The organism is Amycolatopsis sp. NPDC104819 (assembly GCF_055583145.1).
In genome coordinates, this window is record NZ_JBVJON010000014.1 from 1 (window position 1) to 56,745 (window position 56,745).

The window sequence follows — 56,745 nt, forward strand, 5'->3', positions numbered from 1 at the left end:
TTTTTGGTGGGACACCCACTCAATCGCTTCGAGCGAGAGCTTGGTTCGTGTCCCGGCGGCCGCCCGGTTTCCCTGGCGACTTGGAGAACTTTACATGCCCCCGAAAGGGCCCGAAACAGGGGGGTCCCTTAACAAGATCAGCGCAGGTCAGACCCCACGACGAAGCTCGTCTGCGGCCCAGTCTGCACCCACCGGCCCCGGAGCGCCAGCGAAAGAGCCAGAAAAGAACATTGCTCCGAGTACATTGCACCGTATTGCCCCGCGCCAAAGCTCCGCCTAGCGTCGGCCGCATGACCCTCGCCCACGACGACCTCGGCCCGAAGAACGGCCGGCCCGTCCTCCTCGTCCACGGCCACCCCTTCGACCGCTCGATGTGGCGCCCCCAGGCCGAGCACCTGGCCGCCCGCGGCTACCGCGTCGTCATCCCCGACCTCCGCGGCTTCGGCGCCTCCCCGAGCACGGACACCAAGACCGGTCTCGACGTCTTCGCCCGCGACCTCGTCGAGCTGGCCGACCACCTCGGCCTCGCGACGTTCGTCCTCGGCGGCCTCTCCATGGGCGGCCAGATCGTCATGCACCTGCTGAAGGACCACCCCGGCCGGGCGGAGGCCGTCCTCCTCGCCGACACCTTCGCGGGACTCGACACCCCGGCCGCGAAACAGGCGCGCATCACCACCGCAGCGAGGATCACCGAGGAGGGCATGCACCAGTACGCGGAAGAGCTGCTCCCCAAGATGATCTCGAGGAGCACCCGCGCGAGCAGGCCGGACGTCGAGGCGCACGTCCGGCGCATGATGCGCGACGCGCCTCGACAAGGAGCCGCGGCCGCGCTGAGGGGACGCGCCGAGCGTCCCGACTACACCGGCACCCTCCAGCACATCGACGTCCCCACTCTTGTGGTCGTCGGCAGCGAGGACGAGTTCACGCCCGTCGCCGACGCCGAGCTGATCCACCGGAAGATCGCCGGTTCCACCCTGGTGGTCGTCGACGGCGCGGGCCACCTGCCTAACCTGGAGCGCGAGACCGAGTTCGACGAGGCACTCAGCACCTTCCTGAAGAGCAGCGGAGCCGATGAACCTTATTCAGCCGTCGGCCGGCGCGAAGGTCGCCGCAGGCAGGAAACCCGCGGTCGGTAGCGCCGGCCTAGCCAGAATAAGGTTCACCCATGACCCAGAAGACCGTGTTCGTGACCGGCGCCAGCGCCGGCTTCGGTGACGCCATCGCGCGCCGGTTCGTCGCCGAGGGCAACCGGGTGATCGCCGTCGCCCGGCGCCACGACAAGCTCGAGAAGCTCGCCGGGGACCTCGGCGACGCCGTCCTCCCGGTGCAGCTCGACGTCAGCGACCCCGAAGCGGTCAAGACGACGGTCGACGGCCTTCCCGGGGAGTGGAAGGAGGTCGACGTCCTGGTCAACAACGCCGGCCTGGCGAAGGGCCTGGAGCCCGCGCACCGCGCCGAGCTCCAGGACTGGGACGAGATGATCGCGACCAACGTCCGCGGCCTCGCGCACGTCACGCGCGCGCTGCTGCCCGGCATGGTCGAGCGCGGCCGCGGCCACGTCGTCAACATCGGCTCGATCGCCGGCACCTACCCCTACCCCGGCGGCAACGTCTACGGCGCGACCAAGGCGTTCGTCCACCAGTTCAGCCTCAACCTGCGCAGCGACCTGCACGGCACCGGCGTCCGCGTGACGAACGTCGAGCCCGGCATGGTCGGCGGCACGGACTTCTCGAAGGTCCGCTTCGACGGCGACCAGGACAAGGCCGACAAGGTTTACGAGGGCACCACGCCGCTGACCGCGGACGACGTCGCCGAGTCCGTCTTCTGGGCCGCGAACCAGCCGCAGCACGTCAACATCAACGTCATCGAGCTGATGCCGGTGGTGCAGAGCTTCTCGGCGCTGCAGATCTACCGCGAGAGCTGAAACAGCTGGTAGAGCGCCTGCTGCTCCGGGTCCGATCCGGTCAGCAGGCGCTTGGTCCGCGGCCGCCCGCCCGTCGACGGGTACGTCAGGACCAGCTCGCCGACGCCCGCGAGCTGGTCCAGCAGCTCCCGGACCGACAGGTTCATGCCCGCCCGGTCCGCCTCGCGGCGCATCAGGTGGGTCACCGTCGCCGCCAGCACCGACACCAGGCCGTGGGCCGCGATCCGCGCCCGCGTCCACTCCCAGCGCGGAGTCGGGCCGGTGAGCGCGGGCCCGGTCAGCCAGCGGAACGTCGACTCCAGGTGCGTGCGGGCGCGGTAGGCCGTGACGACGTCGCCGACCGGCCAGTCCCGGTCGGTGACCAGCACCTGCTTGCCGAAGAACTCCTCGTCCAGCCGGGCCACCGCGGCGGAATCGATCCGCCGTTCCACCCGGATCTCACCGGGCCTGGTGCCGGTGAGCACGGCGGTGAGGACACGTTCGATGCGCCGGCCGCGCGTGACCCGGCCGATTTCGGCGTGCACCTGCGCGCGGTCGCCGCGGTGGGTGCCGGCGGCCAAGGCCGCGGCCAGGCCGTCCAGCTCGCGGGTGGTCGTGGCCAGCTCGTCGGCGAACGCCCGGGACTGGGCCGCGTGCAGGGTCGCCGAGTGGGTCAGGATCACCCGGCGGCGGACCCCGTCGACGACCGCGTGCGTGTCGAGCGCGGTGAGGCCGGCGAACCGCTCGGGGTCGACGCGCTTGCGGGCGGACGCGGGCTGCGTCAGCAGCTCCGGGTGGTCGGTCAGCGGCAGCGAGCCGACGAACCCGCGGCGGGAACCGAGGTCGAGCTGCGCGGCCTGCCCGGCGTGGAAGACCAGCGTGGCCGGGCCCAGCGCGCCCGTCAGCGCGGCGAACGTCGGGGCGTTGTCGCGGCGGTACAGCCGCGAGGCCAGCGGGATGGCGCCGTCGCGGGTGACGCGCAGCCCCACGCCGGCGAGCACCTCCCGGCAGGCCGTGGGCAGCGTGCAGTCCGCGGGGGCGAACACGGCGAACTGCGGGACGTCGACGGCGAGGGCCTCGTGGTCGTCGAGCGTCTCGAGGACGGCAGTGGAAACGGTCTCCTCGATGCCCGCGATCCGCTCCGGCGTCAGGCGTTCCAGCGCCCGCCACAGACCATCCACTGTGGACAGCCGGACCAGGTCCGCGGCCGGGCTCGCCGCCCACCACGGCCCGATCGGCGTCTCCGGCGCGGTCGCCCGGTGCAGCACCGCGACCGCCAGGCTCAGGCCCAGCGAGGGCTTCGACCGCACGACGTCGTCGACGCGGCGGACGAAGTCCAGCCGGGACAGCGTCGCCCAGACCGCGGCGACGTCGCCGTACGTCCGGTGCGAAGCCGAAGCCGGTTCGCCGCCGGGGACGGCCCGGGCGATCTCGTCGGCCGTGCCCAGGTAACGCTGGGTGACCACACGGGGCTTGCCGTCGACCCGGGCGGACTCCGCGAGGTAGTAGTACGTCCGTCCGCCGATCTTCTTCCCGACCACCGATGCCACCCTTTAGGTAATACACCTCCGCGCGCTGATCGACAACCACGGCAGCGCGCTGACCTGCGTCGACGGGCACGTGAATCGTTCGGGTCAACGTGGTGCGGAACGCACACTGGCTGGTCGCCCGAGGACGGTCCTAGCGTGGGCGGAATGGGACCCGAACCCGACGCCACCACCCCGACCGCCTCCGCGATGCGCCGCTCGCTCGCCCGGGCGCGGGACGGGAAGACACTGGACGTAGCCGAGGCGGCCGTCCTGCTGCACGCCCGCGGGGAAGACCTGGCGAAGCTGTCCGAGTACGCCTCCCGCATCCGCGACGCCGGCCTGGCCGAGGCCGGGCGCGCCGGCATCATCACCTACAGCCGCAAGGTGTTCATCCCGCTGACCCGGCTGTGCCGCGACCGCTGCGGCTACTGCACGTTCGTCACGGTGCCGGGCCGGCTCGAATCGCCGTTCCTCTCCCCGGACGAGGTCCTCGACATCGCCCGCAAGGGTGCGGAGATGGGCTGCAAGGAGGCTCTCTTCACCCTCGGCGACCGGCCCGAGGACCGCTGGAAGGCCGCCCGCGACTGGCTGGACGCGCACGGTTACGACGACACGCTCTCCTACGTCCGCGCGATGGCGATCCGCGTCCTCGAGGAGACCGGCCTGCTGCCGCACCTCAACCCGGGCGTGCTGACCTGGCAGGACTTCCAGCGCCTCAAGCCGGTCGCGCCGTCGATGGGCATGATGCTGGAGACGACCGCGACCCGGCTGTGGAGCGAGAAGGGCGGGCCGCACTACGGGTCGCCGGACAAGGATCCCGCGGTCCGGCTGCGCGTGCTCGAAGACGCCGGCCGCAGCAGCGTCCCGTTCACCACCGGTGTCCTCATCGGCATCGGCGAGACGCACGAGGAGCGCGCGGACGCGCTGTTCGAGATCCGCAAGGTCGCCAAGACCTACGGCGGCATCCAGGAAGTCATCGTCCAGAACTTCCGGGCCAAGCCGGACACGAAGATGCGCGCGACCCCGGACGCCGACCTCGAAGAGCTCGCCGCGAACATCGCCGTCGCGCGGCTCGTGCTCGGCCCGAAGATGCGCATCCAGGCGCCGCCGAACCTGATCGGGCGCCAGTACGACCTGATGATCCGCGCCGGGATCGACGACTGGGGCGGCGTCTCGCCGCTGACCCCGGACCACGTCAACCCGGAACGCGCGTGGCCGCAGATCGACGAGCTCGCGCGGCGCACCGAGGAAGCCGGCTTCGAGCTCAAGGAACGGCTGACGATCTACCCGGAGTACGTCAACGCGGGCGAGCCGTGGCTGGACCCGCGGATCACGCGGCACGTCGCGGCGCTCGTCGACGCCAAGACCGGGATGGCGCGCGAAGGCGCGATGCCGGTCGGCATCCCGTGGCAGGAGCCGGACGGCGGCTGGCAGGAGTCCGGCCGCACCGACCTGCACACCGAGATCGACACCACCGGCCGCACCGAAGACCGCCGGAGCGACTTCGACTCGGTCTACGGGGACTGGAAGGAGATCGGCGACCGGATCAAGACCGGGCCGCAGAAGTTCGACTCCACCGTGCTGGAAGCCTTGCGCAGCGCGGAAAAGGACCCCGCCGGGCTGTCCGACGACGCCGCGCTGGCGCTGTTGTCCGCCGAAGGCAAGGAACTCGACGCCTTCACGAAGCTCGCCGACGACCTGCGGCGCGAGACGGTCGGCGACGACGTCACCTTCGTCGTCACGCGGAACATCAACTTCACCAACGTCTGCTACACGGGTTGCCGCTTCTGCGCCTTCGCCCAGCGACGCACCGACGCCGACGCGTACACGCTCTCGCTGGAGCAGGTCGGCGACCGCGTCGACGAGGCGTGGGCCGCCGGCGCGACCGAGATCTGCATGCAGGGCGGCATCCACCCGGACCTGCCGGGCACCGCGTACTTCGACCTCGCGGCCGAGGTGAAACGCCGTCAGCCGGACATCCACCTGCACAGCTACAGCCCGATGGAGGTCGTCAACGGCGCTTCGCGGACCAACCTCTCGCTGCGCGACTGGCTGATCGCGGCGAAGGAGTCCGGCGTGGACTCGCTGCCGGGCACGGCCGCGGAGATCCTCGACGACGACGTCCGCTGGGTGCTCACCAAGGGCAAGCTGCCGACGTCCGAGTGGATCAAGGTGGTCACCACCGCGCACGAGGTCGGCCTGCCGACGACGTCCACGATGATGTACGGCCACGTCGACACGCCCGCGCACTGGGTCGCGCACCTCAAGCTGCTCGCGAAACTGCAGCGTGACGGCCTGGAGAAGCACGGCAAGCGCGGGTTCAGCGAGTTCGTGCTGCTGCCGTTCATCCACCAGAGCTCGCCGATCTACCTCGCCGGCCTCGCCCGCCCGGGCGCGACGCAGAACGAGAACCGGGCGGTGCACGCGCTGGCCCGGCTGCTGCTGCACGGGATGATCGACAACATCCAGAGCTCCTGGGTGAAGCTCGGCACCGAGGGCAGCCGCGCGGTGCTGCAGGGCGGCGTCAACGACATCGGCGGCACGCTGATGGAGGAGACGATCAGCCGGATGGCCGGCGCGTCGAACGGGTCGTACAAGACGATCAGCGACATGCGCGAGATGGTCGAGCCGCTGGGCCGGCCGCTGGTGCAGCGGACGACGGGGTACGGGCGGCCCTCGGCCGAGCGGCTGGCCGCCGCGGAGGCGTCCGACGGGGTCGCGACGGCCGTCCGCAAGCCGCTGCTGCCGCTGCTCACGCCGTGACTTGGTGCCGTGAGTGACTCATTCATGGCGCCAGACGACATGAATGAGTCACTCACGGCGTCCGATACCCTTCCGGCCATGGGGGTTTTCCGGTTCACACCAGTTCTCTTCGTCGTGCTTCTCGCGGGTTGCGGCACTCCGACGCCACCACCCGCCCCGACACCCACGGTTGCGCCGAGCCCGACCTACGCGCCGCCGCCGTCGGCGGGACTGTCGCTTTCGGTCGGTCAGGTCGAGGCCGGGCTCGGGCACCGCGCGAGCGTGCTGACGCTGACCAACCGGGACAGCGCGCCGCGCCAGGTCACCGGCTACCCGGACCTGAAGATCCTCGCGGGTGACGGCTCGGCGCTCGCGGTGAAGGTCGAGCACGGGACGTCGTACTTCGCGCGGGACCTCGGACCGCAGAACGTGACGCTGAAGCCGGGCGAGAAGGTCGTCGCCGTGCTCGCGTGGTCGGCCACCGTCACCGACGGCGACCAGCGCAGCGGCGCCGCGATCTCCGTGGTGCCGGTCCCCGGCGAACCCGAGCAGAAGCAGCCGCTGGACACCGACCTCGGCACCACCGACACCGTCACGGTCAGCTCGTGGGCGACGGAAATCGGCAACTGATGACCTTGTGTCACCGCTCACAAACCCACGGTTGACGCACCCGGAGATGTGCTAACTCTTTCCCTCACGACCAGGTCAAGCACCGAAGCTGCACCTGCCGAAGGGACTTCGATGAGCACCTCCGTGGCCGCGCTGGAAATGGTCGACACCGACCGCTACCCGCTCACCGAACCGGGCAGCCCCGCTTGGCGGGAAACCGTCGCCGGCACCCGCGCGGACCTGGCCGACGTCGGCTGCAGTGTCCTCGCCGACTTCATCCGGCCCGAGCTGCACGAGGTCCTGCGCGCCGAGTGCGCCGCGCTCGAGCCGCACGCGTACACCAAGGTCGAGCAGGTCAACGCCTACAACATCGCGCTCGACACGCCGCTGCCCGAGGACCACCCTGGCCGGACGGTCATGGAACGCGGCAACGCCTTCGTCGCGCGTGACCGCGTCCCCGCGTCGTCGATCATCAGCCGGCTCCACACCAGCCCGCTGTTCCAGCGGTTCGTCGCCGACTGCTTCGGCCTGCCGGAGCTGCACGAGCTGGCCGACCCGCTGGCCGGGCTGACCCTCAACGTGATCGCGCCCGGCCGGGCACACCCGTGGCACTTCGACACGAACTCCTACACCGTCAGCATGCTGACCCAGGCCGCGGAAGACGGCGGGACGTTCGAATACTGCCCCGACATCCGTTCCGCCGAGGACGAGAACTTCGCCGGTGTGCGGGGTGTGCTTTCCGGGGAAAACACCCGTCCGGTCCAGCGCCTGGGCCTCCGTCCGGGCGATCTGCAGCTGTTCAAGGGCCGCTTCGCCTTGCATCGGGTCACTAGGGTGGAGGGGAAGATCGCCCGCCATTCGGCGATCTTCGCCTACAGCGAGCGCCCCGGCGTCATCGGCAGCCCGGAGCGGACCAGGCAGCTGTTCGGCCGGGTCCTGCCCCAGCATCTGGCCGATCGCGCCGTGCGGGGCGACGCCCTGCTCGACTAGATCTAGGAGCCTGGCCCGTGCCTTTCGACTCGACCGGCAAGATCTCGTTCGACCACATCTACACCGCGCCCGACCCCCGTCCGTTCTTCGGGACGTTGCAGCGCGTCGGCTACGAAATCCCTCAGCTCGCGAAGCCGTACTTCGCGAAGCTGATCGGCGAACACCCGGCCGGCTCCCCGACCGTGCTCGACGTCGGCTGCTCGTACGGTGTCAACGCCGCGCTCCGTCGCTGCGAAGCCACCATGGACGACCTCTACGCGCACTACACCGCTCCGGCCGTGCTGGCGCTGAGCCACGCGGAGCTGGTCGAGGCCGACCGCGCCCGCGTCACCGGCCCGGGCGGCACGAAGTTCTTCGGTCTCGACGCGGCCGCGCCGGCCCTCGAGTACGCGCTTTCCGCCGGGTTCCTCGACGAGGCGATCCACGCGGACTTCGAAAGCGACGACCCGGACAGCACCCAGCGGAAGCTGCTCGACGACGTCGACCTCGTGGTCTCGACCGGCTGCGTCGGCTACGTCACCGAGAAGACGATCACCCGGATCGCGCGCGGCTCGCGGCCGTGGATGGCGCACTTCGTGCTGCGGATGTTCTCCTACGAACCGGTCGCCGACAGCCTGGCCGGGCTGGGGTACGAGACCGCGCAGGTGCCCGGCGTGTTCCGGCAGCGGCGGTTCGCCTCCGCCGAAGAGCGGACGCAGATCCTCGACACCCTCGACGCCGCCGGAGTCGACCCGACCGGCGTGGAGTCCGACGGCTGGCTGTACGCGCAGCTGTACGTTTCCCGTCCAGAAGGCGCGGCCGCGTTGGCCACCGCGCTCGAGAACTCCGACGAAGAAGGATGATCGTGAGCAGTCCGGACTGGTCCACCCGCACCTTCGGCAACGAGGACCGGCTTCCCCGGGTCCCCGTCCCCACGCTGGAGGACAGCGGCCGCCGTTTTCTCGAGTGGTGCGCGCCGCTGCTGACGCCGGACGAGCTGGCGGAGACGGAGGCGGCGGTCGCGGAGTTCCTGGCGCCGGGCAGTCCCGCGCACGGGCTGCAGGCCGCGCTCGAGGAGTACGACCGCTCGCCGGGCGTGCACAGCTGGCTCGACACGTTCTGGCCGTACCGCTACCTCGGCCGCCGCGACCGGATCGCGCTCAACGCCAACTTCTTCTTCCTGTTCCGGGCGTCCGAGCTGGGCCAGGTGGAGCGCGCGGCCGAGCTGGCCGCGTCCGCCGTGGACTACCAGCTGCGGCTCGACGAAGAGGCGGTGCCGCCGGTGCTCCTGCGCGGCACGCCGCAGTCGATGGTGCAGCACAAGTACCTGTTCTCGGCGACGCGCATCCCGGGTGAGCTGCTGGACACCGCGCGCACGCGGTTCCCGTCGCCCGAGCGGCACATCGTGGTCTTCCACCGCGACACACCGTTCCGGATGGACGTCATCACCGAGGACGGCCGCCCGTACTCGCCGGAGCAGATCGCCGACGGCCTGCGCGCCATCCTCAAGGACGACCGCGCTCGGCCCGACGCGGCGCCGGGGCACTTCACGACGAAGGCTCGCGCGGAGTGGGCGGCTTCGCGGGCCGCTTTGCTCGAAGCCGGCAACGCCGAAGCGCTGGAGACGATCGAGACGGCGTTGTTCTGCCTGTGCCTGGACGACTTCACGCCGTCGAACGCGCAGGAGGCGAGCGACCGGCTGCTGTACGGCGACAACCGCTGGTACGACAAGGCAGTCTCGTTGGTCGTGTTCGAGGACGGCACCGCGGGGATCAACGTCGAGCACTGCGAGCTCGACGGCACCACGATCCTCGGCTTCACCGACGTCCTGCTGAGCGGCTCGCGCGCAACGCGGGAAGCCGCCGACGGTGTGCCGGGCTTCGAAGCGGTGGAGTTCACGCTGACCGACGAGCTTCGCGAAGACGCTCGAGCGGCCGGAGCGGCCTTCAGGGCGTACGCGGACGCCACGGCTACGCAGACCGTGTCGTTCGACTTCGGTGCGAACCGCGCGAAGGAACTGAAGATGTCCCCGGACGCCTTCGCGCAGATGGCGTACCAGCTCGCGCACCGCCGGGCGAAGGGCCTGACCGGGGCGACGTACGAGTCGATCGCCACCCGGCAGTTCCGGAACGGCCGCACCGAGGCGATGCGCGTCGTGACGCCGGAGGTCGTGCGTTTCGCCGACGTCCTGACGGACCCGGCCGCTTCCGACGACGAGAAGCGGGAGGCGTTGCGCGCGGCCGCGGCGAAGCACGTCGCGCGGGCCAAGGAGTGCCAGGCCGGGGACGCGCCGGAGCAGCACCTGTGGGAGCTGCAGCTGATCGGGAAACGCCGCGGCGAGACTGAGGTGCCGGCGCTGTACGGCTCACCGGGCTGGCTGAAGATGCGCGACGACTACCTGAGCACCAGCTCGGCGCCGTCGGTCAACATCCAGTACTTCGGGTTCGGCTCGACCAGCCCGCAGTGCATCGGGATCGCGTATGTGCTGCTGCCGGATCGCTGGAACATCTACCTCAGCACGCCGAAGCACGTGTCGGCGGAGATGTACCGCTTCGCGGACGAACTCACGAAGGCGGTCAGCGAGCTGCAGGAGCTGCTGGCCGAGTAGTCGCTCACCCGCCGCTGCTTGGGTCCGGCCGCGCTACTGGCCGAGTAGGCGGCGCAACCAGGCCAGCCGGGCGGCCCGCGCCGCCCGGCTGAGCCTGGCCTTCGGGGCCAGCGAATCGAACCCGTGGAACCCGCCCGGCCACACGTGCAGCTCCGCTTCGCCGCCCGCCTGCCAGATCCGGCTCGCGTACGCCACGACCTCGTCGCGGAACGTCTCCGCCGTGCCGACGTCCAGGAAGGCCGGTGGCAGTCCCGAAAGGTCGGTCGCGCGAGCCGGGGCCGCATACGCGGGCACGTCTTCCGTCCCGAACCGGTCACCGAGGTACGCCGTCCAGCCGACGGTGTTGGCCGTGCGGTCCCACAATCCGCGGCCGTCGAGGTCCACCGCCGACGGGGTGTTGTTGCGGTCGTCGAGCATCGGGCAGATCAGCAGCTGCCCGGCGAGCTCCGGCCCGCCGCGGTCGCGCGCGAGCAGCGTGGTCGCCGCCGCGAGGCCGCCGCCCGCGCTGACACCGCCGATCACCGTCGGCCCGGCGAACTGCTCGGCCGTCCACAGCAGACCGGCGTAACAGTCTTCCACCGGCGCCGGGTACGGGTGCTCGGGCGCGAGCCGGTAGCCCGGCGAGACGACCGTCAAGTTCAGCGAGCCCGCCCAGTCCAGCAGGTTCGGCACGTCCGAGCCGAGGTGGCTGCCGACGATCGTGCCGCCGCCGTGCACGTAGTACAGAACACCCGCGCCGGCCGCCGGCGTCATCACCAGCAGCGGAACGTCTCCCGCGTACTCCTCGGTGACCTTGTGCTCCGGGTACGCCGCGGCCAGCTCCTCGACGGTCCGGTGATCGGCCGCGTTCAGCGCCCGGCGGCCCGGGATGTCCTGCAGCGACACGAGTGGCGGGCGCAGCGCGCGCAGGGTCTCGACGATCGGCGCCAGCTCCGCGTCGAACGGCGGCGGGGTCACGCCGAAGGTTCCGAAACGACGAGGACCAGTGAGCCTTCGAACGTCGGCTGTTCGCGAAGCCGGCCGTAGCGGCGTTCCCACGTGCCGTCGTCGAGGTCGTGCTGCAGTTCCGCGGCGAAGCGGTGGTGCACGCGGTCGTCGACGAAGCTCCACGCCGAACACGACAGCCGCGCGCCCGGGTCGAGGAGGCGTTCCGGGCGGCCGTAGTAGGCCTCGTTGAACCCGTCGGTGCAGTCGATCGGGATGGGCACGGGGACGATCGACGTGGCGCCACCGAGCCCGTCGGCGATGTCGTCGACCGACGGGTAGCGCCGCGCCTCGGTCTCGATCACCTCCGGCGCGTAGTCGAGCAGCCAGAACCGCCGCAGCAGCGCGGGGTCGCACGTCAGGATCGCGATCGGGCCGCGGGTGACCCGGCGCATCTCCTTCAGCCCGGCCCACAGGTCGTTCCACTGGTGGACGCTGAACGTGCTCATCGCGCCTTCGAACGCCCGGTCCGGGAACGGCAGCTTCTCCGCGACCGCGTCGACGGCCGGCGGGAGGTCGGCCGGCCGCTGCGCGCGCATCGACGCCGACGGTTCGACCGCCGTCACCTCCCGGTCGGCCGGCTCGTAGGAACCCGCGCCCGCGCCGACGTTGAGCACACTCCGCGCGTCCCCCAGCGCGTCGAGGATGTACTGCCCGATGCGGGGATCCGGCCTGCGGTAGTCGGTGTAGACCCCGCCGATCGCGCCGTAGTCCGCGTCCCCGGCGCTGCCGTCCGCACGTCGCTGGCTCATGACTGAAAACTAGCAGCGGCGGCGCGCGTCCCGGACGTTGCTCCGGCGGGCGTAAGCGAGCGTCCGGCATCCGGCTCAGCGGTCAATTCCTGTCGCAAAGTTGCGTAAGTTCGTCCAACTATTGCGATTTCTTGTCCAGGATTCGTATGATCCCGGTCACAGAGGTCCCCACCTGCTGCGGAAAGGCCAGTGCTGCCCATGTCTCCCAGCTCTGTCTTCAGTGCGCCCAAGAAACAGTTGGGCGCCCTCGCGCTCGCCGTGATCGCGGCGGCCGGCGTCACCATCGCCGCGGTTCCGGCCGACGCGCTCGCCGCCGGCCGCGGCGCGACGGTCCCCTTCACCGAACAGGAAGCGGAAACCGCCGCCACGAACGGTTCGGTCATCGGCCCGAACCGGGCCGCCGGCACGCTCGCCGGCGAAGCGTCCGGCCGGAAGGCGGTGACGCTGTCCGGCCAGGGGAAGTACGTCGAGTTCACCCTCACCGCCCCGGCGAACTCGATCGACTTCCGCTACAGCCTCCCGGACTCCGGCAACGGCACCGGGACGAGCGGCACGATCTCCCTCTACGTGGGCGGCGCCCACAACCAGGACATCGCGCTGACGTCGAAGTACGCCTGGTACTACGGCTCGTACCCGTTCACGAACAACCCGGGTGACGGCCACGCGCACCACTTCTACGACGAAACCCGGGCGCTGCTCGGCACGTCGTACCCGGCCGGCACCAAGATCAAGCTGCAGGTCGACGCGGGCGACACCACGGCCTCGACCATCGACCTGGCCGACTTCGAGCAGGTCGGCGCGGCGGCCGCGCGTCCGGCGAACTCGGTGTCGGTCACCGACTTCGGTGCCACCGCGGGTGATACGAGCGACGACGCGGGCGCGTTCGACTCCGCCGTCGCCGCCGCGAAGAGCCAGGGCAAGGAGGTCTGGATCCCGTCCGGGACCTTCACCCTCGGCCACCACATCACCGTCGACCAGGTGACGATCCGCGGCGCCGGCCCGTGGTACTCCGTGCTGACCGGCCCGCGCGCCGGGATCTTCGGCAAGGGTGAGCCGGCCAGCTGCGGGACGTCGACGTATCCCGGCAACGGCGCGGTTCCCGGCACCAGCAGCGCCGTGAAGCTGTACGACTTCGCGATCATCGGCCAGGTCGACGCGCGCGTCGACTGCGACCAGTCCAACGCCATCGGCGGCGCGCTCGGCGGCGGCTCGGTCGTGCAGAACCTGTGGCTGCAGCACACGAAGGTCGGGCTGTGGCTCGACGGGCCGTTCGACGGGCTCACCGTGTCCGGCAACCGGATCCTCGACCAGACCGCCGACGGGCTGAACCTGCACCAGGGCATCAGCAACGTCACCGTGACGAACAACTTCCTGCGCAACACCGGGGACGACGGCCTCGCGATGTGGTCCGAGCACGACGCCGACCACAACAACACGTTCTCCTTCAACACCGTGCTGCTGCCGATCCTCGCCAACAACATCGCGATCTACGGCGGGCGCGACAACACCGTGTCCGACAACGTCGTGGCCGACAACCAGGACCAGGGCGGCGGCATCCACATCGCCAACCGGTTCAGCGCGGTGCCGCTGTCCGGCACGACGACCGTCGCGCGCAACACCGCGATCCGCACCGGCGTGCTCGACTCGAACTGGCAGTTCGGTGTTGGTGCCCTGTGGTTCGACGGCCGCGACTCGGCGATCACCGGCCGCGTCGACGTCACCGACCTCGACCTGCAGGACAACAACTACGAGGCCATCCAGTTCATCGACAGCGCCACCACCGACGTGCACTTCACGAACGTGCGGATCACCGGGGCGGGCACCTTCGCCTGGCAGATCCAGGCGAAGCCGACCGGTTCGGTGAAGAACGTCGTCGCGACCGGCGTCGGCCGGGCCGGGGTCTACAACTGCATGGGCCCGGACGCGATGGCCGGGCTGGCCGACCAGGGCGGCAACTCGGGCTGGTCGACGACGTTCTGCGGTTCGTGGCCGACGCCGGTCTACGGCTCGGACAACGGCGGCACCACGACGACCACTCCCACCACACCGCCGACCACGACCACCACGACCCAGCCGACCGGGAACCTGGCGCTGCACAAGGCGATCAGCGCGTCGGCGTCCCAGGGCGGGTTCCCGCCTTCGAACGCGGTCGACGGCGACGCGAACTCCTACTGGGAGAGCGCGAACAACGCGTTCCCGCAGTCGGTGACCGTCGACTTCGGGGCCACGGTGTCGGTGTCGCGGCTGGTGCTGAAGCTGCCGCCGTCGTCCGCGTGGGGCACACGCACGCAGACGATCTCGGTGGACGGCGTCAAGGCGGCCGCGGGGTACACGTTCAACCCCGCGTCCGGGAACACCGCGACCATCACGTTCCCGGCGACGTCCGCCCGCACGCTGCGGCTGACCTTCACCGGCAACACCGGCTGGCCCGCCGGGCAGCTGTCCGAGCTCGAAGCCTACGCATCCTGAGAGGTGATGACGATGTCCCGCATCCCGGCTCTGCTCGCCGCCGCCCTCGCGGCGTCCGGCCTGGTCGTGCTCTCCGGCAGCACGCCCGCCGCGGCGGCGACCTGCCCCACCACCGCGTCCGGCGGCGCGAGCGTGCCCTTCCGGACGGTCGAGGCCGAGTGCTCGGCCACCAACGGCTCGGCCGTCGGACCGGACTACACCCAAGGCAGCGTCGCTTCGGAGGCCTCCGGGCGGCAGGCCGTCCGGATCACCACCGGCCAGTACGTCGAGTTCACGCTGCCCGCGGCGGCGAACGCGATCAACGTCCACTACAACCTGCCCGACGGCTCGTCCGGCCGGCTTTCGGTGTCCGTCAACGGGTCCACGCTCGCGCTGCCCGTGACGTCCCGCTACACCTATGTGGACACCGGCTTCATCACGGGCTCGAAGACGCACCACTTCTTCGACGACGCCCGCCTGCTGCTCGGGCAGAACCTGGCGGCGGGCGCGAAGGTCCGGGTGCAGGCGAACTCGGGTGACGTCGGGCAGGCGACCATCGACCTGGCCGACTTCGAGCAGGTCGGCGGCGCGGGCTCGAAGCCGGCCAACGCGCTGTCGGTGACCGACTACGGCGCCACGGCGAACGACTCGTCGGACGACTCGCAGGCGTTCCGCAACGGTTTGGCGGCGGCGCGGTCACAGGGTAAGGAGCTGTTCGTGCCGTCCGGCCGGTTCGAGATCGGCTCGGCCCTGCAGATCGACCAGACCACCGTCCGCGGCGCGGGACAGTGGTACACGGTGTTGCACGGCAACAACATCTTCAACAACGGCGGCGCGTCGGGGAACATCAAGCTGTACGACTTCGCGGTGTTCGGCGACGTCACCGAACGCAACGACGGCAGCCCGGACAACGCGTTCCACGGCGTCCTCGGCACCGGCTCGGTCGTGAGCGGCCTGTGGATCCAGGACACGAAGTGCGGGCTGTGGCTGATGAACGGCGCGTCGTCGAACCTCACCATCGAGAACAACCGCATCCTCGACACCCAGGCCGACGGGGTGAACTTCGACGGCGCCGTCACGAACTCGACGTTGCGCAACAACTACCTGCGCAACAACGGCGACGACGGGCTCGCGCTGTGGTCGAACGGCCAGGCCGACTCGGGCAACACGGTCGCGAACAACACGGTCGTGCAGCCGAACCTGGCCAACGGGATCGCACTGTACGGCGGTTCGAACAACACGGTGAGCGGGAACCTGGTGCAGGACACCAACGCCCTCGGCGGCGGGTACCTGGTGGCGAACCGGTTCAACTCGGTGCCGCTGGGCGGCACGGTGACGCTGTCGAACAACACCGCGCTGCGGGCCGGGGCGCTCGACCCGAACTGGCAGTTCGGCGTCGGCGCGCTGTGGTTCGACGCGCGGGACCAGGCGATCACCGGCGTCACCATCCGGGTGACCGGGTTCACCGCGATCCAGAGCCCGTACGAGGCGATCCAGTTCATCGACGGCAACGGGCAGGGCAAGCAGATCCAGGGCATCACGCTCGACGGCGTCTCGGTGCAGGGCGCCGGCACGTTCGTGGCGCAGTCGCAGACGCAGGGGTCGGTGTCGATCAGCAACCTGTCGGCGTCCGGGGTCGGGGTGACCGGGACGTACAACTGCCCGTACCCGGCGTCGATCCCGAAGATGACCTTCGGCGGGTCGGGCAACAGCGGCTGGACCGGCACCTGGGGCGACTGCTCGACGTGGCCCGCGCCGAACTCGGGGCCGCCGCAGCCGCCGACGTCCGGGAGCAATCTCGCGCGCGGCAAGGCGATCAGCGCGTCGGCGTCCGTCGGCGGGTTCCCGCCCTCGAACGCGGTGGACGGGACCGCCGACACGTACTGGGAGAGCGCGAACAACGCGTTCCCGCAGACACTGACGGTGGATCTGGGCGCGGCGGCGTCGATCAACAAGGTGACGCTCAAGCTGCCGCCGTCGTCGGCGTGGGGCGCGCGGACGCAGACGGTGACGATCTCCGGCAGCACGGACGGCGGTTCGTACACGACGCTGGTGGGTTCGCGCGGCTACGCGTTCGACCCGGCTTCCGGCAACACGGCGTCGGCTTCGTTCACGGCGACGTCCCAGCGCTTCGTGCGGCTGACGTTCACCGGCAACACCGGCTGGCCCGCCGGCCAGGTGTCGGAGTTCGAAGTGGCCGCGGCCTGAGGGGGTGACGAGCCCGCCCCACCCGGGGCGGGCTTGTCTTACTTTTGCGCCCAGTTGCTGTAAAGTTTCACTCATGACGCGTCGTCTTGCCGAAGTCGCCCGCCAGGTCGGGGTCAGCGAAGCCACGGTCAGCCGGGTGCTCAACGGCCGGTCCGGGGTGTCCGCGAGCACCCGGGCCGCCGTCCTCACCGCGCTGGACGTGATGGGTTACGAGCGGCCCACCCAGCTGCGCGGCGAGCGGGCCCGCCTGGTCGGGCTGGTGCTGCCGGAGCTGCAGAACCCCATCTTCCCCGCGCTGGCCGAGATCATGGGCAACGCCCTCGCCCAGCAGGGTTTCACGCCGGTGCTCTGCACGCGCACCGCGGGCGGGGTGTCCGAGGCGGAGTACGTCGAGCTGCTCCTGCAGCAGCAGGTGTCGGGCGTGGTGTTCGCCGGCGGGCTCTACGCGCAGTCCGACGCGGTGCACTCGCACTACCACCACCTGGTCGAGCGCAGGCTCCCGACGGTGCTGATCAACGCGGCGGTCGACCACCTCGGCCTCCCCCAGGTCTCGTGCGACGACGCGGTGGCCGTCGAGCAGGTCGTCGGGCACCTCAGCTCGCTCGGGCACGAGAAGATCGGCCTGGTCCTCGGGCCGGCCGACCACGTGCCGTCGAAGCGCAAGCTCGAGGCGTTCCAGTCGTACGCGGCCAAGCTCGGCCTGCCGGTCCTGGACGAGCTGGTCGAGCACGGAATGTTCTCGATCGAGGGCGGCCACGCGGCAGCGGCGCGGCTGTACCCGCGTGGTGCGACGGCGGTGCTGTGCGCGAGCGACCTGCTGGCGCTTGGGGCGGTCCGCGCCGCGCGGCGGCAGGGGCTGTCGGTGCCGGAGGACGTTTCGGTGGTCGGTTACGACGACTCGGCGTTGATGAACTGCACCGACCCGCCGTTGACGACGACCCGCCAGCCGATCGAGGCCATGGGGCGCGCGGTCGTGGAGCTGCTGGTGAAGCGGATCAACGGGGGCGAGGTGGCGGCGGAGGAGCTGCTGTTCGCTCCGGAGCTGGTGGTCCGGGGGTCGACGGCGCGGCGTATCGCGTAGTCGCTTTCGAGAGCGCGGCGGCTCGCGAGCCGTCGCGCTCTTTGTTGTGCCCGCCGGGGGCCGGCCCGCCCGAAACAGCCCCCGCCCTCCCTGGCAGGGTTCCGGCAAAGTCGGGGCGAACGTGACCGGCGAGCCGCTGCAATGTCATGAATGACTCATTCACCTCGTCAGAGGTCATGAATGAGTCATTCATGACCTTCCCGGGCCGCTACCGCAACGTCCGGTGTGGTGCACCTGGCCGTCCGCGCTGCGAGCTGACCGGCGAATCCGACTTGGCCGGAACCCCCGCCCTCCCTGGGGGGCTCCCGTACCCAGCCGGACGACACGCGCACGCCAATGGACGACACGCGTACCCAGCCGGACGACACGATCCCGGGCCGTGTCGTCCCTCCAGGCACGCGTGTCGTCCACCCCAGCACGCGAGCCCCACCTCCCGGACACCAGCCGAACGCGGCCTGTTCGTAACTTGCAACTTCTCGTCGGGTTATTGCGTCGATCTGCTCTCACACTTTAAGGTGACCGCAATCACGTGACAGCCGTCGCGACCCCGAGAAGAGGCTTGAGATGAGCAGTCCCTGGTCCCGATCCTTCTCCCGCCGCACGTTGTGCCTGCTCGCCGCAGGTGGCCTTGCTCTCTCACTGGCCGCCTGTGGTGATGGGGACACCGCCGCCGCTCCCGGTGGCAAGGTGAAGATCACGGTCACCGGCCAGCCGCCGACCAGCCAGCCGTTCGAGCGCGGTGTCTTCGACGCCGACGTCAAGGAGTTCGAGGCTTCCCACCCGAACATCCAGATCGAGCCCCACGAGGGGTTCATGGACCCGAAGACGTTCTCCGCGAAGCTCGCCGGCGGGCAGCTCGAGGACGTCTACTACGTCTACTTCACCGACCCGGCGCAGATCATCGCGCGGCACCAAGCCGCCGACATCACGGAAGCCGCGAAGAGCGTTCCGCACATCAACGACATCAAGCCGGAACTGCTGGACAACTTCCGGGACGCCAACGGCAAACTTTACGGCCTCCCGACGATGAACTACACGTTGGGCCTGCTCTACAGCCGTCCGCTGTTCCAGAAGACCGGGCTCGACCCGGACAAGCCGCCGGCCACCTGGGACGAGGTCCGTGACGCCGCGAAGAAGATCGCCGCGCTCGGCAACGGCACCGTCGGGTACGCCGACTACAGCAAGAACAACCAGGGCGGCTGGCACATGACCGGCTGGATGTACTCGATGGGCGGCGACATCGCCCGCAAGGACGGCGACAAGTGGGTCGCCGACTTCGCCAACGAAAAGGGCAAGCAGGCCCTGCAGTACCTGCACGACATGCGCTGGACCGACAACTCGATGGGCGCCAAGCAGCTTCTCGAAGCCACGGACGTGCAGCGCATGATGGGCGCCGGTCAGCTCGGCATGTACATGGCCGCCCCGGACAACGTTCCCGTGCTGGTCAAGCAGTTCAACGGCAAGTACGAGGACTACGGCATCGCCGGCATGCCCGGCGGCCAGGGCACGCTCCTCGGCGGTGAGGGTTACATGATCAACCCGAAGGCCTCCCCGGACAAGGTCAAGGCCGGCCTCGAGTGGATCCAGTGGAAGTACCTCAACCCGGACCGCTTCGAGAAGCACATCCAGCAGTACGTCGACGGCAAGCAGCCGGTCGGCCTGCCCGCGGAGCCCACTCCCGACGTCTGGACCGGCTCGGTCCGCGAGCAGCAGCTGGCCCTGAAGGCCAAGTACGCCAACGTTCCCGCGAAGAACTACCAGTCCTATGTGGACACGACCAGCAAGATCAAGGGCAGCATCGAGCCGCCGAACGCGCAGCAGATCTACGCCGCGCTCGACAGCGTCATGCAGGCGGTGCTGACGGACCAGAACGCGAACCTCGACCAGCAGCTGTCGTCCGCGTCCTCGAAGGTCAACAGTGTCCTCGCCCAGGTCAAGTAGCCTCCTCGCCTGGCCCGCGACGTCTTCGTCGCGGGCCAGGCGCCCGGCCGCGTCCCAGGAAGAACACCGCCGGACCCGGCTCAAGCGCAAGATCAGGGAGAACCTCACCGCGTACGGCCTGCTCTGCGCCGCGCTCGTGGTGTTCGCGCTGTTCTCCTGGTACCCGATCGTGCGCGGCGTGCTGCTGAGCTTCCAGCAGGTCGACTTCGTCAACCCGCCGACGTGGGTCGGGTTCGACAACTTCACGCGCCTGTTCGAAGACCCGCTCTTCGGCGTCGCCTGGCGCAACACCCTGCTGTTCACCGGGCTCGCGCTCGTCTTCGGCTTCGCCGTCCCGTTCCTCACGGCGGTGCTGCTGAACGAGCTCCGCCACGCCAAGGCGTTCTTCCGGCTCGCCGTCTACCTGCCGGTGATGCTGCCGCCGGTCGTGACGGCGCTGATGTGGAAGTGGTTCTACGACCCGGGTCCCGGCCTGTTCAACTCCGCGCTCGGCGCGGTCGGCCTGCCCGGCGGCCAGTGGCTCGACTCCTCCAGCACCGCGATGCTCTCGCTGGTCTTCGTCTCGACGTGGGCCAACATGGGCAGCACCACGCTGATCTACCTGGCCGCGCTCGGCACGATCCCCGGCGAGCTCTACGAAGCCGCGGAGCTCGACGGCGCCGGCATGTGGAAGCGGCTGCGGCACGTCACCTTCCCGCAGACCCGGTTCGTGCTGCTGGTGCTCCTGCTGCTGCAGATCGTCGCGACGATGCAGGTGTTCACCGAGCCGTATGTGATGACCGGCGGCGGCCCGGACGACTCGACGGTCACCGTGCTCCTGCTGCTCTACCGCTACGCCTTCGTCTACAACGACTTCGGCTCGGCCAGCGCCATGAGCCTGCTGCTGTTCGTCGCGCTGGGCGTGTTCTCGGCGTGGTACGTCCGGCTGACGCGGAAGGCGGACCAGTCATGAGGACCCTCGTCTCGCCCGGTTCGCTGCGCAGCCCGCGCGGCAAGCTCGTCTACGGCGTGGTGTTCGGCTGCACGCTCGTGGTGTTCGTCCTGGCGTTCATGTTCCCGCTGTACTGGGTGATCACCGGGGCGATGAAGTCGCCGCAGGAACTGGCGCAGACCCCGGCGACGCTCGTCCCGCACGACTGGCACCCGGAGACCTTCGGCGACGCCTGGAGCCAGCTGAACCTCGGCAAGTACTTCCTCAACACGCTCGTCGTCGCCGGCGGCGCGTGGCTGGCGCAGCTGGCCATCGACGTCCCGGCCGCGTTCGCGCTGTCGAAGCTGCGCCCGAAGTTCGGCAACGTCGTGCTGGGCCTGATGCTGGCGACGCTGATGCTGCCGGCCACGGCCCTGCTCGTCCCGACGTACGTGACGGTGACGGACCTGCCGCTGGTGCACCTCAACCTGATCAACTCGCCGACCGCGGTCTGGCTCCCGGCGGCGGCGAACGCGTTCAACATCTACCTGCTGAAGCGGTTCTTCGACCAGATCCCGGACGAGCTGATCGAGGCGGCGCGCATCGACGGCGCCGGGCCGGTGCGCACGCTCTGGCGGATCATCCTGCCGATCTCGCGGCCGATCCTGGCCGTGGTGTCGATCCTCGCGGTGGTCACCGCGTGGAAGGACTTCATCTGGCCGCTGCTGGTGTTCCCGGACACCGAAAAGCAGACGCTCTCGGTGATGCTGCAACGGGTGGCGATCGACATGCCGCTCAACGTGCTCGTCGCCGGGATGGTGCTGGCCAGCCTGCCGATGGTGGCGCTGTTCCTGGCGTTCCAGCGGCAGATCCTCGCCGGGCTGACCGCCGGCGCCGTCAAGGGCTGAGCCGCGGCCCAGGGGTTTCCACGACTACTAGGAGGGCACTTCCGTGACCGACAAGACCGGCTGGTGGCGTAGCGCGGCGATCTACCAGGTCTACATCCGCAGCTTCGCGGACGGCAACGGCGACGGCGTCGGCGACCTCGCCGGTGTCCGCGCCCGGCTGGACCACCTGGCGCAGCTGGGGATCGACGCGATCTGGTTCACCCCGTGGTACCCGTCCCCGATGGACGACGGCGGTTACGACGTCGCCGACTTCCGCGACATCGAGCCGCTCTTCGGCACGCTCGCCGAGGCGGAGGAGCTGATCGCCGAGGCGCACGCCCGGGACATCCGGGTGATCATCGACATCGTGCCCAACCACTGCTCCGACGAGCACCGGTGGTTCCAGGCCGCGCTCGCGGCGGGCCCGGGTTCCCCCGAGCGGCAGCGGTTCTGGTTCCGGCCCGGCCGCGGCCCGGACGGCGCCGAGCCGCCGAACAACTGGAAGTCCCGCTTCGGCGGCTCCGCGTGGACGCGCGTGCCGGACGGCGAGTGGTACCTGCACCTCTACAGCTCGCGCCAGCCGGACTTCAACTGGGAGAACCCGGACATCCGCGCGGAGTTCGAGGACGTGCTGCGGTTCTGGTTCGACCGCGGGGTGGACGGCTTCCGCATCGACGTCGCCGACGGCCTCGTCAAGGACGCGCGGCTGCCGGACGTCGACGACGGCGACGAGACGCCGTTCTCCGACATGGAGGGCCTGCACGAGATCTACCGGTCGTGGCGCAAGATCGCCGACAGCTACGCGGGCGAGCGCGTGCTGGTCGGCGAGATGTGGCTCGAGGACATGTCCCGCGCGGCGCGCTACCTGCGGCGCGACGAGCTGCACTCGGCGTTCAACTTCGACTTCCTGGTCTGCCCGTGGGACGCCGGGCGCTTCCGCGACGTCATCACCCGCACGCTGCGGGCGCACGACGACGTCGGCGCGCCGGCGGCGTGGGTGCTGTCGAACCACGACGTCACGCGGCACGTCACGCGGTACGGCCGCCAGGGCGACACGGGGTTCAGCTTCGCGAACCGGCTGCACGAGCTGCCGGTGGACCGGGAGCTGGGCACCCGGCGGGCCCGCGCGGCGGCGCTGCTGACGCTGGCGCTGCCCGGCGGGCTGTACGTCTACCAGGGTGAGGAGCTGGGGCTCTGGGAGGTCCTGGACATCCCGGACGAGCTGCGCCAGGACCCGGTGTGGGCCCGCACGAACGGCGCCGACCCGGGCCGGGACGGCTGCCGCGTCCCGATCCCGTGGTCGGGTTCGGAAGCGCCGTTCGGCTTCGGCTCCGGCGGCGCGTGGCTCCCCCAGCCCAGCGAGTGGAAGGACTACTCGGCGGAAGCGGAGGCGGCGGACCCGGCGTCGATGCTGTCGCTGTACCGGAACGGCCTGCGGCTGCGCCGGGACCTGCCGGCGGGCGAGCTGGAGTGGCTCTCGCTGGGTGAGGGGGTGCTGGCGTTCCGGATCGGGTCCGGGTTCACGTTCGCGCTGAACTTCTCGGACACCCCGGTCCCGCTCCCGGCGGGCGAGCTCCTCCTGGCCAGCGGCGAGGTCACGGACACCCTGCCCACCGACACCGCGGTCTGGCTGCGCGGCTAGGACGCACCGGAGGCCGTCGCCGAGCGAACTCGGCGGCGGCCTCCGGTGGATCACCCGAAGACGTTTTGCGCCGGCTCCCAAGGTCCGCGATCGTCGAGGGGGTGTCCGAGCCCCACTTGACGTCCCCGGCACGTGCTGCCACGCATCGTTCCTCGACGCCCTGCGCGAGTTTCACGACGAGGGACTGCACACCGATCTCCGGCTGGACGTCCTCGCCGACCCGGCGGCGTTCCGGCGCTGGACCGAAGAAACCGCCACGCCGACGCACCGCGTGTACTGGTGGGTCGCCGGCGCGCACTTCCTCGGGCGGGCCCGCCTCAACCTCCGGCTCACCGGGGAACTGCCCGAGTTCGGCGGCCACATCGGCTACGACATCCGGCCCACGGCTCGCGGCCGGGGGCACGCCACCACGCTGCTGCGCGCTGTCCTGGGCGAAGCGCGCGGCGCGGGCATCGACCGCGCGTTGCTGACCTGCGCCCCGGACAACCACGCCTCGCGCCGCGTGATCGAGCGCAACGGCGGGGTCTTCACGGACGTCAGCGCGGCCGGGCGGCTGCGCTTCTGGTGCCCGACCGCCTGAGCCGTTACAGGGTGAGCTGCAGGACGTCGACCCCGCGCGCGTTGTCGGCCACGTACACGTACTTCCCGTGCCAGTACGGTGCCCACGCGCTCGCGTCGCCCGGGCGGTAGTACGCGATCTGGCGCGGGTTCGTCGGGTCGCTGACGTCGAGGAACCGCGTGCCCTGCGCGTAGAACGACTGCACCAGGATCTTGCCGCGGACGTCGAAGTAGTGCGCGGAGCAGTCGTCGGAGGCCGGGTCGCTGCCTTCCTGGCCGTTGACGCCCCAGGTGCCGACGCTCTCCAGGCGGAACGGCTGCTCGGGCGTCGACCGCCAGCCTTCGCCGTGGTAGGAGCCCTTCAGCGACGAGATCGTCAGGACGCCGTCGCCCGCGCAGCCGTCGACGAAGTTCTCCTCCGTCGCGTAGATCAGGTCCTGGCCGCGCCACGCGCCGTCGCCGATGCGGTGGCCCGCCGGGTGGAAGCTGTTGTGCATGAAGCGCGAGGGCGCCGCCGTCTCGGCGATGCCGCCACCGGCGTAGGGCACCGGCTCGTGCGCCGTCGCGCGGCGGATCTTCCCGGAAACCGGGTCGCGGTGGATCCCGTTCGTCCAGTAGCCGCGTACCCCACCGCGCCCGGACACCCAGGCCACGCCGTTGTCGTCGACCTGGACGTCGTGCACGTAGTCGGTCTTGCCGTCGTTGCGGGCCAGCTCGATCGGCCGCGGGTCCACCTTCGGGTGCCGCGGGTCGCGGATGTCGGTGACCCAGATCGGCCGGCCGCCCCAGTCGGCCGGCTGGTCGTCGGCCTTCGCCGGGCCGCCCGTCCACAGGTAACGGCAGTTGTCGACGCAGCTGGTGGTGTGCCCGGCCGGCGCCTTCACGTAGCTGATGATCTTCGGCGCTTCGGGCTTCGCGACATCGACGACGTAGATGCCGGACTCGCCGGTGTGCGTGTTGCCCGCGAACGCGCGCGGGTCGCGGGAGAGGAACACGAGCTTGCGGTTCTGGTCGACCTCGGTGTCCTCGGTCTCCCACAGGCCCGGCAGGCTGACCTGCCCGACCAGCTTCGGCGCGGCCGGGTTCTTCGTCAGGTCGTAGACCTTCAGCCCGAACTCGCCGGACACGACCATCACGTCGCGGCGGCCGTAGTCGAGGAAGTTGATCGAGATGGCGCCGGCGGCGTCGGGCACGTTGCCGACCGCCTTGACGTTCTTGACCGCGCCCGGGTCGCCCAGGGTGCGGGCGGCGGGAGCAGCGGGTTTGTCGTCCTCGCCGCAGGCGGCGGCCGGCAGCCCGGTCGCGACCAGCGTGGCGCTGACGGTGACGGCGGCGAAGCACGCTCGTAACCAGGTGCGCACGCGAACCTCCCAGAACGCTCGAAGCGTGACCAACCGAACGGTACGGTGGAGATCAACCGGACACAACCGTCTTTGGTTTGCATCCGACTGGTAGGACTGGCCCATGCGCCTGCTCGCCCTCGCCGTCGTCCTGGCTCTCGCCGTCACGGGCTGTTCCGGATCCGACCCGGCCCGCCCGGGTGTCCTGTCGGCGGGGATCCGGGAGCCCGCGACGCTGCTGCCCGCCGACGTCACCGACCAGGCCGGCCGGCTGGTGACCGGCGCGCTGTGGACCCCGCTCGCCGACTACGACGCCGCGTCCGGGAAGGTCACACCGCGTGCGGCCGAGTCGATCGCGAGCGCCGACCGGGTCCACTGGACGGTCAAGCTGCGGCCGGCGAAGTTCCACGACGGCACGCCGGTCACCGCGCAGTCCTATGTGGACACCTGGAAGGCGGTTGCCGCTTCGCAATGGGCTTCCGCGCCGGTGTTGACGAAGCTGTTGCGCGCCCGCGAGATCACGGCGTCCACTCCGGACACGATCACGCTGACGCTCGACCGGCCGTCCGGCCAGGTGCCCGCCCTGCTGTCGGCGCCCGGCCTGGTGCCGCTGCCCGCGTCGGTGCTGGCGTCCCGCGACTGGACCGGGTTTGCCGCGGCGCCGGTCGGCAACGGCCCGTACCGCCTCGACGGGCCGTGGAAGCCCGGGTCGGGCGGCACGCTCAAGCGCGTCGGCGAGGGCAAGGCCGAGGAGATCGAGCTGCACGTCGGCGATCCGGCCGCGCAGTACGACGAGGTCAAAGCGGGCACGCTCGACCTCGCGACCGAGGTCCCCGGCGAGAAGCACGAGGCGATGCACGAGTTCGGCGACCGCCACGCGACCTGGGACCTGCCGCGAGCGGCCTACCTGGTGTTCCCGGTGACGAACCCCCGCTTCGCCGACGCGACGGTGCGTCACGGCTTCGCCCTCGGCGTCGACCGTGCGGCCCTCGAAGCCGGGCCGCTCGCGCACCAGGTCGACCCGGCCAAGGCGCTGCTGCCCCCGGCGGACGCGCCGGGGGAACGCTCCGGCACGTGCCGCCCATGCAGTTTCGACGCGGCGGCAGGCAAGGCATTGCTGAAGCAGGCGGCCTTCCCGGGCGGCGCGACCGTCTACTTCGGACCCGACGCCGAGGAGTGGACACGCAGTCTGGTGGTGGGACTGCACAAGGCGTTGGACGTCTCGGTGACCGCGCAGGCCCGAGCGGCGGGCGCGCTGGACGGCCCGGCCGCCGTCGACGTGCGTCTGGCGACGGCGAGCCCGTACGAACTGCTGTCCGAGCTGGCGGCCGAGTCGGGCTACACCGACGAGGTGTTCCGCCAGAACCTCGCGCTGGCCGACGCGGCGGCGACGCCGGAGGAGGCGGGCGAGCTGTACCGGCTGGCGGAGAACCAGCTGCTGCGCGACCTTCCGGCGGCCCCGCTGTGGTCCGGGCACGGTCACGCGGTCTGGTCGTCCCGCACCCACGACGTCAAGACGACGCCGTTCACCGGTCCGGTACTGGCCGGGATTTCGGTCTCGTGAGCTGGGACCCGGCCTCTCCGGCCGAAGTGGCGGCGCTGTTTTCGGAGATGCGTGTGCCGTGGTGGATCGCGGGCGGATACGCGATCGAATTCGCCGTCGGGCACGCGTTCCGCGAGCACGGCGACGTCGACGTCCTGCTGCTCCGCCGCGACCAGCTCGCGGTCCAGGAGGCGCTGCCGACGTGGGAGTGGTGGGCGGCCGACCCGCAGGGCACGCTACGCCCCTGGCGGCGCGGCGAACTCCTGCCGCGCGGGGTCGCCGACGTCTGGTGCCGGCCGTCGGCGTCCGCGCCGTGGCGGATCCAGATCATGCTCGACGAGTCCGCCGAGCTGGGTGCGGTCACCGCGGACGGGATCCCTTATCTGGAACCGGAAATCCAGCTGTTCGCCAAGGCCCGCGGCACCCGGCCCAAGGACGAGCAGGATTTCGCTGAAGTGCTGCCGGTGCTCGACGACGCTCAGCGCCGCTGGCTCGCGACGGCGTTGGAGCCGGGCCATCCCTGGCTCGACCGGCTCTAGATCGTGGGGTGCTCCACCAGGGTCTCGATGGGCGCTGCGGCGCTGCCCGTGCTCGGCGCCGCCCGGCTCTACACCGTGGCGTGCTCCACGAGGGTCTCGATGAACGCCGCGGTCAGCGGGTCCGGCTCCGCGCGGGTGTAGGCGACCAGGGTCCTGCAGACCGGCACACTCGGGCGCAGCACCCGGCCGTCGAACCGCGCCGGGAGGACGTTCGCCGGGACCAGCGCCGGCCCGAGGCCCGCCGCCGCGAGGATCGGGGCCGCCGCCGTCTGCTCGGTGCGGACCGCCGCTCGGGGGCGGAAGCCCGCCGCCGCGCAGGTCGTGTCGACCAGCTCGGCCAGGCCGTTGCCCGGCGCGTAGTGCACCCACGCGCAGTCGGCCAGCGTGGCCAGGTCGACCACGCCCGTCGTGGTGTCCTCCGACGCGCCGTCCGCCGGCAGGACGACCACGAACTCCTCCACCCCCAGCTCCCGCACCGGGCCGGCCCAGCCGGACGGCCGCGGGCCGAGCGCGACATCGGCCTCGCCCACGGCCATCGCGTCGCGCAACTCGTCGGCGTGCCGGAACTCGATCAGCCGGACGTCGACGTCCGGCCGGTCGCGCCGCCACACGCGCAACGCCGGCGGCAGCACCCCGAGGCTCACCGAGTACACCGTCGCGACCTGCAGCTCCCCCGCCGTCGTGCCGGACGCGAGCCGCGCGGCGCAGCGGGCGCGTTCGGCGTCGGCCAGCGCCGCCCGCGCGTGCGGCAGCATCGCCCGGCCCATCGGCGTGAGCCGGACGGTGCGCGGCAGCCGTTCCAGCAGCGGCCCGCCGAGGCTCTGCTCGAGCGCCCGCATCTGGTGCGACAGCGCGGGCTGCGTCACGTGCAGCTGCTCCGCGGCGCGCGTGAACGAGCCGGTGTCGACCACCGTGACCAGGTACTCGAGCTGCCGGAGGCTTGTCATGAACACAGCTTATCGCTGACGTGATAACTAAGCCTTGGACTTATCTCTCCAGCGTGCGCAGGCTGGTCTCATGGAACGCAAGACAGCCCTGGTGGCCGGGGCGAACGGCATCATCGGCCAGAACCTCGTCGAGCACCTGCGCGCGGACGGCGGCTGGGACGTCGTCGGCCTGTCGCGCCGCGGCGGCCCGGGAAATGTCGCCGTCGACCTGCTCGACCCGGCCGACACGCGGGCGAAGGTCGGCCCGCTGACCGCCACGACGCACCTCTTCTACGCCGCCTACCAGGACAAACCGACGTGGGCGGAGCTGGTGGCGCCGAACCTGGCGATGCTGACGAACGTCGTCGAAGCGCTGGCGCCGTCGCGGCTCGAGCACGTCAGCCTGATGCAGGGGTACAAGGTCTACGGCGCACATCTCGGGCCGTTCAAGACCCCGGCGCGCGAGACGGACGCGGGCCACCTGCCGCCGGAGTTCAACGTCGACCAGCAGCGGTTCCTGGAGCGGCGCGGCGGCTCGTGGTCGGCGATCCGCCCGTCGGTGGTCGGTGGCACCGCGCTGGGCAACCCGATGAACCTGGCGCTGGTGATCGCGGTGTACGCGTCGATCTCGAAGGAACTCGGGCTGCCGCTGCGGTTCCCGGGCAAGCCGGGCGCGTACGACAGCCTGCTGGAGATGACGGACACGGGCCTGCTGGCCGACGCGACGATCTGGGCGACCGGCCACGAAGGCGCGTTCAACATCGCGAACGGCGACCTGTTCCGCTGGCGCGAGCTGTGGCCGAAGCTGGCGGCGTACTTCGGGCTGGAGGTCGCGCCACCGCTGCGGATGTCCCTTGTGGACGTCATGGCCGACAAGGCTCCACTGTGGACGTCCATGATGGAGCGGCACGGCCTGGCCGCGTCCTATCAGGACGTTTCCAGCTCGTGGGCGTTCGGCGACTTCGTGTTCGGCTGGGACTACGACATGTTCGCGGACACGTCGAAGTCGCGCCGCGCGGGTTTCCATTCCTATGTGGAGACGGAGCAGATGTTCTACCGGCTCTTCGACGAGTTCCGGAAGGCGCGGGTGATCCCCTAACCGCGGCCGATGAACGGCATCGTCGTCGCCGTGACGGTGAGGAACTGGACGTTGGTGTCCAGCGGCAGCCCCGCCATGTACCGGACCGCGTCGGCGACGTGCCGGACGTCGAAGGTCGGCTCGGCGATCACCCGGCCGTCGGCCTGCGGGATGCCCGCCGCCATCCGCTCGGTCATCTCGGTGGCGGCGTTGCCGATGTCGATCTGCCCGCACGCGACGTTCCAGGCCCGGCCGTCCAGCGAGATCGACCGCGTCAGCCCGGTGACGGCGTGCTTCGTCGCGGTGTAGGCGACACTCGCGGGCCGCGGGACGTGCGCGGAGATCGAGCCGTTGTTGACAATCCGGCCGCCGCGCGGGTCCTGGTCCTTCATCAGCCGGACGGCCTCCCGCGCGCAGAGGAACATGCCGGTGAGGTTGACGTCGACGGTCCGTTTCCAGTCCTCGACGGCCAGGTCGGCGATGGTGCCCGCCGCGCCGATCCCGGCGTTGTTGACCAGCAGGTCGAGCCGCCCCCACTCGGCACGGACCGCCGCGAACAGCTCGGCGACGGAGTCTTCCCGGGACACGTCGGTGGGCACGACGAGCGCGTCGTCGTACCCGGTGGCGGTTTCCGTGAGCGCCTCGGCCCGCCGTCCGGCGAGCGCGACGGACCAGCCGTCCGCCAGCAGAGCCCGCGCCACCGCCCGCCCGATGCCCGATCCGGCCCCGGTCACCACCGCCGTCTTCGCCATGCCCCCGACCCTAACGAAAGAGGGCCCGGCGAACACCGGGCCCTCTTCGTCAGCGAACGCGCCCTTACTTCGGCTGGACACCCAGCGCGGCGAGGGCCGGGCCGGCCATGATCACGCCGTTGCCGGTCACCGTGTCGAACCCGGGCGTGCCCAGGTCGATCGCCGACGACACCAGCGCGCTGCGGATCTGCGCCGGGGTCGCGGTCGGCTTGCCCGAGAGCAGCAGCGCCGCGATGGCCGCCGCGTGCGGGGCCGCCGCCGACGTCCCGAAGAACGGCTGGAAGCCGGTCACCGAGGTCGCCACACCGTCCGCCGCCGTGATGTCCGGCTTGTTCCGCGTCGTCCCGCCCGTCGAGGACACGTTGCCCGGCGTGATCGCCGTGCCGTCCGCGTTGTAGAACAGGTGACGCTTGCCGTCGGAGGAGAACCGCTCCCACTTGCTCGACGCGCTGAACAGGCCCGGGTACGGGCCGGCCGGGTTGGCCGGGTCACCGGTCTCCAGCGGACGGCCGAACGCCGGTCCGGCCGGGGCCGCCGCCACGCTGAACGCGTTCGCCGCGGACGAGTGGCCGTTCGTGACCCCGTTGGTGCTGAACGCCTTCAGCGAACCCGAGGCCACGAACCGGCCGCGGATCACGTTCAGCGCGATGAACCGGTCGGCGCCGCTGTACTTGACCACCGCGACCTTGTAGCCGGAGCCGGTCGTCGGCACGCTCGCGACCTCGTACGGGTTCTGCGAGCCGGACTGGCCGTTCTCGCTGGAGGCCACGACGCTGCCCGCCGAGTTCAGGATGAACAGGTCGTAGTCGTTGGCGGACTTGCCCCACGGGTCGGACCAGAACAGCGTCACCGGCTTGCCGAGCGAGCCCGCCGAAAGCGCGTCGAAGTTCTGCGTGGTGCTGCTGGGGTCGAAGTCGTGCGGGGTGCCGGTGACCCCGGTGATCTTCGTCGACGATGCGCGAAAGTCGCCTTCGTAGTAGCCGCTGGTGCCGTCGGTCGCGTTGCCCGAGTTGCCCGCCGAGGAGAAGTACAGGACCCCCGCCGCGGTGACGTCGTTGACCGCCTGCGCGACCTGCGTGTCCTGGAACGGCGACTCGTCGAAGTAGGCGACGTCGTCGACGATGACCTGGCAGTGGCCGGTGGTGCGCAGCGCGCGGATGTTCGCGGCGAAGCTGGCTTCGCTGGTGAACGCGGTCGCGAAACCGAGGGTCGCGTTCGGCGCGAGGTCGTGGATGATCTCGAGCATCGCGGTGCCCTCGTCGCCGCTGCCCTTCTGGCCGGACAGGACGTCCACCGCGGGCAGTTCGCCGGCGCTCTGCGACTTCGCGAGCGAGTCGACGCCGTCGGAGAGCACGCAGACCTTGATGCCGGAGCCGCTGACGCCGTAGGTCGTGCGGGCGGTGTCGGCGCCGTGCGCCTTGTCGCCTTCGGACACCTGGGTCGCGGCCTGCACCGCGGCGGTCACGCCGGCGTCGCGGTTGCCCGGCTCGTGCCACGTCGTGGCCTGGGCGGCGGGCTTGACGTCGGTGACGTCGGCGCGCCCGGCGATCGTGTCCACGGCGGACAGCGGCAGGTCGGCGCGGACGGCGCCGTCCGGCGCGGCGAAGCGGACGGTGCCGCCCGCGGCCCGGACGGCGTTCGCGACGGCCTGGCCGTGCGCGGCGATGTCGACCGCGACCGTGCCGGCGGTGCTCACGCCGACGCCGGAGCGGTACTCGGGCAGCTTCGCGGCGAGCGAACGGTCGGCGCGCAACCGCTTCTCGACGACCAGTTGGCTCGATTGCTTGCGCTCCGCGGGGCTGAGGCTCTTCTTGATGCTCTGCAGCGCGTTGATGCCCGCCTCGGTGCGCGCGGTCGCCGCGTCCACCGTGGACGGCTGCGCCGCCGAAACCCCCGTCGTCAGCAGCAACGCGCCGACCGTCAGCGGTACCGCGTGCGCGGCGACCCGGCTGAATCTCACCATCGATGTCTCCCTGGAGTACTCGGTCGCTCGACCGAATGACACCCGACCGGTGTACTGGGGAGAATCTAAGTAGTGACCGTGCGGCGGACCAGCGACCAAAGTCGGGAACGTCCGGTCGTCCACATGGTGGAACGATCAGGGAAACGTGAGAACGATTTTTCCGCGCCCGTGCCCGGTCTCGATTTCCCGATGTGCCGCGGCGGCTTCGGTGTACGGGTAAGTGCGGCGCACGAAGAACCGCAAGTCGCCTTTGGCGTAGAGGGCCGCCAGCTCCGCGAGACGCGCGGCCGAGCGTCCGGACTTCGAGACGAGCACCCCGAGCTCCGTGGCCCGTCCATGGTCGACGAGCGTGAGGATCCTCGTCCGGTCCTTCACCAGTTCGAGTGAGACATCAAGAGCGTGCCCGCCCGCACCGTCGAGGACCACGTCGATCCCCAGCGGCGCGACGCGGTCCTTCAGCCCTTCGCCGTAGACGACCGGGACGGCGCCCAGCTCGCGCAGGTAGTCCTGGTTGGCCGCGCTCGCGGTGCCGACCACCCGGGCGCCCCGAAGCCGGGCGAGCTGGACGGCGGCGGTCCCGACCGACCCGGCGGCGCCGTGCACGAGCAGGGTCTCCCCCGCCCGCAGCCGCAGCACTTCGAGGGCGATGGAGGCGGTCTGCGTACCGGCGCTGAACCCACCGGCGACCTCCCACGGCATTTCGGGCGGCTTCGGCGTGACGTCGGTGGCGGGCACGACGATGTATTCGGCGGCGGCCTGGACGGCGGTGAAGCCGAGGACTTCGGTGCCGACGCCGTCACCCTCGTCGATGACGCCGGCGAACTCGTTGCCGGGCACGCGAGGCCAGCCGAGCTCCAGCCCGGGCGGCTCCCACCCACCCCGCACGGCAGCGTCGTACGGCTGCACCCCGGCGGCCTTGACGCGCACCCGCACCTGCCCGGGCCCGGCATGCGGCTCGGGCAGGTCGACGACTTTCAGCACTTCGGGCCCGCCGAACTCGGTGAACGCTGCGGCTTTCATGGCTTCCCTCCGGTTTGTCGGAGTTCAGCCTGATACTTCGACCTATGTTGAAGTCAAGACCCGACGAGGATCTTGTTGCGCGACAAGATCTTCCGGAGCCGTTCGAAGTCCGTCACGCCCTCATCGTAGGCTCACGGCATGGGGCAGCTCGAGATCCACCGCGCCACGACCGCCCAGGCCGGTGCCCTGACCGCGTTGATGCACGCCTCCTCGGCGTACCAAGGCGACTACGCGTCCATCCTGGACGGCTACGAAGTCACCCCGGCGTACATCACCGCCAACCCCACCTTCACCGCCACCGACGGTGAGCTTCGCGGCTTCTACGCACTCCGGGGCGACGAACTCGACATCCTCTTCGTGGCCGACAACGCCCAGCGACTCGGCATCGGCCGGCTTCTGGTCACCCACATGCTCGGCGAAGCCCGCAAGAACGGCATGTCCAGCATCCGCGTGGTCTCGCACCCGCCCGCGCTGGAGTTCTACCTCCGCATGGGCGCACGACGCACCGGCACCATCCCGCCGAAACCACCGAAGGTGCGCTGGGAGCGGCCGGAGCTCCGTTTCGACGTGCCGGGCTCACCGGCGCCCTGACCGCTCCCGCGACCGACCGGCTACATGTTGATCATGTGCCCCGCGAGGCCGTGCACCGCTTCCTTAACCGCTTCCCCCAGCGTCGGATGCGCATGCACGTTCCGAGCCACCTCGTGCACCGTCAAATCCCACTGCTGAGCCAAAGTCAGCTCCGGCAGCAGCTCCGTGACGTCCGGCCCGATCAGGTGACCGCCGATCAGTTCGCCGTGGGTGCGGTCGCTGATCAGCTTGACGAACCCGCCCGCATCCCCCAGCCCCTGAGCCTTCCCATTGGCGGTAAAGGGAAACTTCGCCACCTGGACGTCGAACCCCTGAGCACGAGCCTGCTCCTCGGTCCACCCGAAGCTCGCGATCTGCGGCTGGCAGTAAGTAGCCCGCGGAATCATCGGGAAGTCGAGCTCCATCGTCTCCGCACCGGCGATGGTCTCCGCCGCCACCACACCCATCGACTCCGAAGCGTGCGCCAGCATCAGCTTCGCCGTCACATCACCGATGGCGAAGATGTGCGGAACGTTGGTCCGCCCCCGGCCGTCGATCGCGATCGCACCCCGGTCGGTCAAGGCGACGCCGGTCTTCTCCAGCCCGTACCCCTCGACGCGGGGCTGGAACCCGATCGCCTGCAGCACCTTGTCGGCCGAGAGGACCTGCTGCCCGTTCTTCTCCGAGGACACCGTCACCTGCACCGACGATCCGGACTCATCGATCGACTCGACCCGGGTGGACGTCAGCACCTTGATCCCGAGCTTCCGATACCGCCGGAAGAGCTCCGCCGAAACCTCGGCGTCCTCCAGCGGCACCATCCGGTCGAGGAACTCGACGATCGTCACGTCGACGCCGTAGTTGTGCAGCACGTAGGCGAACTCGACGCCGATCGCGCCCGCGCCGGCGATGATAATGCTCGACGGGAGCTCGCTCGAGAGGATCTGCTCTTCGTATGTCACGACCCGCGAACTACGCGACGTCCCCGGCAGCAACCGCGTGGTCGCCCCGGTGGCGATGATGCAGTGGCCGAACGTCAGCCGCGAGCCGTTCACCTCGAGGGTGTGGTCGTCGACGAACGTGCCGTGGCCGTCGAACTCGGTGATCTTGTTCTTCTTCATCAGGAAGTGCACGCCCTTGACGCGCCCGTCGGCGACCTTGCGGCTGCGCTCGTAGGCGGCCGTGTAGTCGACGCGGATCGGGCTGTCGGACGAGATGCCGAACGCCTTCGCCTCCTGCGTCACGACGTGCGCCAGTTCAGCGTTGCGCAGCAGCGCCTTCGACGGGATGCACCCGACGTTCAGGCACACGCCGCCCCAGTACTTCTCCTCGACCACCGCGGCGCTCAGCCCCAGCTGGGACGCGCGGATCGCCGCGACGTATCCGCCGACCCCGGCGCCCAGCACGACGACATCAAAGTGTTGTGCACTCATGATTCGAATCTACAGCGGCGCGAAGCGCCTCAGTTGAGGGTGGTGGTGGGGAGGAAGGCGGAGTTACCCTCCACAGGAGGGACTTCACCTCGGATCTCGCCCAGCAACGCCGTGACGGCGGCCATGATCCGGGCCGTCGCTTCCTCCAGCACCTCGCGGGTGAGCGGGCGGTCACGCAGGTCCGCCAGGTCGACCGGCGGTCCCGCGACGAGGTCGACGGTCTTGCGCGGCAGCCCGCGCGGGAGCCACGCCGTCGCGGGCAGCAGGTGGTGGGTGCCCCAGTTCGCCACCGGGACCACCGGCGCGCCGGTCTCCAGCGCGATCCGCGCGGCGCCGGTCTTGCCGCGCATCGGCCAGCCGGCCGGGTCCTTCGAGAACGTCGCTTCCGGGAAGATCGCGACGCACTCGCCCTCGCGCACGGACTTGACCGCGTCGCGGAAGGCCTCCGACGCCGTCGCGGCGCCGCGGTAGACCGGGATGTGCCGCCCGGACCGCATCACCGAGCGGACCACCGGCAGGTTCCACAGCGACGCCTTCGCCAGGTACCGCGGCACCCGGCCGGCGGCGAGGCAGAACGCGGTGAGCGTCGTCGGGTCGGCGAAGGACAGGTGGTTCGACGCCACCACGACCCCGCCGCTGTCCGGAATGTGCCGCGAGCCGCGCACGCGAAAGCGGGTCGTCTGGACGAGCAGCTGCCAGACGACCTCGATCGCGAAGCTGTACCAGGCGCCCCGGCCGGCGCGGGCGAAGCGCCGGCCGTAGGCGATCATCTGGCGTCGGGTGAGCAGCTCACCCTCGGTGTCGAGGGCGGTCCAGCGGTCCATGACTGTCATTCGTAGCCGACGACCGGCCGGATCGGCCCCCGCGCGCGCCGAACGCGGCGCAGATCACACACGCTCGAGAACCACCACGGGGATCTCGCGGTCGGTCTTCTTCGCGTACTCGTTGTAGTCCGGCCAGACGGCGGCGAGCGCGTCCCACAGCTTCGCGCGCTCCTCGCCGGCCGCCGTGCGGGCGCGGGCGCGGTAGCGGTCGGCGCCGACCTGGACGCCGACCTCGGGGTGCTCGACGAGGTTGAAGTACCAGCCGGGGTGGTTGGGCGCGCCGCCCTTCGAGGCGACGACGACCACGTCACCCTCGATCTCCTGGTAGATCAGGGCGAACTTGCGCTCCTGGCCGGTCTTGCGGCCCTTCGTGGTCAGCACCAGCGTCGGGACGCCTTCCTTCCACTCGTGGCCGACCTCTCCGTCGGTCTCCTCGTAGCGGCGGACGTGCTCGTCACCGAACAGCATGGGGTGTGTCCTTTCGGGGTCGATCCGCAGTGGCGTACCCACTACTTGAACGTTCTCCTTGTTTACAACGCACACGACACCGCCGATCTTCCGTCAATTCACTCGAACGGGTCGGGTCCCCCGGCCAGCGGCTTCTCCCCGCCCACCCCCCGCCCAGTAGATTGCACCGACCGAGCACGCGGACACCGAGACCGACCCTTGGAGGAGCCAGCCATGAAGGCCCGGCCGCACGTGACACTGGAAGACGTGGCACGCAGCGCGAACGTCTCCCTCGCAACGGCGTCGCGGGTGCTCAACGGCACCGCGTCCGTCCGCGCCGACCTGCGGGAACGGGTTTCCGCCGCCGCGGCCGAGCTGGCCTACGCCCCGAACGCGCACGCGCAGGCCCTCGCGGGCGGCACGCACCGCACGGTCGGCGTGATCTGCCACGACGTCAGCGACCCCTACTTCGCCGCGATCGCCGGCGGGGTGATGCGCGTGGCCACCGACAACGGGCTGCTGGTGATGCTCGCCGGGACGTTCCGCGATCCGGACCGCGAGGTCGCGTACGTCTCGACGCTGCGCGCGCAGCGGGCCGCGGCGATCCTGCTGATCGGCTCGGCGTTCGAGGACCGGGCGTGGGAACGCGCGATGGCCGCCGAGCTCGAGCCCTACCGCCGGGGCGGCGGGCAGGTCGCGGCGGTCAGCCGGCACCGCGGGCTGAAGATCGACACCGTGCAGCCGGACAACAAGGGTGGCGCCGCGGCGCTGGCGAAGGCGCTGGCCGGGCTGGGGCACAAGCGGTTCGCGGTGCTCGCCGGGCCGCGGCAGCTCAGCACGGTCATCGACCGGCTGGCCGGCTTCAGCGACGGGCTCGCCGAGCACGGCATCACCCTGCGTGAGGAGGACGTCGTCGAGGCGGCCTTCACCCGCGACGGCGGTTACGAGGCGACGAAGCGGCTGCTCGCCGGCCGCAAGCGGAAGCTGCCGACCTGCGTCTTCGCCGTCACCGACGTGATGGCGATCGGCGCGCTGACGGCGTTGCGCGAGGAGGGCCTGTCGGTGCCCGGCGACATCTCGGTGGCCGGCTTCGACGACATCCCGGTGGTCCGTGACCTGGCCCCGGCGCTGACCACCGTGCGGCTGCCGCTGGAAGAGCTGGGCGAACGGGCGATGGACCTGGCGATCAAGGGCGCCGGCGGCACCCGGGCGCGGACGGTCCGGCTCTCCGGCGAGGTCGTCCTGCGGGAGAGCACCGCGCGTCCGAAGCGCTGACCCGGTCGGGCCTTGTCGCGTCCTGGCGCAGGCCCTACCGTGGATTCAGAAAGCGCTTTCTGACGTGCGGAGGTTTCCGATGCTCCAGCTCCCGGTCCCCGGCGGCGGGCTCGCGAACTGGGCGCCGTCCGGCCCGCCGCCGCCCGAGCCGGCGGGCGCGCCGCCGTCGTCGCGGATCGCCTACGCCGCCGCGCACGTTGTCGCCGACGCGCTGGCCGACGAGCCGGGCGCCGTGGACTGGGACACGACGCTGGCCTTCCGCGAGCACCTCTGGGCGTGCGGGCTCGGCGTCGCGGAGGCGATGGACACCGCGCAACGCGGCATGGGCCTCGACTGGGCCACGACCCGGGAGCTGGTCACCCGCACCGGCGCGGCCGCCGCCGGCCGCCGGTGGTGCGCCGGGGTCGGCACCGACCAGCTGCCGGCCGGGCCGGCCGGCCTCGCGTCCATTGTGGACGCCTGGCGTGAGCAGCTCGACCTGGTCGGCGGCGCGGGCGCGGTCCCGGTCGTGATGGCCAGCCGGGCGCTGGCCGCGGCCGCCGCGGGCCCCGAGGACTACCACGCGGCCTACGGGAAACTGCTGTCCGAGGCGGGCGGCCCGGTCCTGCTGCACTGGCTGGGCGAGCAGTTCGACCCCGCGCTGGCCGGTTACTGGGGCCACGGCGACGTCCGCGCCGCGGCCCGCGAGCTGGCCGCGCTCTGCGCCGAGCACGCCGCCACGGTGGCCGGGGTGAAGGTTTCGGTGCTCGACGCCGACGTCGAGACGGAGTTCCGGCGGGCGCTGCCGGCCGGCGTCGCGTGTTACACCGGGGACGACTTCCACTACCCGGAGCTCATCGCGGGTGACGAGCGGGGGCACAGCGAGGCCCTGCTCGGCGTCTTCGACCCGATCGCGCCGGTCGCCGCGGCGGGGCTGCGCCGGCTGGACGACGGCGACCGGGCCGGGTTCCACGCCCTGCTCGACCCGACCGTCGCGCTGGCGCGCGAGATCTTCCGCGCGCCGACCCGGCACTACAAGACCGGCGTCGTCTTCCTCGCCTACTTGAACGGTCATCAAGAGCACTTCCGGATGCTCGCCGGGAGCGAGTCCGCGCGCACGATCACCCACCTCGCGACGCTGCTGCGGCTCGCCGACGAGGCAGGTGTGCTCGCCGACGCCGAGCGGGCCGAGGCGCGGATGCGGCCGCTGCTGCAGGCGGCGGGGGTCGGCTGATGGACCCGCGGTTCAGCCTCAACCAGATCACCACCAAGGCCTGGTCGCTGCCCGAAGCGGTGGCCGGGTGCGCGGCCGCCGGCGTCGGCTGGATCGGGCTGTGGCGGGACAAGGTCGCCGAAACCGGCGTCGACGAAGCCGCGCGGCTGCTGAAGGACCACGGGGTGCGGGTTTCGTCGTTGTGCCGCGGTGGGTTCTTCACCGGCGTGACACCGGAAGGGTCCCCTGTGGACGGTGTGGCGCAGACCCGGGAGGCGATCGACGAAGCCGCCGCGCTCGGCGCCGGGGTCCTCGTGCTGGTCGTCGGCGGGATCGCGGGCGGCGACCTGGCGGCGTCCCGGCAGCGGGTGGCGGACGCCGTGGGTGAGCTCGCGCCCTACGCCGGCGAACGCGGGGTGCGGCTGGGCCTGGAGCCGCTGCACCCGATGCAGTGCGCGGACCGGTCGGTGCTGTCCACTGTGGAACAGGCGCTGGCGATCGCCGTCGAGCACCCCGCCGAGCAGGTCGGCGTGATCGTCGACGAGTTCCACGTCTGGTGGGACCCGCGGATCGAGACGTCGATCGCCGCCGCGGCCGGCCGGATCGCCGGCTTCCACGTGTGCGACGTGCTCGTGCCGCTGCCCGACCCGCTGCTCGGCCGCGCGCTGCCCGGCGACGGCCCGATCGACCACCGCCACCTGCGTGACCACGTCGAAGCCGCGGGGTACACCGGGCCGATCGAGGTCGAGGTGTTCAACGCGGGCCTGTGGGCCCGGCCGGGGGCGGAGGTGCTCGCCGAAACCGTCGCGGCGTTCGAGCGGCACGTGGCCTGAGCGTTCCGGCGACGGGGAACGTAGGCTCCGCGCATGCCGAATCTGCTGGTGGTGGAAGACGACGCGGCGATCGGCAGCGTGCTCGAATCGACCCTGCGGCTGCACGGTCACCAGGTGTGCTGGCGGCGTGACGGGCGCACGGCCCTGCAGGCCGCGGAAGCCGGCGAGTTCGACCTCGTGCTGCTCGACCTCGGCCTGCCCGACCTGGACGGCGTCGACGTCTGCCGCCGCCTGCGGGCCGCGCTGCCCGCCACCGTCCTGGTCATCCTCACCGCGCGGCAGGAGGAGATGGACGTCGTCGTCGGCCTCGACGCCGGGGCCGACGACTACCTCACCAAGCCGATCCGCCTGGGCGAGCTGCTGGCCCGGGTGCGGGCGCACCTGCGCCGCGGCGCGCCGGCCGGCGCACGGCCGCCGGTGACCATCGGGGAGCTGACCGTCGACATCGCCGGCCGCCGCGCCACCCTGGGCGGACACGAAGTCGTGCTGCGCGCCAAGGAGTTCGACCTGCTGGCCCGGCTGGCCGAGCAGCCCGGGGTCGCGGTCAGCCGCGAGACCCTGATGGCCGAGGTCTGGGACGCGCACTGGTACGGCTCGACGAAGACGCTCGACGTGCACATCGCCGCGGTCCGCCGGAAGCTCGCGTCGGCGGCCGGGCCGGAGACCGAGGTGCCGCGGATCGCCACCCTGCGCGGGCACGGCTACCGGCTGGAGGACCCGGCCCGGACCCTCGCCGAGGGGTAGGCGTGCGCCGCCGGATCATCTCGCTGACGGTGCTCGCCGCCCTGGTCGCCACCGTGCTCTTCGCGCTGCCGCTGGGCTTCGCGGTGATGAAGTACTACCGCGACGACACGATGTCCGACCTCGAGCGGGCCGCCGACGCCGCCGCGCTGGCCGTGTCCCACGAGCTGAACGCCGGGCTGCCGCCGCAGGCGCCCCCGCCCGACGACGAAGCCGAGGGTGACGTCGGGATCTACTCCCCGGACGGCCGGCTGCTCGCCGGGCACGGACCCGCCGTCGCCGGCGCGCTCGAGCGGCAGGCGGCGAGCGCCACGACGGACGTCGTCACCGGCCGTGAGGACGACGAGCTGGTCCTGGCCGTCCCGGTGCTCAGCGGGGCCCGCACCACCGGCGTGGTCCGGGCCGCGCTGCCGGTGTCCGACCTGAGGCTGCGGATCGGGCTGACCTGGCTCGGCATGGCCGGGCTGGCCGTCGCGGCGGTCGGGGCGAGCCTGCTGATGGCCCGGCGGCTGACCACGCGGCTGGTCCGGCCGCTCGACGAGCTCGTCTGCGCGGCCGAGCAGCTCGGCGACGGCGACTTCACCGCGCGCGGCCCGCGGGCCGGGATCGCCGAGATCGACCGGGTCGGCGAGGCGCTGGCCGCCACCGCGGCCCGGATCGGCGAGACCCTGGAGCGGGAACGCGCGTTCTCCGCGGAGGCGTCCCACCAGCTGCGGACCCCGTTGACCGGGCTGCGCCTGCAGCTCGAAGCGGCGTTGCAGACGCCGGGGGCCGACCCGCACGCGGCGATCCGCGCCGGGATCGCGTCCGCCGACCGGCTGGAACGCACCATCGAGGACCTGCTGGCGCTCGGCCGGGAGCGCCGGGCGCCGCGGGCCGAGCTCGACCTCGACGCGCTCCTGGAGGAGATCCGCCAGGCCGGCGAGGCGCTGCTGGAGCCGCACGGACGCGCATTGCGGCTCACCCGCGACGACCCGCCGCCGGCCCGAGTGGCGGCCGCGGCGGTCCGCCAGGTGCTCGGGGTCCTGCTGGACAACGCGGCGACGCACGGACGCGGCACGGTGACGGTGGTGGCCCGCGACGTCGGCGACGCGCTGGCCATCGACGTCGCCGACGAGGGTCCCGACCTGGGCGAAACCGACCCGTTCGCGGCCGCGGCGACCGGGCACGGCATCGGCCTGCGGCTGGCCCGCAGCCTGGCCGAGGCCGAAGGCGGCCGGCTCCGCCTGAGCCGCCCCCACCCGCCGACGTTCACCCTCCTCCTCCCCACCGCCGACCCGTGACCCCGAGCTTTCACGTGAAAGCTACCTGGAGGGGCTCTCCGGATCGCTTTCACGTGAAAGCTCGGAGCTTGGCCGGGCGGAACGATTCGCCACGATTCGTTCGTGTTGTGCAATGAATCACCTGTGATTCATCTTTTTGCGCAATGTTCCCCTGTTATCAGCGGCCACGGCGGCAGATACGGTCGTCGGCATGACTCTGCGAGCCGCGACGGTGCGGCGGAAACCGGTCGCCGACCTCGTCGCCGAAGGTGATCATGGCACGTTGAAGCGGTCGCTCGGCCTCGGGCAGCTCACCACGCTCAGCATTGGCGCGACGCTCGGAAGCGGCATCTTCGTCGTGCTCGGCGAGGCCGTCCCGGTGGCGGGGCCGGCCGTGGTGCTCTCGTTCGTGCTCGCCGGCGTCACCGCGCTGTTCTCGGCACTCTCCTACGCCGAGCTCGCCGGGATGATCCCGCTGTCCGGTTCGTCGTACTCCTACGCGTACGCGACCCTCGGCGAGCTGGTCGCCTGGGTCTGCGGCTGGTGTCTGGTGCTCGAGTACGGCGTCTCGGTGGCGTCGGTGGCCGTCGGCTGGGGGCAGTACCTCAACGAGCTGCTGCGGCTGGCCTTCGGCTTCGCCATCCCGGACGCGCTCAGCCAGCCGCCGGGCTCCGGCGGGGTCGTCAACGTGCCCGCGATCCTCGTCGTGCTGCTCGCGATGCTCCTGCTGCTGTCCGGCGCGAAGGAAAGCGCGCGGGCCAACACGATCATGGTCGTGGTCAAGATCGGCACGCTGGTGCTGTTCTGCGCGATCGCCTTCACCGCGGTCAAGGCGAAGAACTTCACACCGTTCCTGCCGCTGGGGCTGGCCGGGCTGAGCGCCGGCGGCGCCAAGCTGTTCTTCTCCTACATCGGGTTCGACGCCGCGTCGACCGCCGGCGAGGAGGCGAAGAACCCGCAACGCGACCTGCCGCGGGCGATCCTGCTCTCCCTCGGCATCGTCACGGTGCTGTACTGCCTGGTCGCCGTCGCCGCGGTCGGCGCGCTGCCGTGGCAGCAGTTCGACGGCCAGGAGGCCGCGCTCTCGCACGTGCTCGGGGTCGTGTCGGACAACCCCTTCTGGGCCGGGCTGCTCGCCGTCGGCGCGATCGTGGCCATCTCCAGCGTGGTGCTGACCGTCCTCTACGGACAGACGCGCATCCTGTTCGCGATGTCCCGCGACGGCCTGGTCCCGGGCGTCCTGTCCAAAGTGGACGAGAAGACCGGCTCCCCGCGGGTCAACACCCTGGTGGTGTCCGGCTTCGTCGCCGCCCTCGCCGCGTTCATCCCGCTCGGGAAGCTGGCCGACGCCACCAGCATCGGGACGCTCTTCGCGTTCGGCCTGGTCAACGTCGCCGTCCTGCTGCTGCGCCGCCGCCAGCCCGACCGGCCGCGCTCGTTCCGCGTACCGTTCTCACCGGTCACGCCGATCCTGGGCGTGCTGTGCTGCGGCTACATGATGCTCAGCCTCGACGGCGCCACGTGGGTCGTCTTCGGCGGCTGGATGGCGCTCGGCCTGGTGATCTACTTCGGTTACGGCATCCGGAGGTCGAGGCTGGCATGAAGGTCGCGATCCACCAGGGACCGGTCACGGACCTCCCCCGCGCCGCCGCCGCGTCGGGCGCCGACCTCGTCGTCGCCGCCGAGATGATCACCACCGGCTACCACATCGGCGCGCGCACGCGTGAGCTCGCCGAGCCCGCCGATGGCCCCACCGCGGCGCGAATGTCCCAGCTGGCCAAGGAAACCGGCACCGCGCTGGTCTACGGTTACCCCGAACTAGACGGCGGCGACGTCTACAACAGCGTCCAGCTCGTCGGCAACACCGGGCGGCGGCTCGCCAACTACCGCAAGACGCACCTGTTCGGCGACCTCGACAAGGCGTGGTTCACCCCCGGCGCCGAAGCCGTCGTGCAGGCCGACGTCGGCGGCGTCCGGGTCGGGCTGCTGATCTGCTACGACGTCGAGTTCCCGGAGCTGGTCCGCGCCCACGCGCTCGCCGGCACCGAACTGCTCGTCGTGCCGACCGCGCTGATGAGCCCGTACCACCTCGTCGCCGACACGCTGGTGCCCGCGCGGGCCTACGAAAGCCAGCTGTTCGTCGCCTACGCGAACCGCTGTGACACCGAGCAGGAGCTGACGTACTGCGGACGCTCCTGCGTCGTCGCGCCGACCGGCGAAGTGCTGGCGCGCGCCGGCGCCGGGCCCGAGCTGCTCACCGCCGACGTCGACCGTGCCGCGCTGCTCGCGTCACGAGCGGAAAACACCCACCTGGCCGACCGACGGCCCGACCTGTACCGGGGAACCACCGCATGACCTCCGCCCTGCCCACCGCGATCCACCACGACGAACCGGCGGGCCGCCCGATCACGATGTTCGGCCCCGACTTCCCGTTCGCCTACGACGACTACCTCGCGCACCCGGCCGGGCTGGGCGCGCTGCCCGCCGGCCGGCACGGCACCGAGGTCGCGGTGATCGGCGGTGGCCTCTCCGGCATCGTCACCGCGTACGAGCTGATGAAGCTGGGCCTGCGGCCGGTGGTCTACGAAATCGCCGAAATCGGCGGCCGGCTGCGGAGTGTGCGCTTCCCCGGCTACCCGGACGACGTCGTCGCCGAGATGGGCGCGATGCGCTTCCCGCCCGCGTCGACCGCGCTGTACCACTACATCGACAAGGTCGGGCTGGAGACCACGCCGTTCCCGAACCCGCTGGCGCCGGAGACGCCGAGCACGGTCGTCGACCTCAAGGGACAGAGCCATTACGCGCGCACGCCGGCCGAGCTGCCGGAGGTCTTCCGCGACGTCGCCGCGGCCTGGGACCGGACGCTGGCCGAGCACGCGTCGTTCGCCGAGATGCAGACCGCGATCCGCGACCGGGACGCCAAGACGATCAAGCGGCTGTGGAACGAGCTCGTCCCGCGGCTGGACGACCAGACGTTCTACGGCTTCCTGTGCGCCTCCCCCGCGTTCGCCTCCTTCCGCCACCGCGAGATCTTCGGCCAGGTCGGCTTCGGCACCGGCGGCTGGGACACCGACTTCCCCAACTCCATCCTGGAAATCCTGCGTGTGGTCTACACCGGCGCCGACGACGAACACCGGAGCATCGTCGGCGGGAGCCAGCAGCTGCCGCAACGGCTTTGGGAGCACACACCCGCCGAAATCGCTTTCTGGCCGGCCGGCACGAGCCTGAGCACGCTGCACGGCGGGCGGCCCCACCCCGGTGTCGCGCGGCTGCACCGGACCGCGCCGGACAACATCACCGTGACCGGCACCGACGGGCGCATCCGGACGTTCCCGGCCGCCGTGTTCACCGCGCAGAGCTGGATGCTGCTGTCCAAGATCGAATGCGACGAAGCGCTCTTCCCGATCGACCACTGGACCGCGATCGAGCGCACGCACTACATGGAGTCGTCGAAGGTGTTCGTGCCGGTCGACCGGCCGTTCTGGCTCGACCCCGACCCGGTGAACGGCCGCGACACGATGAGCATGACGCTCACCGACCGGATGCCGCGCGGCACCTACCTGCTCGGCGACGACCCGGACCGGCCCGCGGTGATCTGCCTGTCCTACACCTGGGCCGACGACTCGCTGAAGTGGCTGCCGCTCACCGTGGGCGAGCGGGTCGAGGTGATGCTGCAGTCGCTGCGCGAGATCTACCCCGGCGTCGACGTGCGGCGGCACATCACCGGTGACCCGGTGACCGTGTCGTGGGAGGCGGAACCGCACTTCATGGGCGCGTTCAAGGCGAACCTGCCCGGGCACTACCGCTACCAGCACCGGCTCTTCACGCACTTCATGCAGGATTCGCTGCCGTCCCGCTACCGGGGACTGTTCCTGGCGGGTGACGACATCTCGTGGACGGCGGGCTGGGCCGAAGGCGCGGTCCAGACGGCGCTGAACGCGGTGTGGGGCGTGCTGCACCACTTCGGCGGCGAGACACACGGCGCGAACCCGGGTCCGGGTGACGGGTTCGCCGACATCGCGCCGATCACGCTGCCGGACTGACCGTGCCCCGATCGTGGTACGCGGCCTCCCGCACCACCGGCATCGTGCGCGCTGCCCTGCCCGGCGCAACGGCTCATGCGACGATGGGAGGATGAACACCGAGCCGGCGCCGAGATGGCGAAGACTGGAACCGGACGAGCGGAGGGAACAGATCTACGCTTGCGCGGCGCGGCTGTTCGGTGACCGGCCCTACTCCGAAGTGTCCACTTCGGACATCGCGGCCGCGACCGGTGTCGCGCGCGGGCTGATCAACCACTACTTCGGCACCAAACGCGAGCTGTACCTGGAAATCATCCGGCGCGCGCTGACCGTGCCGCGGCTGGCCGTCGAAATCCTGCCGGACGGGCCGCTGGAACTGCGGGCCGACGTCGCCATCGAATGGTTCCTCGACATGGTCACCAGCCAGGAGCGGATGTGGCTAGCCGCGATCGCGCCCGAGGGCATCGGCCGCGACCTCGAGGTCGAGCGGATCCTCGAAGAGGCCGACCGGGAGTCCGCCGACCGCGTGCTCGAAGCCGTCGGGCTGTCCCGGGAGAGCGAGCACGGCCCCGAGCTGAACGCGCTCGTGCGCGCGTTCGGCGGGATGGTGAAGTCGGCGGGCCGCGAGTGGCTCGTGCGCGGGTCGCTGACCCGCGAGCAGGTGCACCTGCTGCTGTCCAAGTCGCTGGTGACGCTGGTCGGCGAGATCTTCCCGGCGATTCAGCAGGAGCCGCCGCGCACCGAGGCCTGAAAGACCGAAGCCCCCGGCGCCACGAGGGGGAGGAGGGCGCCAGGGGCTCCGGGTCGATGGACGAACCACCGACGCACGCTCACGGTACGCCGGAGCACTGTCAAGTCGCTGTCAACCCCTCGCCGTCCGATTCGTGTAGTTCGTCCAGCCGGCAGGCGAGCCCGTCGAGACACCGCCGGACGGCGTAGTCGTAGAGCTGCGCGTAATAGCCCGCGGCGAGATCGGGGTCGCCCATCAGGTCGTGCATCGCCGAGCCCAGCTCGGCCATCCCCGGCAGGTCGTCGCGCTGGCGGTACGCCGCGTACGCCTCGGTGTTGTCGATCCGCAGCGCGAGCGCGCCGTCGCGGTCGTCCTCCATCGCGACGAACTGGCACGCGGTCATCAGCAGCAGGTTATAGGCCATCGGGCTCTCGCGGCCGAAGCCGGCCTTCAACAGCACCCCGACACCGGCGTCGATGCTGCGCGTCGCCGCCTCGACGGATGGGCCGAACAACGCGAGGCGTCTCGCGCAGCCCGGGTAGGCGCGCAGGACCGCGCGCAGGCTCGCCAGCAGCTCGGTGAACCACTCCTGCCACGGCAGCTCGCCGCCGGGCAGCTCCAGCAGGCCGACCACCCGGTCGACCACGGCGTTCACCACCGCGTCCCGGTCACCGACGTGGTGGTAGATCACCGCCGGATAGGCCTCGACCGAGCGGGCGAGCTCCCGCAGCGTCCAGTTGTCGAGGCCGCGTTCGCCGGTGAGGGTCGTCGCCGCGCTGACGATCCGGTCGGCCGTGAGCGCCGGCAGACCCGCGGCGGCCCGTGACCGGGGGCGCTGTCCGGTGCCCGAGGATGAGGTCGGCATGGGGGGTAACGGTAACCGCACGGGCCGTTCCGGTGCCAGCTCCGCACGGGTACGGCAAGATCGGGGCATGGCACGCGCACAGGCCAACGGTCTCGAGCTCGAGTACGACACGTTCGGCGATCCGGACCGGCCGCCACTGGTCCTGGTGATGGGCCTGGGCGCCCAGATGATCACCTGGGAGGACGGTTTCTGCGAGCTGCTCGCCGCCCGCGGGTTCTTCGTGGTGCGCTACGACAACCGGGACGTCGGCCTCTCGACGTGGCTCGACGACCTCCCCGCGCCGGATCTGGCGGCGTTGGCGGCCGGCGACCTGACAACGGCGCCGTACACGCTGTCGGACATGGCCCGCGACGCGATCGGGCTGTTCGACGCGCTCGGCATCGACCGCGCGCACGTCGTCGGCGCGTCGATGGGCGGGATGATCGTCCAGCAGCTGGCCATCGAGCATCCGGACCGGCTGCTTTCGGTCACCTCGATCATGTCGACCACCGGCGACCCGTCGGTCGGGCAGGCCGAGCCGTGGGCGCTGGCCGTGCTGACGCGCCCGCCGGCGACGACGCGCGAGCAGGCGCTCGCCGACAGCGTCGAGGGTTACCGGAGCCTCGGCTCCCCCGGTTACCCGGACGACGAGGCGTTCCTGCTGGCCAAGGCGACCCTGCACTTCGACCGCGCCCGCCACCCGGTCGGCACGCTGCGCCACGCGGCGGCGGTGATGGCGTCGGGCGACCGCACGTCCCGGCTGCGTGACGTGCGGCTGCCGGTGATGGTCGTGCACGGCGACGCCGACCCGCTGATCAACGTCAGCGGCGGCAAGGCGACGGCGGCGGCGGTCCCGGGCGCGGAGCTGGTCGTGGTGCCGGGTATGGGCCACAACCTGCCGCGCGCGGTCTGGCCGCGGATCGCCGACGCGATCGGGCGCGTGACGGGTCAATAGCGCGTCAAGATCCGGGGCCCGGGTGTAGGGAATGTGTCCTGGGTCATGTTTTGGGATGCCGGCCGGGCTCTCCTGGACGCATGAGTGGTGGTTTCGGGTTCCCGATCGGCTGCGTCGCGGCGGTGGTGGCGGTGATCCTGGCGGCCCTGGCCGGGCCGGCTCCGTGGTACTCGCTGGTCACGCTGGGCGTGGTCGTGCTGGCGGCGGCGTTCCGGACGTCGGCCTTCGCCGCGGCCGGGGTCGCGGTGGTGGCTTGGGCGCTGCACGACGGTTTTGTCCTGGGCCGCGCCGGCGAGCTGACGTTTTCCGCGGCTTCCGGCGTCGCGGCTCTCGTGTTCGGCGCGGCTTTCGCGGTGGGTCTGGTCGCGGCGGTGGTCACCCGGGCTCCGGTTGCGGTGCGGGTCCCCGCACCTCGGCTTCCGGCGGAAGTCCAGTCGCGCACCCCGGTCGGCACGGCGACCTGACCACCGTGTCAGGTGCCGCGAGGGGCCGACGCCCTTCGGGCCGCGAGGGCCGCGATGATGCGCGGGAGGCCCGCCGGGTGGAGGGGGTCGATGCCGGTGAGGTCGCGGACGCGGCGGAGGCGGTAGTCGACCGTGTTGGGGTGGACGTGCAGCTTCGTCGCCGTGCGGCGGCGGTTCGTGTCCAGTTCGAGGTACGCCGCGAGCGTCTCGACGAGCTCGGGGTGCGCGTCCAGCGGCTCCAGCACCGCGGCCAGCCGGTCGCGGGCCGCGCCCGGGCGGGTCAGCTGGTACTCGAGCAGGACGTCGTCGAGGCGGTAGAGCCCCGGCGGGCGGCCGGACCAGCGCAGCACCTCCAGCACCTCGGCCGTCCGGGCAGTCACTTCACGGACGTCGGACGGCTCCGCGGTTTCCGCCGCGGCCAGCACGTCCACGTCCGCCGCGCGGCCCGCCGCGGCCAGCAGCGCCCGCCACTCCGGCAGCGACGACAGCCGCCCGCCGAGCGGCAGCAGGACCAGCCCGCCCGGGCCGTCCAGCGACGCGAGAACGCCGTCACCGCACGCTTGCTCGAACGCGGCGAGGAACCGGCGGAGCTTGCGACGGACCGCGATCTCCGCGTCCACGCCCGGTGACGCCTCGTCGGCGTGCGGCCCGAGCTCGACGCTCAGCACAAGGTACCGCGCCGGCAGCGTGATCCCGGCACTGCGCGCGACGACGTCGACCTGGCCGCCGTCGACGAGCACCGACAGCAGCGTGCGCCGCGCGGTGTGCTCCTGCCCCACCTTGGTGCGCAGCTCCTCCAGGTATCCCCGGGTGACGGCGCCGGCGACCGTGCCGACAAACGCGAGCACGCGGTCCGCGACGTCCAGGAGGTCGGCGACGTCCGCGCTGCCCGCGTCCGCCGAGCCGACGGTGAAGATCTCCCGCGCGCCGAGGTGGTACGCGGTCAGCACCGCCTCCAGCGGAAAGCCCTCCTCGGCCCGGCGCACCGCGGACGCGCCGATCTGCTGCAGCTCGGCGCTGTTGAGCTCACGGTCTTCGCGCAGGCTCCGGGCGAACGCGCGCACCGCCTGCTGCGTGATCCGCGCGATGTCGCCCGCGAGCTCCTCGACCGGCATCCGCCGGTAGTCCGCGACCTCACCCTGGATGCGCGCCAGCACCCGGGCGATCAGCTCGGGCTCCTCCCGGGTGAGCCGCTCGTGCACGCGCTGCCCGCCGAGGGTGAGGTCGCCGCCGGGCTTGTGCTCCGTCACAACCGATCCCCCCGTTCTCTGCCCGGACTCCCAGTCAATCCGGGCACGCTGGGTGCCGATGGTGTCACGGAAACCAACCGTAAGCACAACGTCAAGGAGGACGGCGTGCGAGTGAGGACAACGGCGTTCATCACGATCCTGGTCGCGGCCCTGGTCACGACGGCGGGCACGGCGGCGGCGAGCACCGCCGGGGAGTACGTGGCACTCGGGGACTCGGCCGCCGCCGGTCCGCTGATCCTGCCCCCGGACCTCTCGTCCCCGGGCTGCCTCCGCTCGCTCGTGAACTACCCGCACGTCGCAGCGAAGAGGCTCGGCCTGCCGCTCAAGGACGTCACGTGCTCGGGCGCGACGACCGCGGACATGTACGCGCCGCAGTCGACGGAGACCGGCGCGGTGCCGCCGCAGCTGGACGCGCTCGGCGCGAGCACGAAGACCGTCACGGTGACCATCGGCGGCAACGACGTCGGCCTGGTCGGCGCCGCGACCAGCTGCATCACCCTGCTGCCCGGCATCACCCCCGACTGCGTCGACCGCTACACCGCCGGCGGGCACGACCAGCTGGCCGAGAAGATCGCCGCGTTCGAACCGACGTGGGGCGCGCTGCTGGACGCGATCCACGCGCACGCGCCGAACGCCGCGGTCTTCGTCGCCGGGTACGGCACCTACCTGCCGCGCAACGGCTGCTGGCCGGTCGCGCCGCTGACCCCGCGCGACGCCAACTACATCCAGGGCAGCATCGACAAGACCAACGCCGCGCTCGCCCGGCAGGCCGCCGCGCACAACGCGCACTACGTCGACGTCCGGACGGCGTCGATCGGGCACGACGTCTGCAAACGGCCGGGCGTCAAGTGGTTCGAGAGCGTGATCCCGACGTCGGTCGCGGCGCCGTTGCACCCGAACGCCGACGGCATGCGGGCCATCGGCGCGCTGGTGGCCGGGGCGGTCAGCGGCTGAAGTCCCAGCGGCTCGCGCCGTGCGGCTCGGCCGAGGCGACCCCGATCGCCCGGGTGAGCACGAGCCGGTACAGCAGCCACGGCGCGGGTCCGGCGCTCGGCGCCATGAACGACGCGTTGTAGCCGCCGTTTTCGACCGTCGCGGGCCAGCCGCCGTCGCGGTAGACGGCCGCCACCCGCTCGAGGGTGACGGGATCGGTGACGTGCTCGGCCTCGCCTTCCATGGTGAGGTCGAGGCCGTTCAGGCGCACCGAGACGCTGCACGCCGGGTTCGCCGCGAGGTTGCGGGCCCGGCGCGTGCCGGCCCCGCTCACGAAGTAGAGGGTGTCGTCGACCCAGATCGCGCCGACGCCGGCGGCGTGCGGCCGGCCGTCGGGTCGGACGGTCCCGACGAAGAACGTCAGGTCCTCCTTGGGGGTCTGGGTCGCGAGGAGGTCGCGCGCCCGGCTCCACGGCAGCGCCGCGTTCCCGTTCTGGTCGAGGTTCTTGGTTTTTGTCGGCTCGGTCATGACTACGCGTCGAACGGGCCGACGGCGGATCGACACGCGGCGAGAGTTTTCTTCCCGCCGGGGTCGTTGTCGCCGGTGGCGGGCACGATCGCCAGCTCGTCGATCCCCGCTTCCGCGTACTCCCGCGCCTTCGCGGCGATCTCCGCCGGCGAGCCCAGCAGGCCCACCGTCGCGATCGCCGCCTCCGGGACCGCCGCCAGCAGCTCACGCGGGTGCGGCCGCGTGCGCGCGAAGTCGACGAGGTCGCCGAACCCCGCCGCGCGGAACATCTCGCCGTAGCCGGGCGCGGCCAGGTAGCCGACCACGCCGCGACGCAGCTGGTCGAGCTCGGCCGGGCCCGGGTCCACCGCGCCGACGACCCACGCGGCCACCGGCGGCGGTGTGGTGCCCGCCCGCGCGGCCGCCTCCCGGAGACCGCGCACCAGCTCGCCGGCCGCGGCCGGGCTGACCAGGTTCACCACCATGCGGTCGGCGTGCCGCGCGGCGACTTCGAGGGCGCGCGGGCCGAACGCCGCGATCGTCAGCGGCGACTTCGGCGCGGCCAGCCGCAACCGGTACCCCCGGGACCCGACCACCGATCCGTCCACAGTGGACTTCTCGCCGGAGACCAGCTGCCGCACGGCGATCGCCGACTCCTCCAGCGCGGTCGCGGCCCGCGAACGGGACCGGCCGTGCCAGCCCCGCACCACGACGTCGCTGGACGTGCCGAGCGCGACGCCGGTCGTCCGGCCGGTCAGCGCCGCGACCGACGCGACGCCCATCGCGATCGTCGCCGGGTCCCGGACGGTCACCGCGAGCGGCCCGAAGGTCAGCGAGAGCGACGAAGTCGCCGCCCCGATCGCGGTCCCCAGCGCGAACGCGTCCCACGTCGCCATCTCGCCGATCCACAGCTCCTCGTACCCGGCGGCCTCGGCGGCGCGCGCGGTTTCCAGGGCCTCCTCCGGCGGGCGGTCCTGCCAGAGCCCCAGCGACACCGAAAGCTTCATGCGGTGACCACCAGGGTGACGACCGTGGTGAACGAGCCGCCGACGTTCAGCGTCAACGCCGTCCGCGCGCCCTCGACCTGGGTCTCGCCCGCTTTCCCCGTCACCTGCCGCGCGACGTCGTGCAGCATCCGGACACCGGTCGCGCCGACCGGGTGGCCGAGGCCGATCAGGCCGCCGCCCGGGTTGATCCCGGCGGTGTCGAGGCCGCCGTCGGTGATGAACCTGCCGCCGTCGCCGGGCGGCGCGGCGCCGAGGTGCTCCAGCGCGACGAGCCCGGTGATCGTGAAGCAGTCGTGCAGCTCGACGACGTCGAGCGCGTCCGGCCCGGCCACGCCCGCGCGCTCGTAGGCGTCGACGACCGCGCCGCGCAGGTGCGGGAACAGGTACTCGCCGCCGGACGCGATCTTCCCGGCCAGGCCGAGGTGCGAGGTGCGGTGCCCGAAGCCCGCGATGCGCGGGAAGCCGCCGCCGAGCCGTTCGGCGAACTTCGGCGAGGCCAGCAGGACGGCCGCGGCGCCGTCGGTGATCCGGCCGCAGTCCTGCTTGCGCAGGCTCCCTTCGATGACCGGGTTCAGCTCGTCGTCGGGCCCGAACGCGCCTTCCGGGAACCGCCAGTCCCGGGCCTGGGCGAGCGGATTCCGTGCCGCACGGTCGAAAGCGTGCGACGCGAACTGCCCGAGGGGCTCGGGGTCGAGCCCGTACCGCTCGTCGTAGGCATCGGCGACGTCGGCGAAGAGCGCGGGCCACGGGAACTTCGCGCCGACGGCCTCGTGCCCGGCCCAGGCGGCCGACCCGAGGTGCTCGGCGGCCCGCTGGCCGTCGACGTTGCGCATCAGCTCGACCCCGACGACGAGCGCCAGGTCGTAACGCCCGGACTCCAGGTCGGCGCAGGCCGCCAGGACCGCGGTGCTGCCGGACGCGCACGCGGCCTCGTGCCGGGTGCTGGGCACGCCGTCCAGCTCCGGGACGGCGGCGACGAGCAGGCCGCCCAGCTGGGCCTGGCCGGTGAACAGCTCCGCCGCGAGGTTGCCGACGTGCGCGACCTCGACGTCCGCGGCGGTCACACCGGCGTCCGCGAGGGCGGCCGGGACCACCTCGGCGAACAGCTCGAGGATCCCGCGGCCTTCCTTCGTGTAGTTGCGCGCGAAGTCGGTCTGCGCCCCGCCCAGCACGAACACCGTCATCGTTTCACTCCAGACTTTCCCGCAGCTGCCGCTTCAGGATCTTCCCGACGGGGTTGCGAGGCAAGGCGTCCGCGTACTCGAGCCGTTCCGGGAGCTTGAACGCGGCGACTTTCTTCTCCCGCAGGTACTCGACCAGGTCCTCCAGCGACGGCTTGCGGTCGCCGGGCACGACCACCGCGCACACCCGCTCGCCCATGACGTCGTCGGGCACCCCGACCACCCCGACGTCGGCGACGTCCGGGTGCCCGGCCAGCAGGCCTTCGACCTCGGCGGGCGAGATGTTCATTCCCCCGCGGATGACCAGGTCCTTGGCGCGGTCGACGTACTTCAGGAACTCGCCGCGGTCGCCGGCGATCTCGAAGACGTCACCGGTGCGGAAGTGCCCGTCTTCGTCGAACGCCGTGGTGTCCAGCGGTTCGCCGATTTTCGTGAGGTACCCGGCGAACACCGTCGGCCCGGCGATGTGCAGCTCGCCGGGGCGCCCGGGTTCGGTCACGTGCTCGCCGGTGACCGGGTCGTGCAGCCGGACCGACGTCCAGCCGGCGACGGGAGTCGACCAGGTGACGCCGGAGGCGTAGTTCGGGAAGTAGCTCGCGCGCTGGTCCGGGTCCGGGATGTCGACGGGACCGGACAGCAGCGCGGTGCCTTCGTTGGAGCCGAAGAAGTTGATGATGTCGATCCCGTGGCGCTCGGCCCAGGTGCGCACGAGCCACGGCGAGAGCGGCGCCGAGCCGGACCCGATCTTCCGGACGCTCGAAATGTCCACTCCGGACAGGATCTTCTCGTTGTGCAGCAACATGGTCAGCAACGCGGGTGGCGCGAGGGTGTAGGTCACGCGCTCGGCCGCGAGCTGGCCGAGGAACACCGGCAGGTCGAACGGGTGGTGCGGCACGAACACCGCGCCGGTCAGCAGCCAGGGCAGGAACATCCCGCCGATGCCGGCCATGTTCGTCATGGGGAACGGCGAGAGCAGGACGTCGTCGCGGGTGATCCCCGCGGCCTGGACGCAGCCGCCCGCCGTCGCGAGCCAGTCGCCGTGGCAGCGCGGCACGGCCTTCGGTTCGGCTTCGGTGCCGGACGTCCAGCAGATCGTCACGCAGTCGTCGACGTCGGTGTCGAGTGTGGACAGGTGGTCGTCCAAAGTGGATTGGTCCGCTTCGGACAGTGGGTCTTCTGGCCAGGCCAGGGCGCCGGCCGGTTCGTCGTCCCCCCGGGCGACGACGAACCGGACCGACGGCGCCGTAGCGCCGATGAGCCCAAGGGCCGCCCCGGCGAGCGGGTGCTCGCCGTATCTGGATGCGGTGACCACCCCGACAGCCCCGGTGCGCCGGCACATCGGGCCCATCTCGTGCTCCCGGTAGGACACCGGGAACGGGGTGACAACCGCGCCGATCCGCACGATCGCGAGGAACGCCTGGACCAGGGCCGAGCAGTTCGGCAGCTGCACGGCCACGACGTCACCTGCTCGCACCCCTCTGGCGAGCAGGAACGCGGCCAGGACGTCGACACGTTCGTCGAGCCGGTTCCAGGTCCACCGCACCGGGTCGCGTCCGACCAGTGCGGTGGTGTTCGGTGGATCGACCAGCGCGAGACCCTCCGGGTCGGCACTGACCCGCTCCTTCACGAGCCGGTCGATCGTCTCCGCACTCCACCATCCCCGCGTCCGGAAGTCCCGGGCGCGACCCTCTCGATGGCATCTCATGAACGGAGGTTTTCCAGCTGGTCCGCCCGGACCCAGGTCGCGTGAAAACCGAGCGGGACACGCTGGGGCAACAGGACCCTGGCCACGGGTCCGGCAGCGAGATCGGCGGCGTCGAAGATGTCCAGTTCCGAGCGTCCCTCACGCTCGTCCTGCACGAACGTCACCAGATAACCGTCCGCCGAATCGGCGGCTGCTCCGTCGCGGGGTGCGAACGGGGCCTCACTGCCCCACCGGCCGGGACCGAACCGGTATTCGGTCTTGGAGCCGGCAAGATTGTCGTAGCGCACGAGCCCGTCGAACTTCAGCGTCGACTCGGGCGAGATGTGCACCGCGTAGGAGTACCGGTTCCGGGCGCCGACCCCACGGGAGTCGACGGTCGGGAACTCGGTGTTGTCGTCGTCGAGCGGGGCCTCACGGCACACGCCGGTCCGCAGGTTGAAGCGGTAGCGGTGCAGCTGGGCGTCGAGGCGCAGGTAGGAGAGCATCTTCGCGAGCGGCGTGTGCGCGTCGGCCCGCGGGGCGGGCTTGCGCACGCGGCAGACGTCGAGGACGACCTCTTCGCCCTCTTCCCAGGCGTTGACGACGTGGTAGATGTAGCACGGGCTCGCTTCGAACCAGCGGATCTGGCTACCGTTCCCGTAGCGTGGCAGGACCCCGAACCGGCTCGGCATCGAGCGGTCGAAGTGCAGCTTGTGCCGGCCGAGCTTCGCCGCTTCCAGGTCCTGGACCAGCGGCAGGTCCATCAGCACCGCGTAGTGCTCGGTGATGGCCATGTCGTGCGGCAGGCGCGGGCCGGGCAGCTCGATCTCGGTGGTCGTCACGACCTGGCCGTCCGCGCTGATCACGCCGTAGCGCAGGTACGGCGGGCGCGGGCCGTAGTCGAACCAGAACAGCTCGCCGGTGGCCTCGTCCACCTTGGGGTGGGCCATCATGTCGCCGACCAGCGTGCCGAGGAAGTCTTCGGCGCCGAGCGTCTCGAGCGAGAGCGGGTCGATGCCGTACGGCGAGCCGCACAGGTACCAGGTCGCGAGGATCCGGCCGCGGTGGAAGACGACGTCGGTGTTGGCGTTGTCCTTGAGGCCGAGGCCGTGGGTGTTGCCGAAGGGGTTGCCCTTCGGGTTCTCCATGACGCCGGTCCAGAGGCCCTTGCCGGCTTCGGACTCGGCCTCGAAGGCCTTCGTGCGAACCCAGCGGTTGCGGTAGCGCGCCTTGCCGTTCTCCAGGTGGACGGCGTGGATCATGCCGTCGCCGTCGAACCAGTGGTAGCGGCCTTCCGGGGCGAACCGCGGGTTGGGGCCGTTGCGCAGGTAGACGCCGTTGAGGTCCTTCGGGATTTCGCCGATGACCTGCAGGTCTTCGGCGTCGATCTCGGTGTCGACCGGGGCGTACACGCCGAGCAGGTAGGGGTTCGCCTCGCCGGTGTCCGCCGTCCGGGCCACCATCAGCGGCTGTTCGGAGGTGCTGGTCATCGGGCTTCTCCCTGGATGTCGGGCTCACCGCGCTGGCTGATGGGGATGAGACTATGATTTGTGTAGTCAGGTGTCAATAGGCTTCTTTTGCTGTAGTCAGGTGTACGCTGAGGCCGTTCTTGGACAGGGGGATATGACGGTGACCGAGGCGACGGCCCCACGCATCCG

General features: G+C 71.3%; 50 protein-coding genes (1 of these 50 only partly in view). 32 read left to right on the top strand and 18 right to left on the bottom strand.

Annotation, left to right across the window (positions count from 1 at the left end; all coding sequences use genetic code 11):
* Positions 1–290: 290 nt before the first annotated feature.
* A complete protein-coding gene (locus ACZ63E_RS35770) occupies positions 291–1,136 on the top strand; it encodes an alpha/beta fold hydrolase (RefSeq protein ID WP_465340673.1) in 846 nt (281 codons plus the stop codon).
* Between the two features lie 29 nt (positions 1,137–1,165).
* On the top strand, positions 1,166–1,924 hold the full coding sequence (locus ACZ63E_RS35775; protein WP_465340674.1) for an SDR family oxidoreductase: 759 nt from the start codon (positions 1,166–1,168) through the stop codon (positions 1,922–1,924).
* On the opposite strand, the gene ACZ63E_RS35780 is transcribed toward ACZ63E_RS35775, so the two are convergent.
* Positions 1,909–3,444: an IS1634 family transposase gene (locus tag ACZ63E_RS35780; protein WP_465340675.1), complete on the bottom strand. Its 1,536-nt coding sequence runs from the start codon at positions 3,442–3,444 to the stop codon at positions 1,909–1,911. The two genes, ACZ63E_RS35775 and ACZ63E_RS35780, sit on opposite strands and share 16 nt — an antisense overlap.
* Positions 3,445–3,597: 153 nt before the next feature.
* Between ACZ63E_RS35780 and ACZ63E_RS35785 the strand changes: the two genes are divergently transcribed.
* The 5 genes from ACZ63E_RS35785 (at position 3,598) to ACZ63E_RS35805 (ending at position 10,360) form a co-directional block, all read left to right on the top strand.
* Positions 3,598–6,195 (top strand): bifunctional FO biosynthesis protein CofGH, encoded by a 2,598-nt coding sequence (locus ACZ63E_RS35785; protein WP_465340676.1) that lies wholly within the window; start codon positions 3,598–3,600, stop codon positions 6,193–6,195.
* 78 nt (positions 6,196–6,273) lie between these two features.
* On the top strand, positions 6,274–6,804 hold the full coding sequence (locus tag ACZ63E_RS35790) for a DUF4232 domain-containing protein (protein ID WP_465340677.1): 531 nt from the start codon (positions 6,274–6,276) through the stop codon (positions 6,802–6,804).
* A gap of 111 nt (positions 6,805–6,915) precedes the next feature.
* Positions 6,916–7,773 carry a HalD/BesD family halogenase gene (locus ACZ63E_RS35795; RefSeq protein ID WP_465340678.1) on the top strand — a complete coding sequence of 286 codons (858 nt, stop codon included), beginning with the start codon at positions 6,916–6,918 and terminating at the stop codon, positions 7,771–7,773.
* A gap of 17 nt (positions 7,774–7,790) precedes the next feature.
* A complete protein-coding gene (locus ACZ63E_RS35800; protein ID WP_465340679.1) occupies positions 7,791–8,615 on the top strand; it encodes a class I SAM-dependent methyltransferase in 825 nt (274 codons plus the stop codon).
* Positions 8,612–10,360 (top strand): choline/carnitine O-acyltransferase, encoded by a 1,749-nt coding sequence (locus ACZ63E_RS35805; RefSeq protein ID WP_465340680.1) that lies wholly within the window; start codon positions 8,612–8,614, stop codon positions 10,358–10,360. The genes ACZ63E_RS35800 and ACZ63E_RS35805 overlap by 4 nt, the downstream gene beginning before the upstream one ends.
* A gap of 33 nt (positions 10,361–10,393) precedes the next feature.
* On the opposite strand, the gene ACZ63E_RS35810 is transcribed toward ACZ63E_RS35805, so the two are convergent.
* Complete coding sequence (locus tag ACZ63E_RS35810) at positions 10,394–11,317, bottom strand: alpha/beta hydrolase (RefSeq protein WP_465340681.1); 924 nt, start codon at positions 11,315–11,317, stop codon at positions 10,394–10,396.
* Positions 11,314–12,096: a class I SAM-dependent methyltransferase gene (locus tag ACZ63E_RS35815; RefSeq protein ID WP_465340682.1), complete on the bottom strand. Its 783-nt coding sequence runs from the start codon at positions 12,094–12,096 to the stop codon at positions 11,314–11,316. Before ACZ63E_RS35815 ends, ACZ63E_RS35810 begins: the two co-directional genes overlap by 4 nt.
* Before the next feature lie 198 nt (positions 12,097–12,294).
* Between ACZ63E_RS35815 and ACZ63E_RS35820 the strand changes: the two genes are divergently transcribed.
* The 8 genes from ACZ63E_RS35820 to ACZ63E_RS35855 all read left to right on the top strand — a co-directional run bounded on the left by ACZ63E_RS35820 (position 12,295) and on the right by ACZ63E_RS35855 (position 23,793).
* A complete protein-coding gene (locus ACZ63E_RS35820; RefSeq protein ID WP_465340683.1) occupies positions 12,295–14,565 on the top strand; it encodes a discoidin domain-containing protein in 2,271 nt (756 codons plus the stop codon).
* A 6-nt stretch (positions 14,566–14,571) separates the two neighbouring features.
* The gene (locus tag ACZ63E_RS35825; protein ID WP_465340684.1) at positions 14,572–16,752 is read left to right on the top strand and encodes a discoidin domain-containing protein; all 2,181 of its coding nucleotides are present in this window, start codon (positions 14,572–14,574) and stop codon (positions 16,750–16,752) included.
* Between the two features lie 73 nt (positions 16,753–16,825).
* Entirely contained in the window at positions 16,826–17,833 is a 1,008-nt protein-coding gene (locus ACZ63E_RS35830) for a LacI family DNA-binding transcriptional regulator (RefSeq protein WP_465340685.1), read from the top strand.
* 564 nt (positions 17,834–18,397) lie between these two features.
* On the top strand, positions 18,398–19,774 hold the full coding sequence (locus ACZ63E_RS35835) for an ABC transporter substrate-binding protein (RefSeq protein WP_465340686.1): 1,377 nt from the start codon (positions 18,398–18,400) through the stop codon (positions 19,772–19,774).
* On the top strand, positions 19,752–20,726 hold the full coding sequence (locus ACZ63E_RS35840; RefSeq protein ID WP_465340687.1) for a carbohydrate ABC transporter permease: 975 nt from the start codon (positions 19,752–19,754) through the stop codon (positions 20,724–20,726). Before ACZ63E_RS35835 ends, ACZ63E_RS35840 begins: the two co-directional genes overlap by 23 nt.
* Positions 20,723–21,592: a carbohydrate ABC transporter permease gene (locus ACZ63E_RS35845; RefSeq protein WP_465340688.1), complete on the top strand. Its 870-nt coding sequence runs from the start codon at positions 20,723–20,725 to the stop codon at positions 21,590–21,592. The genes ACZ63E_RS35840 and ACZ63E_RS35845 overlap by 4 nt, the downstream gene beginning before the upstream one ends.
* A gap of 43 nt (positions 21,593–21,635) precedes the next feature.
* Entirely contained in the window at positions 21,636–23,213 is a 1,578-nt protein-coding gene (locus ACZ63E_RS35850; protein WP_465340689.1) for a glycoside hydrolase family 13 protein, read from the top strand.
* Between the two features lie 202 nt (positions 23,214–23,415).
* A complete protein-coding gene (locus tag ACZ63E_RS35855) occupies positions 23,416–23,793 on the top strand; it encodes a GNAT family N-acetyltransferase (protein ID WP_465340934.1) in 378 nt (125 codons plus the stop codon).
* A gap of 4 nt (positions 23,794–23,797) precedes the next feature.
* On the opposite strand, the gene ACZ63E_RS35860 is transcribed toward ACZ63E_RS35855, so the two are convergent.
* Positions 23,798–25,132, bottom strand: a complete 1,335-nt coding sequence (locus tag ACZ63E_RS35860) for an LVIVD repeat-containing protein (RefSeq protein ID WP_465340690.1) — start codon at positions 25,130–25,132, stop codon at positions 23,798–23,800.
* 103 nt (positions 25,133–25,235) lie between these two features.
* On the opposite strand from ACZ63E_RS35860, the gene ACZ63E_RS35865 reads away from it, so the two are divergent.
* Positions 25,236–26,675 (top strand): peptide ABC transporter substrate-binding protein, encoded by a 1,440-nt coding sequence (locus ACZ63E_RS35865; RefSeq protein WP_465340691.1) that lies wholly within the window; start codon positions 25,236–25,238, stop codon positions 26,673–26,675.
* Entirely contained in the window at positions 26,672–27,193 is a 522-nt protein-coding gene (locus ACZ63E_RS35870) for a nucleotidyltransferase domain-containing protein (protein ID WP_465340692.1), read from the top strand. The genes ACZ63E_RS35865 and ACZ63E_RS35870 overlap by 4 nt, the downstream gene beginning before the upstream one ends.
* Before the next feature lie 68 nt (positions 27,194–27,261).
* Here ACZ63E_RS35870 and ACZ63E_RS35875 read toward each other — a convergent pair whose 3' ends face one another.
* The gene (locus ACZ63E_RS35875; protein WP_465340693.1) at positions 27,262–28,140 is read right to left on the bottom strand and encodes a LysR family transcriptional regulator; all 879 of its coding nucleotides are present in this window, start codon (positions 28,138–28,140) and stop codon (positions 27,262–27,264) included.
* A gap of 70 nt (positions 28,141–28,210) precedes the next feature.
* Here ACZ63E_RS35875 and ACZ63E_RS35880 point away from each other — a divergent pair, with 70 nt between their 5' ends.
* The gene (locus tag ACZ63E_RS35880; RefSeq protein WP_465340694.1) at positions 28,211–29,218 is read left to right on the top strand and encodes an SDR family oxidoreductase; all 1,008 of its coding nucleotides are present in this window, start codon (positions 28,211–28,213) and stop codon (positions 29,216–29,218) included.
* Here ACZ63E_RS35880 and ACZ63E_RS35885 read toward each other — a convergent pair.
* From ACZ63E_RS35885 to ACZ63E_RS35895, 3 genes are all read right to left on the bottom strand, one after another.
* Entirely contained in the window at positions 29,215–29,949 is a 735-nt protein-coding gene (locus tag ACZ63E_RS35885) for an SDR family oxidoreductase (protein WP_465340695.1), read from the bottom strand. The genes ACZ63E_RS35880 and ACZ63E_RS35885 overlap by 4 nt on opposite strands.
* A gap of 64 nt (positions 29,950–30,013) precedes the next feature.
* Positions 30,014–31,912: a S8 family peptidase gene (locus ACZ63E_RS35890; protein ID WP_465340696.1), complete on the bottom strand. Its 1,899-nt coding sequence runs from the start codon at positions 31,910–31,912 to the stop codon at positions 30,014–30,016.
* 135 nt (positions 31,913–32,047) lie between these two features.
* The gene (locus ACZ63E_RS35895; RefSeq protein WP_465340697.1) at positions 32,048–32,932 is read right to left on the bottom strand and encodes an NADP-dependent oxidoreductase; all 885 of its coding nucleotides are present in this window, start codon (positions 32,930–32,932) and stop codon (positions 32,048–32,050) included.
* Positions 32,933–33,070: 138 nt separating this feature from the next.
* Here ACZ63E_RS35895 and ACZ63E_RS35900 point away from each other — a divergent pair, with 138 nt between their 5' ends.
* Positions 33,071–33,523 (top strand): GNAT family N-acetyltransferase, encoded by a 453-nt coding sequence (locus ACZ63E_RS35900; protein ID WP_465340698.1) that lies wholly within the window; start codon positions 33,071–33,073, stop codon positions 33,521–33,523.
* 20 nt (positions 33,524–33,543) lie between these two features.
* Here ACZ63E_RS35900 and lpdA read toward each other — a convergent pair whose 3' ends face one another.
* From lpdA to ACZ63E_RS35915, 3 genes are all read right to left on the bottom strand, one after another.
* Positions 33,544–34,935, bottom strand: coding sequence for a dihydrolipoyl dehydrogenase (gene lpdA / locus ACZ63E_RS35905; protein WP_465340699.1), 1,392 nt, complete (start codon positions 34,933–34,935; stop codon positions 33,544–33,546).
* Positions 34,936–34,964: 29 nt separating this feature from the next.
* Positions 34,965–35,759: a lysophospholipid acyltransferase family protein gene (locus ACZ63E_RS35910; protein ID WP_465340700.1), complete on the bottom strand. Its 795-nt coding sequence runs from the start codon at positions 35,757–35,759 to the stop codon at positions 34,965–34,967.
* A gap of 63 nt (positions 35,760–35,822) precedes the next feature.
* Entirely contained in the window at positions 35,823–36,227 is a 405-nt protein-coding gene (locus tag ACZ63E_RS35915; protein WP_465304115.1) for a nitroreductase family deazaflavin-dependent oxidoreductase, read from the bottom strand.
* A gap of 213 nt (positions 36,228–36,440) precedes the next feature.
* Here ACZ63E_RS35915 and ACZ63E_RS35920 point away from each other — a divergent pair, with 213 nt between their 5' ends.
* The 9 genes from ACZ63E_RS35920 (at position 36,441) to ACZ63E_RS35960 (ending at position 46,282) form a co-directional block, all read left to right on the top strand.
* A complete protein-coding gene (locus ACZ63E_RS35920) occupies positions 36,441–37,481 on the top strand; it encodes a LacI family DNA-binding transcriptional regulator (RefSeq protein WP_465340701.1) in 1,041 nt (346 codons plus the stop codon).
* A 79-nt stretch (positions 37,482–37,560) separates the two neighbouring features.
* Positions 37,561–38,694, top strand: a complete 1,134-nt coding sequence (locus ACZ63E_RS35925; protein WP_465340702.1) for a DUF993 family protein — start codon at positions 37,561–37,563, stop codon at positions 38,692–38,694.
* The gene (locus tag ACZ63E_RS35930; protein WP_465340703.1) at positions 38,694–39,506 is read left to right on the top strand and encodes a sugar phosphate isomerase/epimerase family protein; all 813 of its coding nucleotides are present in this window, start codon (positions 38,694–38,696) and stop codon (positions 39,504–39,506) included. Before ACZ63E_RS35925 ends, ACZ63E_RS35930 begins: the two co-directional genes overlap by 1 nt.
* A gap of 33 nt (positions 39,507–39,539) precedes the next feature.
* Positions 39,540–40,250, top strand: a complete 711-nt coding sequence (locus tag ACZ63E_RS35935) for a response regulator transcription factor (RefSeq protein ID WP_465340704.1) — start codon at positions 39,540–39,542, stop codon at positions 40,248–40,250.
* 2 nt (positions 40,251–40,252) lie between these two features.
* A complete protein-coding gene (locus ACZ63E_RS35940) occupies positions 40,253–41,530 on the top strand; it encodes a sensor histidine kinase (RefSeq protein WP_465340706.1) in 1,278 nt (425 codons plus the stop codon).
* 190 nt (positions 41,531–41,720) lie between these two features.
* A complete protein-coding gene (locus ACZ63E_RS35945; protein WP_465340707.1) occupies positions 41,721–43,112 on the top strand; it encodes an amino acid permease in 1,392 nt (463 codons plus the stop codon).
* Positions 43,109–43,864, top strand: a complete 756-nt coding sequence (locus ACZ63E_RS35950) for a carbon-nitrogen hydrolase family protein (protein ID WP_465340708.1) — start codon at positions 43,109–43,111, stop codon at positions 43,862–43,864. The genes ACZ63E_RS35945 and ACZ63E_RS35950 overlap by 4 nt, the downstream gene beginning before the upstream one ends.
* The gene (locus ACZ63E_RS35955) at positions 43,861–45,552 is read left to right on the top strand and encodes a flavin monoamine oxidase family protein (protein WP_465340709.1); all 1,692 of its coding nucleotides are present in this window, start codon (positions 43,861–43,863) and stop codon (positions 45,550–45,552) included. The genes ACZ63E_RS35950 and ACZ63E_RS35955 overlap by 4 nt, the downstream gene beginning before the upstream one ends.
* 91 nt (positions 45,553–45,643) lie before the next feature.
* A complete protein-coding gene (locus tag ACZ63E_RS35960; protein WP_465340710.1) occupies positions 45,644–46,282 on the top strand; it encodes a TetR/AcrR family transcriptional regulator in 639 nt (212 codons plus the stop codon).
* A 100-nt stretch (positions 46,283–46,382) separates the two neighbouring features.
* On the opposite strand, the gene ACZ63E_RS35965 is transcribed toward ACZ63E_RS35960, so the two are convergent.
* A complete protein-coding gene (locus ACZ63E_RS35965; protein WP_465340711.1) occupies positions 46,383–47,126 on the bottom strand; it encodes a TetR/AcrR family transcriptional regulator in 744 nt (247 codons plus the stop codon).
* 67 nt (positions 47,127–47,193) lie between these two features.
* On the opposite strand from ACZ63E_RS35965, the gene ACZ63E_RS35970 reads away from it, so the two are divergent.
* Together ACZ63E_RS35970 and ACZ63E_RS35975 are read left to right on the top strand one after the other, a co-directional pair.
* Positions 47,194–48,060, top strand: a complete 867-nt coding sequence (locus ACZ63E_RS35970) for an alpha/beta fold hydrolase (RefSeq protein ID WP_465340712.1) — start codon at positions 47,194–47,196, stop codon at positions 48,058–48,060.
* A gap of 80 nt (positions 48,061–48,140) precedes the next feature.
* Positions 48,141–48,524, top strand: a complete 384-nt coding sequence (locus tag ACZ63E_RS35975) for a hypothetical protein (RefSeq protein WP_465340713.1) — start codon at positions 48,141–48,143, stop codon at positions 48,522–48,524.
* A gap of 8 nt (positions 48,525–48,532) precedes the next feature.
* On the opposite strand, the gene ACZ63E_RS35980 is transcribed toward ACZ63E_RS35975, so the two are convergent.
* Positions 48,533–49,774 carry a PucR family transcriptional regulator gene (locus tag ACZ63E_RS35980; RefSeq protein WP_465340714.1) on the bottom strand — a complete coding sequence of 414 codons (1,242 nt, stop codon included), beginning with the start codon at positions 49,772–49,774 and terminating at the stop codon, positions 48,533–48,535.
* A gap of 111 nt (positions 49,775–49,885) precedes the next feature.
* Here ACZ63E_RS35980 and ACZ63E_RS35985 point away from each other — a divergent pair, with 111 nt between their 5' ends.
* Entirely contained in the window at positions 49,886–50,728 is an 843-nt protein-coding gene (locus ACZ63E_RS35985; RefSeq protein ID WP_465340936.1) for an SGNH/GDSL hydrolase family protein, read from the top strand.
* Here the strand turns inward: ACZ63E_RS35985 and ACZ63E_RS35990 are convergent.
* The 5 genes from ACZ63E_RS35990 to ACZ63E_RS36010 all read right to left on the bottom strand — a co-directional run bounded on the left by ACZ63E_RS35990 (position 50,718) and on the right by ACZ63E_RS36010 (position 56,577).
* The gene (locus ACZ63E_RS35990; RefSeq protein WP_465304087.1) at positions 50,718–51,236 is read right to left on the bottom strand and encodes a pyridoxamine 5'-phosphate oxidase family protein; all 519 of its coding nucleotides are present in this window, start codon (positions 51,234–51,236) and stop codon (positions 50,718–50,720) included. The two genes, ACZ63E_RS35985 and ACZ63E_RS35990, sit on opposite strands and share 11 nt — an antisense overlap.
* Before the next feature lie 2 nt (positions 51,237–51,238).
* Positions 51,239–52,222 carry an LLM class F420-dependent oxidoreductase gene (locus tag ACZ63E_RS35995; protein ID WP_465340715.1) on the bottom strand — a complete coding sequence of 328 codons (984 nt, stop codon included), beginning with the start codon at positions 52,220–52,222 and terminating at the stop codon, positions 51,239–51,241.
* Complete coding sequence (locus tag ACZ63E_RS36000; RefSeq protein WP_465340716.1) at positions 52,219–53,406, bottom strand: acetyl-CoA acetyltransferase; 1,188 nt, start codon at positions 53,404–53,406, stop codon at positions 52,219–52,221. Before ACZ63E_RS36000 ends, ACZ63E_RS35995 begins: the two co-directional genes overlap by 4 nt.
* A gap of 4 nt (positions 53,407–53,410) precedes the next feature.
* Positions 53,411–55,030, bottom strand: coding sequence for a class I adenylate-forming enzyme family protein (locus tag ACZ63E_RS36005; protein WP_465340717.1), 1,620 nt, complete (start codon positions 55,028–55,030; stop codon positions 53,411–53,413).
* Between the two features lie 74 nt (positions 55,031–55,104).
* Positions 55,105–56,577, bottom strand: a complete 1,473-nt coding sequence (locus ACZ63E_RS36010) for a carotenoid oxygenase family protein (protein ID WP_465340718.1) — start codon at positions 56,575–56,577, stop codon at positions 55,105–55,107.
* Between the two features lie 139 nt (positions 56,578–56,716).
* On the opposite strand from ACZ63E_RS36010, the gene ACZ63E_RS36015 reads away from it, so the two are divergent.
* Positions 56,717–56,745, top strand: partial view of a winged helix-turn-helix transcriptional regulator gene (locus ACZ63E_RS36015; RefSeq protein WP_465340719.1) — the 5' end (the start) only. The gene runs 928 nt beyond the window's last position; 29 of the gene's 957 nt are visible here — the first part of the coding sequence; it begins with the start codon at positions 56,717–56,719; the stop codon falls past the right edge of the window.

Bases quoted from the DNA above. Each gene is read 5' to 3' on its own strand.
- ACZ63E_RS35880 (WP_465340694.1), top strand. From the start codon at position 28,211: ATGGAACGCAAGACAGCCCTGGTGGCCGGGGCGAACGGCATCATCGGC.
- ACZ63E_RS35960 (WP_465340710.1), top strand. From the start codon at position 45,644: ATGAACACCGAGCCGGCGCCGAGATGGCGAAGACTGGAACCGGACGAG.
- ACZ63E_RS35835 (WP_465340686.1), top strand. From the start codon at position 18,398: ATGAGCAGTCCCTGGTCCCGATCCTTCTCCCGCCGCACGTTGTGCCTG.
- ACZ63E_RS36010 (WP_465340718.1), bottom strand. From the start codon at position 56,577: ATGACCAGCACCTCCGAACAGCCGCTGATGGTGGCCCGGACGGCGGAC.
- ACZ63E_RS35815 (WP_465340682.1), bottom strand. From the start codon at position 12,096: ATGAGCCAGCGACGTGCGGACGGCAGCGCCGGGGACGCGGACTACGGC.
- ACZ63E_RS35920 (WP_465340701.1), top strand. From the start codon at position 36,441: ATGAAGGCCCGGCCGCACGTGACACTGGAAGACGTGGCACGCAGCGCG.
- ACZ63E_RS35820 (WP_465340683.1), top strand. From the start codon at position 12,295: ATGTCTCCCAGCTCTGTCTTCAGTGCGCCCAAGAAACAGTTGGGCGCC.
- ACZ63E_RS35775 (WP_465340674.1), top strand. From the start codon at position 1,166: ATGACCCAGAAGACCGTGTTCGTGACCGGCGCCAGCGCCGGCTTCGGT.
- ACZ63E_RS35770 (WP_465340673.1), top strand. From the start codon at position 291: ATGACCCTCGCCCACGACGACCTCGGCCCGAAGAACGGCCGGCCCGTC.
- ACZ63E_RS35830 (WP_465340685.1), top strand. From the start codon at position 16,826: ATGACGCGTCGTCTTGCCGAAGTCGCCCGCCAGGTCGGGGTCAGCGAA.
- ACZ63E_RS35955 (WP_465340709.1), top strand. From the start codon at position 43,861: ATGACCTCCGCCCTGCCCACCGCGATCCACCACGACGAACCGGCGGGC.
- ACZ63E_RS35785 (WP_465340676.1), top strand. From the start codon at position 3,598: ATGGGACCCGAACCCGACGCCACCACCCCGACCGCCTCCGCGATGCGC.
- ACZ63E_RS35890 (WP_465340696.1), bottom strand. From the start codon at position 31,912: ATGGTGAGATTCAGCCGGGTCGCCGCGCACGCGGTACCGCTGACGGTC.
- ACZ63E_RS35900 (WP_465340698.1), top strand. From the start codon at position 33,071: ATGGGGCAGCTCGAGATCCACCGCGCCACGACCGCCCAGGCCGGTGCC.
- ACZ63E_RS35895 (WP_465340697.1), bottom strand. From the start codon at position 32,932: ATGAAAGCCGCAGCGTTCACCGAGTTCGGCGGGCCCGAAGTGCTGAAA.
- ACZ63E_RS35865 (WP_465340691.1), top strand. From the start codon at position 25,236: ATGCGCCTGCTCGCCCTCGCCGTCGTCCTGGCTCTCGCCGTCACGGGC.
- ACZ63E_RS35885 (WP_465340695.1), bottom strand. From the start codon at position 29,949: ATGGCGAAGACGGCGGTGGTGACCGGGGCCGGATCGGGCATCGGGCGG.
- ACZ63E_RS35795 (WP_465340678.1), top strand. From the start codon at position 6,916: ATGAGCACCTCCGTGGCCGCGCTGGAAATGGTCGACACCGACCGCTAC.
- ACZ63E_RS35925 (WP_465340702.1), top strand. From the start codon at position 37,561: ATGCTCCAGCTCCCGGTCCCCGGCGGCGGGCTCGCGAACTGGGCGCCG.
- ACZ63E_RS35875 (WP_465340693.1), bottom strand. From the start codon at position 28,140: ATGACAAGCCTCCGGCAGCTCGAGTACCTGGTCACGGTGGTCGACACC.
- ACZ63E_RS35945 (WP_465340707.1), top strand. From the start codon at position 41,721: ATGACTCTGCGAGCCGCGACGGTGCGGCGGAAACCGGTCGCCGACCTC.
- ACZ63E_RS35790 (WP_465340677.1), top strand. From the start codon at position 6,274: ATGGGGGTTTTCCGGTTCACACCAGTTCTCTTCGTCGTGCTTCTCGCG.
- lpdA (WP_465340699.1), bottom strand. From the start codon at position 34,935: ATGAGTGCACAACACTTTGATGTCGTCGTGCTGGGCGCCGGGGTCGGC.
- ACZ63E_RS35910 (WP_465340700.1), bottom strand. From the start codon at position 35,759: ATGGACCGCTGGACCGCCCTCGACACCGAGGGTGAGCTGCTCACCCGA.
- ACZ63E_RS35990 (WP_465304087.1), bottom strand. From the start codon at position 51,236: ATGACCGAGCCGACAAAAACCAAGAACCTCGACCAGAACGGGAACGCG.
- ACZ63E_RS35915 (WP_465304115.1), bottom strand. From the start codon at position 36,227: ATGCTGTTCGGTGACGAGCACGTCCGCCGCTACGAGGAGACCGACGGA.
- ACZ63E_RS35825 (WP_465340684.1), top strand. From the start codon at position 14,572: ATGACGATGTCCCGCATCCCGGCTCTGCTCGCCGCCGCCCTCGCGGCG.
- ACZ63E_RS35845 (WP_465340688.1), top strand. From the start codon at position 20,723: ATGAGGACCCTCGTCTCGCCCGGTTCGCTGCGCAGCCCGCGCGGCAAG.
- ACZ63E_RS35970 (WP_465340712.1), top strand. From the start codon at position 47,194: ATGGCACGCGCACAGGCCAACGGTCTCGAGCTCGAGTACGACACGTTC.
- ACZ63E_RS35930 (WP_465340703.1), top strand. From the start codon at position 38,694: ATGGACCCGCGGTTCAGCCTCAACCAGATCACCACCAAGGCCTGGTCG.
- ACZ63E_RS35950 (WP_465340708.1), top strand. From the start codon at position 43,109: ATGAAGGTCGCGATCCACCAGGGACCGGTCACGGACCTCCCCCGCGCC.
- ACZ63E_RS36000 (WP_465340716.1), bottom strand. From the start codon at position 53,406: ATGACGGTGTTCGTGCTGGGCGGGGCGCAGACCGACTTCGCGCGCAAC.
- ACZ63E_RS35995 (WP_465340715.1), bottom strand. From the start codon at position 52,222: ATGAAGCTTTCGGTGTCGCTGGGGCTCTGGCAGGACCGCCCGCCGGAG.
- ACZ63E_RS35965 (WP_465340711.1), bottom strand. From the start codon at position 47,126: ATGCCGACCTCATCCTCGGGCACCGGACAGCGCCCCCGGTCACGGGCC.
- ACZ63E_RS35935 (WP_465340704.1), top strand. From the start codon at position 39,540: ATGCCGAATCTGCTGGTGGTGGAAGACGACGCGGCGATCGGCAGCGTG.
- ACZ63E_RS35805 (WP_465340680.1), top strand. From the start codon at position 8,612: ATGATCGTGAGCAGTCCGGACTGGTCCACCCGCACCTTCGGCAACGAG.
- ACZ63E_RS35975 (WP_465340713.1), top strand. From the start codon at position 48,141: ATGAGTGGTGGTTTCGGGTTCCCGATCGGCTGCGTCGCGGCGGTGGTG.